At 62.1% G+C, this 46,523-nt stretch carries 75 protein-coding genes and 1 tRNA gene (1 of these 76 running past the window's edge); 51 read left to right on the top strand and 25 right to left on the bottom strand.

What is annotated here, in order from left to right; translation table 11 throughout:
* Nucleotides 1–806 precede the first annotated feature (806 nt).
* Nucleotides 807–1,832, bottom strand: coding sequence for an FkbM family methyltransferase (locus BN2476_RS20370; protein WP_160111734.1), 1,026 nt, complete (start codon nucleotides 1,830–1,832; stop codon nucleotides 807–809).
* Between the two features lie 110 nt (nucleotides 1,833–1,942).
* Here BN2476_RS20370 and BN2476_RS20365 point away from each other — a divergent pair, with 110 nt between their 5' ends.
* The 6 genes from BN2476_RS20365 to BN2476_RS20340 are packed head-to-tail and all read left to right on the top strand — an operon-like array spanning nucleotide 1,943 to nucleotide 4,311.
* The gene (locus BN2476_RS20365) at nucleotides 1,943–2,296 is read left to right on the top strand and encodes a hypothetical protein (RefSeq protein ID WP_143811009.1); all 354 of its coding nucleotides are present in this window, start codon (nucleotides 1,943–1,945) and stop codon (nucleotides 2,294–2,296) included.
* Nucleotides 2,293–2,940: a glycoside hydrolase family 19 protein gene (locus BN2476_RS20360; RefSeq protein WP_235850896.1), complete on the top strand. Its 648-nt coding sequence runs from the start codon at nucleotides 2,293–2,295 to the stop codon at nucleotides 2,938–2,940. The genes BN2476_RS20365 and BN2476_RS20360 overlap by 4 nt, the downstream gene beginning before the upstream one ends.
* Before the next feature lie 31 nt (nucleotides 2,941–2,971).
* Entirely contained in the window at nucleotides 2,972–3,406 is a 435-nt protein-coding gene (locus BN2476_RS20355; protein ID WP_087735945.1) for a hypothetical protein, read from the top strand.
* A 9-nt stretch (nucleotides 3,407–3,415) separates the two neighbouring features.
* On the top strand, nucleotides 3,416–3,625 hold the full coding sequence (locus tag BN2476_RS20350; protein WP_087735944.1) for a hypothetical protein: 210 nt from the start codon (nucleotides 3,416–3,418) through the stop codon (nucleotides 3,623–3,625).
* Nucleotides 3,626–3,634: 9 nt separating this feature from the next.
* On the top strand, nucleotides 3,635–4,039 hold the full coding sequence (locus BN2476_RS20345; protein WP_087735943.1) for a hypothetical protein: 405 nt from the start codon (nucleotides 3,635–3,637) through the stop codon (nucleotides 4,037–4,039).
* Nucleotides 4,036–4,311 (top strand): hypothetical protein, encoded by a 276-nt coding sequence (locus BN2476_RS20340; protein WP_087735942.1) that lies wholly within the window; start codon nucleotides 4,036–4,038, stop codon nucleotides 4,309–4,311. The genes BN2476_RS20345 and BN2476_RS20340 overlap by 4 nt, the downstream gene beginning before the upstream one ends.
* 43 nt (nucleotides 4,312–4,354) lie before the next feature.
* Here BN2476_RS20340 and BN2476_RS20335 read toward each other — a convergent pair whose 3' ends face one another.
* The gene (locus BN2476_RS20335) at nucleotides 4,355–5,398 is read right to left on the bottom strand and encodes a site-specific integrase (RefSeq protein WP_087735941.1); all 1,044 of its coding nucleotides are present in this window, start codon (nucleotides 5,396–5,398) and stop codon (nucleotides 4,355–4,357) included.
* A 119-nt stretch (nucleotides 5,399–5,517) separates the two neighbouring features.
* Here BN2476_RS20335 and dusA point away from each other — a divergent pair, with 119 nt between their 5' ends.
* The 4 genes from dusA to BN2476_RS20315 all read left to right on the top strand — a co-directional run bounded on the left by dusA (nucleotide 5,518) and on the right by BN2476_RS20315 (nucleotide 7,647).
* Nucleotides 5,518–6,519, top strand: coding sequence for a tRNA dihydrouridine(20/20a) synthase DusA (gene dusA / locus BN2476_RS20330; RefSeq protein WP_087735940.1), 1,002 nt, complete (start codon nucleotides 5,518–5,520; stop codon nucleotides 6,517–6,519).
* A 92-nt stretch (nucleotides 6,520–6,611) separates the two neighbouring features.
* Nucleotides 6,612–6,687, top strand: a tRNA-His gene (locus BN2476_RS20325).
* A gap of 283 nt (nucleotides 6,688–6,970) precedes the next feature.
* Nucleotides 6,971–7,243, top strand: coding sequence for a hypothetical protein (locus tag BN2476_RS20320; RefSeq protein WP_087735939.1), 273 nt, complete (start codon nucleotides 6,971–6,973; stop codon nucleotides 7,241–7,243).
* Between the two features lie 2 nt (nucleotides 7,244–7,245).
* Complete coding sequence (locus BN2476_RS20315) at nucleotides 7,246–7,647, top strand: hypothetical protein (RefSeq protein ID WP_087735938.1); 402 nt, start codon at nucleotides 7,246–7,248, stop codon at nucleotides 7,645–7,647.
* Nucleotides 7,648–7,683: 36 nt separating this feature from the next.
* Here the strand turns inward: BN2476_RS20315 and BN2476_RS20310 are convergent, their stop codons facing one another.
* The 5 genes from BN2476_RS20310 to BN2476_RS20295 are packed head-to-tail and all read right to left on the bottom strand — an operon-like array spanning nucleotide 7,684 to nucleotide 10,789.
* Nucleotides 7,684–8,901, bottom strand: coding sequence for a tyrosine-type recombinase/integrase (locus tag BN2476_RS20310; RefSeq protein WP_087735937.1), 1,218 nt, complete (start codon nucleotides 8,899–8,901; stop codon nucleotides 7,684–7,686).
* The gene (locus tag BN2476_RS20305) at nucleotides 8,870–9,097 is read right to left on the bottom strand and encodes a DUF4224 domain-containing protein (RefSeq protein WP_087735936.1); all 228 of its coding nucleotides are present in this window, start codon (nucleotides 9,095–9,097) and stop codon (nucleotides 8,870–8,872) included. The genes BN2476_RS20310 and BN2476_RS20305 overlap by 32 nt, the downstream gene beginning before the upstream one ends.
* The gene (locus BN2476_RS45585; RefSeq protein WP_143811008.1) at nucleotides 9,094–9,309 is read right to left on the bottom strand and encodes a hypothetical protein; all 216 of its coding nucleotides are present in this window, start codon (nucleotides 9,307–9,309) and stop codon (nucleotides 9,094–9,096) included. Before BN2476_RS45585 ends, BN2476_RS20305 begins: the two co-directional genes overlap by 4 nt.
* On the bottom strand, nucleotides 9,306–9,779 hold the full coding sequence (locus BN2476_RS20300) for an ASCH domain-containing protein (protein WP_087735935.1): 474 nt from the start codon (nucleotides 9,777–9,779) through the stop codon (nucleotides 9,306–9,308). Before BN2476_RS20300 ends, BN2476_RS45585 begins: the two co-directional genes overlap by 4 nt.
* A complete protein-coding gene (locus BN2476_RS20295; protein ID WP_087735934.1) occupies nucleotides 9,776–10,789 on the bottom strand; it encodes a phage Gp37/Gp68 family protein in 1,014 nt (337 codons plus the stop codon). Before BN2476_RS20295 ends, BN2476_RS20300 begins: the two co-directional genes overlap by 4 nt.
* Here BN2476_RS20295 and BN2476_RS20290 point away from each other — a divergent pair.
* Entirely contained in the window at nucleotides 10,754–11,080 is a 327-nt protein-coding gene (locus BN2476_RS20290) for a hypothetical protein (protein WP_235850895.1), read from the top strand. The two genes, BN2476_RS20295 and BN2476_RS20290, sit on opposite strands and share 36 nt — an antisense overlap.
* Nucleotides 11,081–11,192: 112 nt before the next feature.
* On the opposite strand, the gene BN2476_RS20285 is transcribed toward BN2476_RS20290, so the two are convergent.
* The 18 genes from BN2476_RS20285 to BN2476_RS20200 form a co-directional block, all read right to left on the bottom strand.
* Nucleotides 11,193–12,095 (bottom strand): hypothetical protein, encoded by a 903-nt coding sequence (locus BN2476_RS20285; RefSeq protein ID WP_087735932.1) that lies wholly within the window; start codon nucleotides 12,093–12,095, stop codon nucleotides 11,193–11,195.
* Nucleotides 12,092–12,505, bottom strand: coding sequence for a hypothetical protein (locus BN2476_RS20280; RefSeq protein WP_087735931.1), 414 nt, complete (start codon nucleotides 12,503–12,505; stop codon nucleotides 12,092–12,094). The genes BN2476_RS20285 and BN2476_RS20280 overlap by 4 nt, the downstream gene beginning before the upstream one ends.
* A complete protein-coding gene (locus tag BN2476_RS20275; protein ID WP_143811007.1) occupies nucleotides 12,505–12,864 on the bottom strand; it encodes a hypothetical protein in 360 nt (119 codons plus the stop codon). Before BN2476_RS20275 ends, BN2476_RS20280 begins: the two co-directional genes overlap by 1 nt.
* A 37-nt stretch (nucleotides 12,865–12,901) precedes the next feature.
* A complete protein-coding gene (locus BN2476_RS20270; RefSeq protein WP_087735929.1) occupies nucleotides 12,902–13,096 on the bottom strand; it encodes a hypothetical protein in 195 nt (64 codons plus the stop codon).
* Nucleotides 13,096–13,476: a VVA0879 family protein gene (locus tag BN2476_RS20265; RefSeq protein WP_218274526.1), complete on the bottom strand. Its 381-nt coding sequence runs from the start codon at nucleotides 13,474–13,476 to the stop codon at nucleotides 13,096–13,098. Before BN2476_RS20265 ends, BN2476_RS20270 begins: the two co-directional genes overlap by 1 nt.
* 64 nt (nucleotides 13,477–13,540) lie before the next feature.
* A complete protein-coding gene (locus tag BN2476_RS20260) occupies nucleotides 13,541–13,753 on the bottom strand; it encodes a hypothetical protein (protein WP_087735927.1) in 213 nt (70 codons plus the stop codon).
* Nucleotides 13,753–14,286, bottom strand: a complete 534-nt coding sequence (locus tag BN2476_RS45580) for a hypothetical protein (RefSeq protein WP_143811006.1) — start codon at nucleotides 14,284–14,286, stop codon at nucleotides 13,753–13,755. Before BN2476_RS45580 ends, BN2476_RS20260 begins: the two co-directional genes overlap by 1 nt.
* 66 nt (nucleotides 14,287–14,352) lie before the next feature.
* The gene (locus BN2476_RS20250) at nucleotides 14,353–14,817 is read right to left on the bottom strand and encodes a hypothetical protein (protein ID WP_087735925.1); all 465 of its coding nucleotides are present in this window, start codon (nucleotides 14,815–14,817) and stop codon (nucleotides 14,353–14,355) included.
* A gap of 8 nt (nucleotides 14,818–14,825) precedes the next feature.
* Nucleotides 14,826–15,023 carry a hypothetical protein gene (locus BN2476_RS20245; RefSeq protein ID WP_087735924.1) on the bottom strand — a complete coding sequence of 66 codons (198 nt, stop codon included), beginning with the start codon at nucleotides 15,021–15,023 and terminating at the stop codon, nucleotides 14,826–14,828.
* Complete coding sequence (locus BN2476_RS20240; protein WP_087735923.1) at nucleotides 15,020–16,780, bottom strand: ParB/RepB/Spo0J family partition protein; 1,761 nt, start codon at nucleotides 16,778–16,780, stop codon at nucleotides 15,020–15,022. The genes BN2476_RS20245 and BN2476_RS20240 overlap by 4 nt, the downstream gene beginning before the upstream one ends.
* A 13-nt stretch (nucleotides 16,781–16,793) precedes the next feature.
* Entirely contained in the window at nucleotides 16,794–17,225 is a 432-nt protein-coding gene (locus BN2476_RS20235; RefSeq protein ID WP_087735922.1) for a hypothetical protein, read from the bottom strand.
* A gap of 150 nt (nucleotides 17,226–17,375) precedes the next feature.
* Nucleotides 17,376–17,729 (bottom strand): hypothetical protein, encoded by a 354-nt coding sequence (locus BN2476_RS20230; RefSeq protein ID WP_087735921.1) that lies wholly within the window; start codon nucleotides 17,727–17,729, stop codon nucleotides 17,376–17,378.
* Between the two features lie 87 nt (nucleotides 17,730–17,816).
* The gene (locus BN2476_RS20225) at nucleotides 17,817–18,518 is read right to left on the bottom strand and encodes a hypothetical protein (protein ID WP_087735920.1); all 702 of its coding nucleotides are present in this window, start codon (nucleotides 18,516–18,518) and stop codon (nucleotides 17,817–17,819) included.
* Nucleotides 18,519–18,521: 3 nt separating this feature from the next.
* Entirely contained in the window at nucleotides 18,522–19,370 is an 849-nt protein-coding gene (locus BN2476_RS20220; RefSeq protein ID WP_235850894.1) for a hypothetical protein, read from the bottom strand.
* 4 nt (nucleotides 19,371–19,374) lie between these two features.
* Nucleotides 19,375–19,650 (bottom strand): hypothetical protein, encoded by a 276-nt coding sequence (locus tag BN2476_RS20215; RefSeq protein WP_087735919.1) that lies wholly within the window; start codon nucleotides 19,648–19,650, stop codon nucleotides 19,375–19,377.
* Between the two features lies 1 nt (nucleotide 19,651).
* The gene (locus BN2476_RS20210) at nucleotides 19,652–19,846 is read right to left on the bottom strand and encodes a hypothetical protein (protein WP_087735918.1); all 195 of its coding nucleotides are present in this window, start codon (nucleotides 19,844–19,846) and stop codon (nucleotides 19,652–19,654) included.
* Between the two features lie 7 nt (nucleotides 19,847–19,853).
* On the bottom strand, nucleotides 19,854–20,063 hold the full coding sequence (locus tag BN2476_RS20205; protein WP_087735917.1) for a hypothetical protein: 210 nt from the start codon (nucleotides 20,061–20,063) through the stop codon (nucleotides 19,854–19,856).
* Nucleotides 20,064–20,405: 342 nt separating this feature from the next.
* Nucleotides 20,406–21,086, bottom strand: a complete 681-nt coding sequence (locus BN2476_RS20200) for a helix-turn-helix domain-containing protein (RefSeq protein WP_087735916.1) — start codon at nucleotides 21,084–21,086, stop codon at nucleotides 20,406–20,408.
* Between the two features lie 19 nt (nucleotides 21,087–21,105).
* Here BN2476_RS20200 and BN2476_RS20195 point away from each other — a divergent pair, with 19 nt between their 5' ends.
* The 40 genes from BN2476_RS20195 to BN2476_RS19995 form a co-directional block, all read left to right on the top strand.
* Nucleotides 21,106–21,297 carry a helix-turn-helix domain-containing protein gene (locus BN2476_RS20195; RefSeq protein ID WP_160111733.1) on the top strand — a complete coding sequence of 64 codons (192 nt, stop codon included), beginning with the start codon at nucleotides 21,106–21,108 and terminating at the stop codon, nucleotides 21,295–21,297.
* A 1-nt stretch (nucleotide 21,298) separates the two neighbouring features.
* Nucleotides 21,299–21,859 carry a hypothetical protein gene (locus BN2476_RS20190; RefSeq protein WP_087735914.1) on the top strand — a complete coding sequence of 187 codons (561 nt, stop codon included), beginning with the start codon at nucleotides 21,299–21,301 and terminating at the stop codon, nucleotides 21,857–21,859.
* Between the two features lie 89 nt (nucleotides 21,860–21,948).
* A complete protein-coding gene (locus BN2476_RS20185; protein ID WP_087735913.1) occupies nucleotides 21,949–22,230 on the top strand; it encodes a hypothetical protein in 282 nt (93 codons plus the stop codon).
* A 75-nt stretch (nucleotides 22,231–22,305) separates the two neighbouring features.
* Nucleotides 22,306–22,710: a hypothetical protein gene (locus tag BN2476_RS20180; protein WP_143811004.1), complete on the top strand. Its 405-nt coding sequence runs from the start codon at nucleotides 22,306–22,308 to the stop codon at nucleotides 22,708–22,710.
* Nucleotides 22,707–22,895, top strand: a complete 189-nt coding sequence (locus BN2476_RS20175) for a hypothetical protein (protein ID WP_087735911.1) — start codon at nucleotides 22,707–22,709, stop codon at nucleotides 22,893–22,895. Before BN2476_RS20180 ends, BN2476_RS20175 begins: the two co-directional genes overlap by 4 nt.
* Before the next feature lie 7 nt (nucleotides 22,896–22,902).
* A complete protein-coding gene (locus tag BN2476_RS20170) occupies nucleotides 22,903–23,172 on the top strand; it encodes a helix-turn-helix domain-containing protein (protein WP_087735910.1) in 270 nt (89 codons plus the stop codon).
* The gene (locus BN2476_RS20165; protein WP_087735909.1) at nucleotides 23,159–23,710 is read left to right on the top strand and encodes a hypothetical protein; all 552 of its coding nucleotides are present in this window, start codon (nucleotides 23,159–23,161) and stop codon (nucleotides 23,708–23,710) included. The genes BN2476_RS20170 and BN2476_RS20165 overlap by 14 nt, the downstream gene beginning before the upstream one ends.
* A 233-nt stretch (nucleotides 23,711–23,943) precedes the next feature.
* Nucleotides 23,944–24,897: a hypothetical protein gene (locus BN2476_RS20160; RefSeq protein WP_143811003.1), complete on the top strand. Its 954-nt coding sequence runs from the start codon at nucleotides 23,944–23,946 to the stop codon at nucleotides 24,895–24,897.
* A gap of 132 nt (nucleotides 24,898–25,029) precedes the next feature.
* Complete coding sequence (locus BN2476_RS20150) at nucleotides 25,030–25,575, top strand: hypothetical protein (protein WP_160111732.1); 546 nt, start codon at nucleotides 25,030–25,032, stop codon at nucleotides 25,573–25,575.
* On the top strand, nucleotides 25,572–25,817 hold the full coding sequence (locus BN2476_RS20145; RefSeq protein WP_087735905.1) for a hypothetical protein: 246 nt from the start codon (nucleotides 25,572–25,574) through the stop codon (nucleotides 25,815–25,817). The genes BN2476_RS20150 and BN2476_RS20145 overlap by 4 nt, the downstream gene beginning before the upstream one ends.
* A complete protein-coding gene (locus BN2476_RS20140) occupies nucleotides 25,814–26,209 on the top strand; it encodes a phage protein NinX family protein (protein ID WP_087735904.1) in 396 nt (131 codons plus the stop codon). Before BN2476_RS20145 ends, BN2476_RS20140 begins: the two co-directional genes overlap by 4 nt.
* Nucleotides 26,206–26,412 (top strand): hypothetical protein, encoded by a 207-nt coding sequence (locus BN2476_RS20135; protein WP_087735903.1) that lies wholly within the window; start codon nucleotides 26,206–26,208, stop codon nucleotides 26,410–26,412. Before BN2476_RS20140 ends, BN2476_RS20135 begins: the two co-directional genes overlap by 4 nt.
* Complete coding sequence (locus BN2476_RS20130; RefSeq protein ID WP_087735902.1) at nucleotides 26,409–26,657, top strand: hypothetical protein; 249 nt, start codon at nucleotides 26,409–26,411, stop codon at nucleotides 26,655–26,657. The genes BN2476_RS20135 and BN2476_RS20130 overlap by 4 nt, the downstream gene beginning before the upstream one ends.
* The gene (locus tag BN2476_RS20125; RefSeq protein WP_235850893.1) at nucleotides 26,654–27,172 is read left to right on the top strand and encodes a hypothetical protein; all 519 of its coding nucleotides are present in this window, start codon (nucleotides 26,654–26,656) and stop codon (nucleotides 27,170–27,172) included. Before BN2476_RS20130 ends, BN2476_RS20125 begins: the two co-directional genes overlap by 4 nt.
* 23 nt (nucleotides 27,173–27,195) lie before the next feature.
* On the top strand, nucleotides 27,196–27,576 hold the full coding sequence (locus tag BN2476_RS20120) for a hypothetical protein (RefSeq protein ID WP_087735901.1): 381 nt from the start codon (nucleotides 27,196–27,198) through the stop codon (nucleotides 27,574–27,576).
* Between the two features lie 14 nt (nucleotides 27,577–27,590).
* Nucleotides 27,591–27,944: a hypothetical protein gene (locus BN2476_RS20115; RefSeq protein ID WP_087735900.1), complete on the top strand. Its 354-nt coding sequence runs from the start codon at nucleotides 27,591–27,593 to the stop codon at nucleotides 27,942–27,944.
* On the top strand, nucleotides 27,938–28,390 hold the full coding sequence (locus BN2476_RS20110) for a hypothetical protein (protein WP_235850892.1): 453 nt from the start codon (nucleotides 27,938–27,940) through the stop codon (nucleotides 28,388–28,390). Before BN2476_RS20115 ends, BN2476_RS20110 begins: the two co-directional genes overlap by 7 nt.
* Complete coding sequence (locus BN2476_RS20105; protein ID WP_143811001.1) at nucleotides 28,362–28,985, top strand: hypothetical protein; 624 nt, start codon at nucleotides 28,362–28,364, stop codon at nucleotides 28,983–28,985. Before BN2476_RS20110 ends, BN2476_RS20105 begins: the two co-directional genes overlap by 29 nt.
* Nucleotides 28,982–29,173 (top strand): hypothetical protein, encoded by a 192-nt coding sequence (locus BN2476_RS46525; RefSeq protein WP_087735898.1) that lies wholly within the window; start codon nucleotides 28,982–28,984, stop codon nucleotides 29,171–29,173. The genes BN2476_RS20105 and BN2476_RS46525 overlap by 4 nt, the downstream gene beginning before the upstream one ends.
* On the top strand, nucleotides 29,113–29,877 hold the full coding sequence (locus BN2476_RS20095; RefSeq protein WP_143811000.1) for a hypothetical protein: 765 nt from the start codon (nucleotides 29,113–29,115) through the stop codon (nucleotides 29,875–29,877). The genes BN2476_RS46525 and BN2476_RS20095 overlap by 61 nt, the downstream gene beginning before the upstream one ends.
* Nucleotides 29,878–29,948: 71 nt before the next feature.
* On the top strand, nucleotides 29,949–30,410 hold the full coding sequence (locus tag BN2476_RS20090) for a hypothetical protein (RefSeq protein WP_087735896.1): 462 nt from the start codon (nucleotides 29,949–29,951) through the stop codon (nucleotides 30,408–30,410).
* A gap of 132 nt (nucleotides 30,411–30,542) precedes the next feature.
* Nucleotides 30,543–30,794, top strand: a complete 252-nt coding sequence (locus BN2476_RS20085; protein WP_087735895.1) for a hypothetical protein — start codon at nucleotides 30,543–30,545, stop codon at nucleotides 30,792–30,794.
* A 174-nt stretch (nucleotides 30,795–30,968) separates the two neighbouring features.
* A complete protein-coding gene (locus BN2476_RS20080) occupies nucleotides 30,969–31,508 on the top strand; it encodes a hypothetical protein (protein WP_235850891.1) in 540 nt (179 codons plus the stop codon).
* A gap of 195 nt (nucleotides 31,509–31,703) precedes the next feature.
* Entirely contained in the window at nucleotides 31,704–32,411 is a 708-nt protein-coding gene (locus BN2476_RS20075; RefSeq protein ID WP_143810999.1) for a DUF1441 family protein, read from the top strand.
* Nucleotides 32,404–34,497 (top strand): terminase gpA endonuclease subunit, encoded by a 2,094-nt coding sequence (locus BN2476_RS20070; protein WP_087735892.1) that lies wholly within the window; start codon nucleotides 32,404–32,406, stop codon nucleotides 34,495–34,497. The genes BN2476_RS20075 and BN2476_RS20070 overlap by 8 nt, the downstream gene beginning before the upstream one ends.
* Before the next feature lie 4 nt (nucleotides 34,498–34,501).
* Nucleotides 34,502–34,771 (top strand): gpW family head-tail joining protein, encoded by a 270-nt coding sequence (gpW, locus tag BN2476_RS20065; protein ID WP_087735891.1) that lies wholly within the window; start codon nucleotides 34,502–34,504, stop codon nucleotides 34,769–34,771.
* A complete protein-coding gene (locus BN2476_RS20060) occupies nucleotides 34,771–36,423 on the top strand; it encodes a phage portal protein (protein WP_087735890.1) in 1,653 nt (550 codons plus the stop codon). Before gpW ends, BN2476_RS20060 begins: the two co-directional genes overlap by 1 nt.
* The gene (locus BN2476_RS20055) at nucleotides 36,420–37,304 is read left to right on the top strand and encodes a S49 family peptidase (protein ID WP_087735889.1); all 885 of its coding nucleotides are present in this window, start codon (nucleotides 36,420–36,422) and stop codon (nucleotides 37,302–37,304) included. The genes BN2476_RS20060 and BN2476_RS20055 overlap by 4 nt, the downstream gene beginning before the upstream one ends.
* A gap of 26 nt (nucleotides 37,305–37,330) precedes the next feature.
* Nucleotides 37,331–37,996, top strand: coding sequence for a hypothetical protein (locus BN2476_RS46520; protein ID WP_160111731.1), 666 nt, complete (start codon nucleotides 37,331–37,333; stop codon nucleotides 37,994–37,996).
* A gap of 42 nt (nucleotides 37,997–38,038) precedes the next feature.
* Nucleotides 38,039–38,695, top strand: coding sequence for a head decoration protein (locus BN2476_RS20040; RefSeq protein WP_087735886.1), 657 nt, complete (start codon nucleotides 38,039–38,041; stop codon nucleotides 38,693–38,695).
* Nucleotides 38,667–39,809: a major capsid protein gene (locus BN2476_RS20035; protein WP_235850890.1), complete on the top strand. Its 1,143-nt coding sequence runs from the start codon at nucleotides 38,667–38,669 to the stop codon at nucleotides 39,807–39,809. Before BN2476_RS20040 ends, BN2476_RS20035 begins: the two co-directional genes overlap by 29 nt.
* Nucleotides 39,810–39,812: 3 nt before the next feature.
* Nucleotides 39,813–40,163, top strand: coding sequence for a head-tail joining protein (locus tag BN2476_RS20030; protein ID WP_143810998.1), 351 nt, complete (start codon nucleotides 39,813–39,815; stop codon nucleotides 40,161–40,163).
* Nucleotides 40,156–40,764, top strand: a complete 609-nt coding sequence (locus BN2476_RS20025) for a hypothetical protein (RefSeq protein ID WP_143810997.1) — start codon at nucleotides 40,156–40,158, stop codon at nucleotides 40,762–40,764. The genes BN2476_RS20030 and BN2476_RS20025 overlap by 8 nt, the downstream gene beginning before the upstream one ends.
* Before the next feature lie 9 nt (nucleotides 40,765–40,773).
* Entirely contained in the window at nucleotides 40,774–41,013 is a 240-nt protein-coding gene (locus tag BN2476_RS20020; RefSeq protein WP_087735882.1) for a DUF2635 domain-containing protein, read from the top strand.
* Nucleotides 41,014–41,015: 2 nt separating this feature from the next.
* Complete coding sequence (locus tag BN2476_RS20015; protein WP_087735881.1) at nucleotides 41,016–42,512, top strand: phage tail sheath subtilisin-like domain-containing protein; 1,497 nt, start codon at nucleotides 41,016–41,018, stop codon at nucleotides 42,510–42,512.
* 58 nt (nucleotides 42,513–42,570) lie between these two features.
* Nucleotides 42,571–42,939 (top strand): phage tail tube protein, encoded by a 369-nt coding sequence (locus BN2476_RS20010; protein WP_087735880.1) that lies wholly within the window; start codon nucleotides 42,571–42,573, stop codon nucleotides 42,937–42,939.
* 15 nt (nucleotides 42,940–42,954) lie between these two features.
* Nucleotides 42,955–43,497 (top strand): phage tail assembly protein, encoded by a 543-nt coding sequence (locus BN2476_RS20005; RefSeq protein WP_235850889.1) that lies wholly within the window; start codon nucleotides 42,955–42,957, stop codon nucleotides 43,495–43,497.
* Nucleotides 43,498–43,499: 2 nt separating this feature from the next.
* Nucleotides 43,500–43,670, top strand: coding sequence for a hypothetical protein (locus tag BN2476_RS46515; protein WP_160111730.1), 171 nt, complete (start codon nucleotides 43,500–43,502; stop codon nucleotides 43,668–43,670).
* On the top strand, nucleotides 43,663–45,357 hold the full coding sequence (locus BN2476_RS20000; RefSeq protein WP_087735878.1) for a phage tail tip lysozyme: 1,695 nt from the start codon (nucleotides 43,663–43,665) through the stop codon (nucleotides 45,355–45,357). The genes BN2476_RS46515 and BN2476_RS20000 overlap by 8 nt, the downstream gene beginning before the upstream one ends.
* Nucleotides 45,354–46,523, top strand: the 5' portion of a protein-coding gene (locus tag BN2476_RS19995; protein WP_087735877.1) for a DNA circularization protein. It continues 255 nt past the right edge of the window; 1,170 of the gene's 1,425 nt are visible here — the first part of the coding sequence; its start codon is at nucleotides 45,354–45,356; the stop codon falls past the right edge of the window. The genes BN2476_RS20000 and BN2476_RS19995 overlap by 4 nt, the downstream gene beginning before the upstream one ends.

Raw genomic sequence — 46,523 nt, 5'->3', positions numbered from 1 at the left:
GCGGCGGCGGTGGTGGTGGCGGTGGCGGTGGTGGCGGTACGAACTTTGTCGGCGGCGGTGGCGGTGGCGGTGGTGCTGGTGGTTGGTTAAATCGACAGCCTTATGCCGTTGTGGCTGGAAGCACAATTTCATGGACTATCGGGGCAGCCGGTACGGGTGGCGTCGCCTCAGGTTCTTCCGGTAACTCGGGGGTAAGTGGCGGCAATGTCGTAATCAGCGGAGCGGGATTCAATGGCGGAACGTCAGTGACGCTCATTGGTGGTCCCGGTGGCGGCGGTGGTGGCAACGCTGCGACTATTGCGCCGGGTGGAGCGGCGGGCGCTGGTTCTGGCGGTAATGGCTCGATGGGGAACGACGGTGTTTACAACGCGGGTGGAGCGGCGGGCGGTTCCGGTGCGTCCTGTCCGTTCGGGTCAGGTGGTGGCGCCGGTCGAGGCGGTCAATCTAACGGTATCGCTGGATCGGCTGCTGTTGGCTACGGTTCGGGCGGCGGAGGGGCGGGCGGCCCTTATGGCGGCGCTGGTGGTGTGGGCTCCTCGGGTGGCAATGCGGGCGCCGGATTCTTGATGTTCGAATGGTGATCGAAAAGGAAGGTTCGATATGTCTATTGATGTGTATGCAATGGTTGAAAACGGTTCTGTCGTAATGTTGATTACGTGGGACGGCAATAGCGATGTGTCTACAGGCGGGTGGGCGCCGCCTGTAGATGCGACGATGGTTAAGTTGCCGCGCTATCCGCAAGCCGGGGATGTCGCAACGAAGGACTCGTCGGGCAATTGGTCATTCGCCGCGCCAAGTTAAAGTCGTTATTTTTTGAATGCGCCGACGAGTGACCGGATGGGAGCGGTGATCTTCCATGAAGTCGACGTCTGGATTGCTTCAACAGTGGCGGTCGATGCATTGAGCCTCATCTGTAAATCGGCGACGTCACGCCTCAGGCTATCAATCTCCAAATGCATCGCGTCAAGCGTCGTGGCTTGCGGCGCTTCTTGCTCGATAACTGGGCTGCGCAACGTCTCCAGCCTAGCGATAATCTCGTCGCGATCAAACCCGGCGACCAGATTGCTAAATCGATGCTCGATGATGTGGCCGTGATTAATATTGTGGACGTTTGCATCGTCGCCATAGTCGAGATAATTCTCGCCGTCCATTGCGAAAACAAACGGGAAGACGGCGAGGAGGCGCTCGCGGAATTCCGGTATTGATATGCGCCGGAAAACGTTCAAACACCAATGGTTCATTTCGAGGAAAGCGAGCGGCTTCAAATCGCCTATCACCTGCCGACCGCCTTCGAATACTTCAAGTTCGAAGCCCTCGACGTCGACTTTCATCAGGTCGAGCCTTCCTAGCCCTGTCGAGGCAAAGCAGTCGTCCAGGCGCTTGATTGGAACGGCTTCGAGGAAGTGATTATCGTTGTTGACCTGATATGTGTCAGCAATGAACGATCCGGCTAAAAAGTCGTTATAGCCTTGCATCCTGACGATGCCTTCCGAATTTCCGAGTGCATGCTTGAAAATCGAAATGTTCGGCGTTGCCTCAGTATTCCGGCGAAGGTAATCGAATGTCCGCGGGACTGGCTCGACTGCCGCGACCTTGTCGCAATATTGTGAAAGTCCAAGTGCGGTCAATCCGATGTTTGCGCCGACATCTATTGCGTGTGCGCCGTCGTCGCACAAGGCGCGCAATGTCCTGATGGTAGTCGGTTCGAAGTGTTCGCCCATCGCTGTAAGGTAGCCGTTATCGCCAGCGATTTGATACGACTTCTCGCCGACGGTGATCGGCCTCCTAATAATTGGGTCTTTCGCGACTCCAATCCCGCTCATCGGATTCATCGGCCCGTTCCGCTCCTGTTTCATGGGCGTTCCCTCGAAATTTATTGTAAGCGTCAAAGCTCACATCATACACAGTTGGTAAGGGTTTCCCTACCGCATGTACGCCGCTTTTGAGCGGCTTCGTTTGCAGCCGCCTTCGGGCGGCTTTTTTTATGGGATTCCGGATGGATACAACGGCTATAGCCGAAGTCGGGTGCGCGCTGTTCAGTGCGCTCGGCGCCGTCTTCGCGTATTTGTGGCGTCGCTCTGAAGGCCAGCGCGACAAGGCGATTCAGCAGCACGGCGACGCAATTTCGCAGATTAAGGACTCGCAAAGCGCGTTCGAACTCTTCGCGGCGCGCACCTATGTAACGAGTCACACACTCGAAACAGCGATTGGCAACTTCAATCGCGCAGTTGAAGCGATCTTCCAAAAACTCGACAAGATCGACGACAAGCTCGATAAAAAGGCGGACAAGACATGATCGTAAGCGCCTCTCTGCTGACCGCATGCGGGGCGAGCAAAGCGGACGCGGCGAAGTATGCCGTCCCGCTCCGCGACGCATGCGATCGCTATAGCATCAATACGCCGCAACGACTCGCGGCCTTCCTTGCTCAGATTGGGCATGAGTCGACATCGTTGTCGGCGACGGCGGAATCGTTCAACTACGCGATTCCGGCCCTGATGGCGACTTTCCCGCGCGCGATGCCGTTCGCGCTCGCTAGTAAGTATGGGCGTCAGCCAGGCGAGAAGGCGATCCCGCTCGATCGACAGAAGCAGATCGCCTCGATCGTCTACGCGAACAAGTATGGCAACGGGCCAACGGAAAGCGGGGATGGTTGGTCGTTTCGTGGTTCGGGTCTGATTCAGACGACGTTCAAGGCAAATTTCAAGGAGGCGGGCGACGACATCGGCGTCGACCTCGTCAAGAATCCGGACCTTCTTCGAGACGATCCTCAGACGGCGGCGCTCGCCGCGGGCTTCTACTGGATCAATCACGGGCTGAATACGCTTGCGGACGCTGGCAACTTTGACGCCGTGACGCGTCGCATCAATCCCGCAATGGCGGGCAAGCCTGACCGCGACAAGCGTTACGACGTCGCTCGGAAGGCGCTCGGGCTCTCCTAAATTCTTCGCCGCCGATCGGTGGCTTCTTCCTATGCAGATCGCACACGAACACGAACAACGGGAGACGATCGTTATCGATCGCTTCTATCCGGATCATCCGCCGCGAACGGAGTCCGCGCTCTTCCGGCGCACGAAACATCGCCTGATCCATGACCTCGATACGCCGTGTTTCGCGTGCGAGACGAAGGAGAGCCGCGAGGTTCATCACTTTCACGCCGAATGGGCCGACGCGAACGGGATCGACTGGGACAAGATGCGCCGCCTTCATCCGGCCTTCGACTGGGCGGGCTACCGGGAGCCGACGGACTTCATCGACAGCGAATACAACATGATGGTGTTGTGCGCGAAACACCATCGAGGCAAGGATCACGGCATCCATATGCTTCCGTTCCCGCTGTGGCAAATGCAGGTCAACAAACGCGCGGACTTCGTCTTTTCGCCCGACGAAGCGCCGACCATTCATTAAGGAGCGGACATGCTCGGAAAACTCATGCAATTGGTAACGGGCGACGACAACACGACGATTGAACCCGCCTACGCGTGGTCGGCGGTCGTGATCGTCGTTGGTCTAGGGCTCGAAGTGTTTAGCGTCGTATCGGGGAAGCCGTTCGATTTTCAGGCATACGGAATCGGCGCCGCTGGTTTGCTTGGTGGCCTCGGGCTGTCGGCGAAGATCGGCAAATAAGGAAGGGATATGACCCAGGTCTCACTCATCGCAAAGATCGCAGCGATTCTAGCGATCGTTGCGGCTCTCGTCGGGCTCGGCGCGTATGGCGCGTCGCGTCACTATGCGCCGATCATTGCAGGCCTCAATCAGCAGATCGGTAAGGCGAATCAGGCGATCGCCGACGATCAGGCCGCGTTCGGCACGCTGAAGGGCGCCGCCGAGCTTCAGAATGCCTCGATCCTCGCGCTCCAGAAGGAAGCGGCCTCGCGGGCCGCAGAAGCCGCCGCCGCGGTCGCCGCCGCAGAGAAGCAAAACATCGCTCATCAGAGCCGCGCCGCAGTTTTACTCGCCAGTAAGCCCGAGGCGGGCTCCGATGTGTGCGCCGCGGCGTCGGCGCTCATCGATGCGCAAATCAGGGAGGATCGGAAATGAAGAAGACGCTCGCGGCGATTGCCGTCGCGCTCATGCTGTCGGCGTGTCAGACGGCGCCGCATACCTACGCGCCCGCTCCGGTCGTGACTCAGGTCGACAAGGCCGTCCCGGTGCCGTGCAAAGTCGAGAAGGTCGAGAAACCGGCTTTCGCGTTTGACGCGCTCGCGGTCGGCGCCGACATTTACACTCAGGTAAAGACGTTGCTCGCTGACCGCGAGCAGCGCTGGGGGTACGAGACAAAGCTCGAAGCCGCCGTCCAGTCGTGCCAGTAGCCTAGCGCCCGCTCGGTCCTTCGGGATCGGCGGGCGCTTTTTCTCATTCTTGGTCCGTTTGGGCGCCGACTGGGTCTCGATGGAGGTCTCTCGCGCGAACCTGTGTATAGCGGCGAAGCATCTTCCAGTCTCGATGCCCGCTCACAAGGGCGACTTGTTCGATCCGGTAGCCTTGTTCGAAAAGCCGGGAGACGCCTTCGTGTCTCAGGTCGTGGAAGCGCAAGTCGTCGATTTTCAGTTCATTGCATGCGCGCGGAAAGAGCGAGGAAAAGGTGTGATGCTTGAAAGGGAAAATGAAGTCACCGCGCTGTCGTTGTCGCATGACGATGTCATACGCTTCGCCGAGGAGCGGAACAATCTGATTGTTCCCGATTTTCTCTTCCGGATGCTTCCGGTCTCGGATCATGATCGTCCGGTCCGCATGGTTGATGTCATCCCATCGCAGAGACGTAATCTCGGACGCGCGCATGGTCGTTGCAATCGCAAACTGAATGATGTCAGGCATCGGGATTTTCTGTCGGGCCTTCGACGCGAAGAAGTTACAGATCGAGGCGATTTCGTCCTGTGTCGGTCGACGGTCCCGCTCTTTCGATTTGGTGTGAAGCCGTAGCAGCTTCAGCGACGGACGCGCGTCATCGATCGGGCGCGCGTGATACGGGAGCTTCCAGACGGACCTTGCGATCCGCAGGACGCCGCCTAGGTAGGTTAGTTCAAGCCCGATCGTCACGCCTCCCGCGCCCATCGCGGCGCGTCTTTTCGCATAGGCGACGATCGCGTCGTCGTTGAGCGAGGCGAGCGTCACGCTCCCCATATGGCGCTTGAGCATCGAGAGCGCGCCCATCTTCGAGCGTCCGAACGGTTTGATTTCGCCGATGTCCTTGATGTAACGGTCGACAATCGACGTAATGGTAAAATTCGCGAGTTCGCGCGCGTCAGAAAATCCGCCGTTTCTCATCTTGGCTTCGGTCTGATCCGCCCAAGTTTGAGCCTGTCCCTTTTTGTCGAAGGTCTGAGCGACAGACGGAAATCCCTTAATTCTGATTTGAGCGCGCCAGCGCCCGGTTTCTGTTTTTACGATCGTTGCCATAGGTCTCTCTCTGTGACGAGTATCACTGGAGTAACAGTGCCGAAGTAACCGCTACCGAATAGGTAGTCTAAATGGTAAGTAAAGCTACCGCAAGCGCGAAACATAACCGATTGATTTATATGAAAACTGCTGCAAAATCAGGGTGTAGAACGGTAGCCGTTGCCCCCATGATGGACTGGACCGATCGCCACTGCCGCTCGTTTCACCGCACGCTGTCGCGGAACACCTGGCTGTATACGGAGATGGTGACGACGGGGGCGCTGATTCACGGCGACGTCGAGCGCCATCTGGCGTTCACGGCAGACGAGGCGCCCGTCGCGTTGCAGCTCGGCGGCAGCGAGCCTGACGATCTGGCGCGCGCGGCGAAGCTCGGCGAGCAATGGGGTTACGACGAGATCAATCTGAATTGCGGCTGTCCGTCTGAGCGCGTGCAGCGCGGCGCATTCGGCGCGTGTCTGATGAACGAGCCGCAACTCGTCGCCGATTGCGTGAAAGCGATGCGCGATGTGGTGTCGGTGCCCGTGACGGTGAAGCACCGGATCGGCGTCGATGCTGTGGAGGATTATGCGTTCGTGCGCGACTTCGTCGGCATGATCGCCGAGGCCGGCTGTGACGTGTTCATCGTGCATGCGCGCAACGCGATCCTCAAAGGGCTGAGCCCGAAAGAGAATCGTGAGATTCCGCCGCTCAAATATGACTACGCATATCGGTTGAAGCGGGACTTTCCGCAACTCGAGATCATCATCAACGGCGGCATCAAGACGCTCGACGAAGTCGACGCGCATCTACAGCACGTCGATGGCGTGATGCTCGGGCGCGAGGCATATCACAACCCGTATGTGCTCGCGGACGTCGATGCGCGTTTCTACGGCTCGACGCAACCTGCGCCGACACGCGAGGAAGCGGAAGCGAATCTGATCGAGTACTGCCGCGCCGAGCTTGCGCGCGGCACGTATCTCGGCGCGATCGTGCGTCACGCGCTGGGGCTGTATCGCGGTGTCGCGGGTTCGCGTGGATGGCGGCGCGTGTTATCGGACAGCAAGAAGCTGGCGGCGCGCGATCTTGCGATTTTCGACGAGGCGCGACAGCATTTGCGCGAGCCAAGCGAAATGTTTGAATAAAGGGCTTTGCAAATACGATTCGTGTTTGTATAATCTCGCTTCTTCGTTGTTGAGCAGCGTTCAGCGGCAAGCGGCGAAGGTGTAGGGCAGTGGTGGCTGTAGCTCAGTTGGTAGAGTCCAGGATTGTGATTCCTGTCGTCGTGGGTTCGAGTCCCATCAGCCACCCCAGAGAATTCAGCAGTATCAAGTAGTTGCGCGTTCGCGAAGATTGCACATAGCGAAATTCGGAACGAAAACTAGAATTTCGGAATGAAGCCCGCACATAGCTAGCGGGTTTTTTTTCGCCTAATGGTTTCGATTTTCGTGCCGTTAATCAGCGGTATGGCGCTTGCACGGTCAAATTGAGCTGTGTCGTTAGTGATGCACCCACGGCCTGCTCACCTTTAACTTTCGCAACGAAAGCGAATGCTATAGTTCGTGCACGCTCCGTCGAACCACATTGCAGAGACATATGGCCAAGCAGCTTTTTTTTGTGACAGCTCTTACGAATGCGGCGGCGGTTAAAGAAAAGGTCGAGACCGTTGTGGCCGAGAAGGAGCGCAGATACGAGCTGGCACCGGACAAGTGGGTGGTCTACACGGATGGTCCGGCCGGCGAGCTCGCAAGCAAGCTGGGGATTCGGGACGATCCTCACGTCGGCACCGGGCTCGTGTTGACGCTCGGTTCATACGGAGGGCGAGCGCCGAGTTCGCTGTGGGAATGGATCAAAGCCCAAACCGAATAACTATGGCGACGAGAAGAACTAGTGCTGCCGCTGCTCGCGCCGCGGACGACGCAGCTGCGCCGGCCGCGGGCTCGGTCGCAACTCCGGACGCGGGCATTGGTACAGGCAAAGCCGACTTCACCGAGTTCGTCTGGGGAAAGCTCAACGACATCGATGGCCACCTCAAGGATCTCGCCGAGAAGTATGGCCGCCTCGACGAGAAGCTTACTGGCGTCTCCGCATCGGTCGATGCAAAGACAGCGCCGATCCAAAAGTCGATGGAGAAGCTGGAGGCCAAGGTCTCAAAGCTTGAAACGACCATCCGATGGGCCACCGCAATCGTGGTGGTAACGGCAGCGCTGGCAAGCGGGGGCCTGACGATCTACAAGATGATCGAGAGCCACGTTTCGGTGAGCTGGCATTGACATCGCGCCTGAGCGCGTCTCGCGCTCATAGTTGACCTATTCGGTCGCCTTGGCCACTTTTACCTTCCGTCTGTCGTAGTGACGATGCGTCGTACTCGGGTTCGCGTGCGCGGCGAAATCGTATGCATCATCGTCGCGATTCGAGAGCTTCGCGGTGATCGCCGTGGGGCGGATATCGGACAGGGCGAAGTACTCCGCGTGGTCCGTGAGCATGAGCTCCATGCCACCGCGAATCGGCCGGTTGATTCGATTGGCGATGCGCTGCGCGGCCTCGCGCATCTTCTTCGCCTCGAACTCCGTCGCGATGTCCTTATCGAACGCGCCGATGTACGTGTACATCGCGTCCTGCCAGACCGACGACCAGCCGCTCTTCGAATACGGCTGGCCAGTCCGGTTGGGAAACAGGAAGAGGCTCTGCACCTTGCGATCGCGCTTTGCGCGTTCGACGACGACGCGCAGACGCGTCGACCACTCGCGCAGCTTGCTGATCTCTTTCTCGCCTTTCTTGCGCTTCGCGTTGATGACGCGCACGCCCACATCGAGGAGACCGGACATGTGGAACGGCCGGATCTCGGCGGCGCGGAAACCCGTGAGGTAACAGAACATGGCTGCCAGCCCCATCGTGCGATAGGACTGTTCCTGTTTGAGTGACCACAGGTAGAAGCGCACGACCTGGCCACGCTCGACAACACGCACGTCCGCTTCGCCCTTGTTCTGCATCATCCCGACGAATGGGTTCGCCTTGATAAGCCCCCAACGGATCGCGTAATTGCAGATGGTGGTCATCAGCGCCATGTCCTTGTTGGCGCCGATCGGTGCGCCGGTCTTCGCGCGGTGATCGAGATACTGATAGCCGTGGATCGTCTCGAGGCTCAATGGCGCCATGCGGCCGAAGAAGCGGATGAGGCGTTCGTATTGGCCTTTGCGGACCTGCTTGCCTTCCTTCGACTGGTCGCGGTAGTGCATGACGTCGACCTCGTCGCGGAAGCGCTCGATCATCTCGGCCACCGATCCGGAGATGATCTGGCCGGCCTGAATGTCGAGCGCCTGACGCTTCGCGGTGCGCTCGGCGACTGCGATCTGATGGCGGTCGCCGAGCGGCGCCGTGGCCAATGTCTGGCTGCGACCGTCGGGGAACTTGTACCAGTAGGAGATACGGCGGGCGCCGATGCGCTTATAGAGTCGGTCGACGCCCGTCGTTTCGTTGGTTGCTGCGCGTTTCTCAGCTGAACGCTTGGAGGTTTGGCGATGCATCGTATCGTGATGTCTTGTTGTCGGTTGTGATGCCGAGCTTCCTGTCATGGTAGGCGCGCGCGACCTTCGGCAGGCCATTGCGATCGACCACATAACGCCAGTGGTTCTGATCGAGCCACTTCGTCATGGCGGCGCGCTGGTTCGGCTTGCAATCGACGAGCTCGGCCAGTTCTTTGGAGGTGAGATAGTCGCTCATTCGCGGTATTCCTTCAGATCTTCGAGCGCCTGAATCATCAGAATGACATCGCCGCTCGCGAGCGCTTCAGTCGCACGCTTCAGCGACGCGCGGATAAACATCGCTCCGAATGCCCCGGCCGGACCGATCTCAATGTAGTGGCCGAGGACAGTGGTCACTCGATCGATTTCGGCAGGGAGCGCCTCCGCAACACTTCTGGTCTGGGTCGTCATGCGATGGCTCCCAGCTCGTGCATCTGCCGCAGCTGCGTCGCGACGTCGACAGGCACGTCGAAGAACTGAAGTGCCCCTTTGCACTCGACGAACGGGGTCGGCCGCGCGTCGACGAGATGAAACCCATAGCAGCCCTCGACGTGCCACATCGAGATCCTGTCGATCGGGTCGACACATGCGTCGATCGTGACGGCGCCGATGATGCCGCCACGTTGCAGCTGATCCATCTGCGGCAGCTCGATCGTCGGGCCGCCACGCGACCAGAGCGGATCCTTTGCGTCTTCGTATTCGGCGCGCGTCATGCTTTTCGACGCATGCACGAGCACGCGGCCGCGAAACTTCGTCGGCCAACTGCGGTTCTCGATGTCCTTGATCTCGCCCGAGGCGATCGCGGCGGCGCGTGCGGCACCGACGAGATCCGGGCGCACGATCAGCCAGGCCCACGGTTGGCGGATAGACAGGGCTTTCATGCGGCACCTCGCGGGAATTCGTCGTGTGTGCGGCCGTCGAGCAACCGACCAGCGGCTTTCTTGCCGACCGGGAAGACGGGGCGCCCATAGCCGCCGTTCTCCCGGAAGTCGCCGTGCCCGAGGGTTCCGTCCGGCCATGCTGATACGTGCTTCATAATCACCGACCCGGGCAACTGCTTCTGCTGCTCCGGCGTCTGCTCCGTCCATTCGCCCCATTGCTTGAACAGGAACTTCGTGCCAGCGGCTTCGCACTGGTCCCGCAGAGAGCGAGCCCACCACGGATTCATCGGACGCGCGCCGTGCCCGCTTTCGCCGCCGACGATCACCCAGTCGACGAAGCGCGCATGCGCTGATACCAATGCCTGCCGCTTCAATCCGCACTCGGCACCTGCCGCTTTCGCTTCGCGATAGCTGTTGTGCGGACCTTTCCACCATCCGCATACGGGCCACATGTAAGGACGGATGTCGACGGGCCCGAGAAGCGGCTCCATGGACAGGAAGCGAACTCGCGCGGGCACGTCGAGCAACTTCGGGATGTCGCGATCGGCTTCGGCCTGATTCACGATCGTCGCGCCGAGCCACACATTCCACGGCAGACCCTCAATGCCAATCTCGGCCAGCATGGCGGGGACGTTGCCGATGCGCTTGGTCAGTAGTAGCCAATCGAGGTTCGGTGTCTGCTTGATCAACGCGAAGAGATCTGCGCGCCATGCCGGATCGACGGCGTTATCGAACACATCCGCGAGCGATGCGCAGAACACACGCTGGCGCCGACCGTGCTGATAGAGGAAATTCCCGTGCATCGCGTTCCAGTGCAGCGGCTTACGCCAATTCGCGGCGGATGTGCGGCGCCGCGGCGCGCTCGGTCCCCAGTTGACTGCCGTGCCGCCGCCGAAACGGGCATTGCGCGCCTCGGCATAGCAGTGGTCGCAGCCCGGTCCGACCTTCTGGCAGCCTTCCCACGGATTGAACGTGTGGTCGGTCCATTCGATTTTGCTGTTTTCGCTCATAAAGGCCTCAAGAACTTTGCAGCGACTGCCGACAACCGATGCATGGAAAACATCAGCCTTGATCCGAACGATCCGATGTGGAGCCTTGCGCGCTCCATGGAAAACACCGTACGAACCATCCGAAAGGCCCGAGGGCTGCGCAATCCCGAAGACTGCGTGCAGGGATCGGACGAGCATGAAGAAGTGAGCGTCGAGTTCCTGAAGGACGTGATGCGTCTGATGGGCGAAGATCCGAACGAGATCGACGAAGACGATGAGCATGGTGATCTTGGCGTCGGCGCGACCGGTTGAAGCGAATCAGTCGATTCACGTCGTGCCTTCAGCAGCTTGCCGACCGACATGCCGATAGCGAGCGCGAAGAGCATGTATACGGCGCCGATCAGTGCCCCGACGGTGATGGTGTTCACTGTGCCTCCGATTCGCGCAGAAGGGCGCGATCAAGGCGTTCGATTTCCGCGAGGATCAGCGCACCAGCTTTCACGAGATCACGACGCGGCGTCGTGGGCTTCCACCAACCGTTTGTCCAGGGCCATGTGCTCGGTACGCCGGCGGCAGGATGGTGGAACCCGCCGGCACTTTCCGCGTAGCACGCCGCAGCGATAGCCATTTCTTCGCTGTCGTGCTCATCGTCATGCTCAGGCGTCCAGCCTTCAGCGCTGACCTGCCGCTGCCGTTCGGCCAGTACGTCGCGCGCGGCATCCGTCAGCGCTCTCGGCTCGCTGCGGGTGTAGAGATCGTGCTTGCCACGGCCGAGCGTCGCGCGTCCGTGGTCGGTCAGGTGCATGAATGACGCCGCAAACAGCGCGTCTCCCGGCTTCGAGATCGCGACCGTGGCGACGGGCTTCTGCTCGCCTGCCGCCGCGTCGGATGCGCGGGCGGATTGGTAGTCGTCCAACCGCTTTTCGAGATACTTGATTCGCTCGCGAAGCGCGTCCTGCGCATCGACGCACGGCGCAGCTGCGGCGCCGTCTGCCAGTTCGCGTTTGAACCGCTCACCGATGACTTCCACCTGTTCGCACAGCCGCAGCGCCTGCATGCTGTCGCGCTTCACACCGCCTTCGATTTCGTGACGGAGCGTTGCCAGCTCGTCATCGAGGCGCGGAAGGGGCACGGCGGCGCGTGGAGTTTCCCCAGGGTTATCCACCGTTTCTGTGGGTAACTTCAGCACCGCTTGAAACACCTCCCATGCGAGTTGGGTGCCGGATTCCGCATAGCAATCGGCTTCCATCTCAAGCGCTTCGTCGTGGTGATCCGCGGAGAGGACTTGACGCACGAGTCGCTCGAAGAGATCACGGTTTCGGATCACGATTCGCCTCGAGCATGTTTGACCGCTTCGTTGATCGCAACCATGTCTGCCCAGTATTCGCTCTGCGACGGGCAGAAGTCCGGCTCCTTGGTGATGAGCTGCGCGAAGAGGCCGTCGATCGCGGCGTGCGCCTTCGAGAGCAACTCGACGAGTTCGTCGATGACAGCCGGCGGCCGCGGACCATAAGGGCCATGCAGCGTCAGGCTCGGCATAAAGCGCGACGGCTCGAGCTCGGTGTCGACCTTCAGACAGAACACGCGGCCGCCCTGTGAGACGAGCGCAACCATCAGCCGCTCTTGCTTCGTATCGCCGCCGATATAGAAGCCTTCGTTGTTCAGCATCGCGCGGACTTGCGGCTGCAGCAGATCGATCTCGACGGCCTGACCGATGAGGATGGGATTGCGAGGCATTATTTCGACTCCTGGAGTTTTGCACGGATCGCGGCGATTTCGAGCTGGGCCTGTTCCGACCAGCCTTCGCCGTGAGTCAAAACGAGTTTGATCAGCCAGTGCAGGCAATACGCCTGTTCATCCTCCGCTCGAGTTTTGATTTCGGCGCCGGCGGCGCGGAAGATGTGAGCGAACGATGCGAGCTGAAAGCACATCAGGGAAAGCACACGATGCAAATCGGGCGTGATGTCCGCCGGATAAATTAGCTGCGGCGATTCAGCTGCATCGAGCGCAGCTTTGATGCGCGGATGTAGCTCGAGGTGGTCGAGGTCAGGATCGACGACGTCGTTAGACATGAGTGTGGTGAAGCCGAATGCCACGCGGAATACGCCGCCGGGGGCTGCGTCGAGGCAATCCTTAACGGTCGTAAAAGGCGCGTAGATGGTCCTTGTCGTCCTCATCGAAGAACGTCGGATCGTCTTCATCGCCCCCCGAAGGGTAGTAACCCTTCGATATCGCCTCGAGCACGCCGCACAGATTCAACGTCTGCGTGATGTCGGTCTCCGAGGCCTTCGCCATCTTCATATGGACCTTGTGCGTTTCGGCGCTCATCAGTTCGTCTCCGGTGCAGCATGTGTGAGGGCGTGTGCGGCCGCTTGTTCGGCGGTCGCGAGCTCGAATCGCGGATGGTGTTCGCCATCGGGAGTCACGACTTCCAATTTGTGCGTCCGGAACAAGCCGCCGAGACTCCAGTTGCAGGGCTTACCGTCAGACTCATTGCGGGGCGACCCTGCATCGATCCAACGGCCAAAGCATGCGAAACCCAGATATTTTTCGACCTTGTCGAAGTCGGCGCCGGCGCCGACCTTCATCAGATCGCGGGCCGACTGGACTGTTTTGCACATCGGGCACACAAACGCGATGTCTTCGTGCGATGTCACGTTCTGTGCTTTGATGGCTGCGTGGAACTCAGCGAGCGTCATCGTGATCATTTCGATTCCTTAAAAAGGGACCGGGCTTAGTCGGCCCGGTCCAAACCACGCCGCGCTCCGAGGGTTAGCGCGCCGTACTACGCTGCTGCAGGGCGTTGCGTGCGATGACCACTTTTCCGATGGTCAGCGTTACGGCTTCGCCGCGATCGCACGCGAGCATCTCGACGAACGCGCTGCACAGGTCGTGCGCTGCGATGTCGGTAGGTCGGTGCGACGTTGCATATGTGCGCGCGCGTTCGAGGAACTGCGTTCGGCGGCGCGCGGCTTCGTTTCGCATTACTCGCCTGCGATGCGATAGTTCGCGGGCTGCGTGTCGGTGCGCGACTGCAGCTCGGCAGGTTTCAGTGAGCAGTCGAACCCGGCGGCGCGATACGCGTCGTAAATCTCTTTGCTCACCTGGCATCGGATGAGCACAGCGGCCTTCTGCAGGTTCGCCTTCACGCTGGCGTCTTCGGTGACGGTCGACTGGCGCACGGTCTCCGCGGCCGCGACTTCGAGCTTGCAGTCCTGCAGGCTGTGCGAAGCGCCGCCGACGAGCGAGACACCAGCAATCGCGCCACCGAACTGGACGGTCTGGCCGCAGTTCATCTGGGAGAAAGAAGAGGCATAGGCACCCAGCACCGGCGCACTAACGTTCCGGACGGTCTCCGTCGTATGTTCCGGCGTCTGAGAGAACTGGATAGTGCCTTGAGCGGTGGACGTGGCTGCAGACTGCTGCGTGGCCGTCGCCGTGGTGGACGTTTGAGCAAATGCGTGGCTAGTAAAACCGAGTGCTAGAATCAACAGCGCGACGGTGGATTTCGTGTTCATCGTGGTCACCCCCAGAGGTGTGGTTGCTCAGGCCTTCGATATTTCCGGTATCGAAGGCCTTCTTCGTTAATGGCCGTACGAGTAGCTGCCTGCGAGATTCGTATAGCCGTACGCGCTCACGTCGGTGCCCACGCCCGATTTGCTCGAACCGTAGCCGTCGCCCGACGTGTAGCCGCCAGCGTTCGCGTTCGACGTGCTGCCGGTATAGCTGCCCGATGCCGACAGACCGCCACTGACGCCACCGAATCCATAGCCACCGACACCGGCGCCGATCGCGGTACCGCCGATCGCGTAGCCGCCGCCTGCCGAATTGCTCCACTGCGAGGAATAGCCGTTGCCGTTCTGACCGGCCGAGGCCTGCGAGCCGCCGGAGGTGCTCGACGACGAACCGAAACCGCCGCTGAACGCGAAGGTGCTCGAATTGGCGTTGTTGCCATTACCGTTTCCGTTACCGTTGCCGCCGGCGAAAGCAGCGGGTGCGGCGGCGAGGGCGAGAGCTGCTGCAACTGCAAGGGTGATGCGCTTCTTCATGGTCTTCCTCAAAGGTTGATTGCGCGGTGGTCCGGCCGCGCCCGGTCCTTCAGATCTTCTTCGTGTGCCGCGCGATAGGCGTCGCCGAAGCGACGCAGCGCGTCGAGCGTTCCCGTGACGCTCGCGTAATGCTGGTTGCCGATCACGCCGTCGAGCGTTACCGTCAGGCCGGCGGCGCGCGCCAATGCGATCAGCTGTTCATTCATGGACGCGAACCCGACGGGAAGGGCCACGCGGCTTTGGCCGCATCACTGTTGATATCGAACCGCGCGGGTGGCTTGTCGGCCGCGACAGCTTTCTTCGCGGCAGGCTTCGCGGCAACCTTCTTCGCCGCGGGCACCTTCTTCGCGGCCGGAGTCTTTTTCGCGGCGGCCTTTGCGGGCGGCTTCGGCGCGCTGGCGGGCGTTTTCTTCGCGGGCGTAGGCGTCGGCCGCTTCGGCTTCATGTCGCCTTCGATCTGCTTGCGCACGACGCCCGGGTCGATGCGGCGCACGCGCGCCGTCGCCTCGAGCAGCTCGGGCTTCGCATTGACCGCATAGGATTCGGCGACCGATTCGCCGATCAGCGCGAGGTCCATCACCAGTCGCGCCAGTGATACGGAATCGTCGTCCTCATAGAAAGCGTCGACCTTCTTCGCGAAATCGGAATCGGAGATCGCCTTGTTGCCCCAGTCGTACAGCTTGCAGATGCGCTTCTGGTTTTCGTTCCACAGGCGACGGTAGAACGTGACGGCAACGATCTTCAGATCGAAGTCATCGAGGCCCGTCTCGACGTGCTTCGCGCGGATCTGGCGGAACAGTTCACCGCGATATGCGTCGGCAATCTTCTTCTTCGCGTTATCGGCGGACTGCGACGGATTTGATGAACCGGTGCTACGCGCCTCGATGCCCTTATCCGCGAGCGCTTTCTTGAGGTCCGCTTTCTGCATGACTTCGAGCATTTCGCCGCCGTGCGGGCTCTGGAGCAGGGCGGCCGACTTCACGCCTTTGGCGCCGATGATCTGGCGGTAGGTGCGTTGCTTCGGATCGTCATAGCAGCGCTCGTCGAGCTTGACCCAGCCGCCGACCAGCGAGCCATATTCGTGGGGCTGCGTGGCCTTCGCGTCCTTGCCCGAAATCACCTTCCGTCCGGAGGCCTCTGCCTCGGCGCGCTTCTGCGCGGCCGCCGCGTCGCGCTTCTTCGCGTAGCACGCCGGATCCGTGCAGACCTCTTTACTCTTCACGTCGCCGAACAGATCGGACTGGTTGCCCGTTCGTTTCGGGCACGGACCGCACGCGCCGGCCGCCGGCACGAGCTGCGCATCCGACGTCTTGAACGGCGCTTCGTCGAGCCGCAGCATATAGTTGTTCTGCACATGGTCCGACGCTTCCCGGAGCGACATGGGCTCGCCGGTCCAACGCGGTGTCGTGACGTCCTTCGCGACCTTGTCCTGCAGATCCGTCGGCATGCGCGCGATGATCAGTGCGGTCTTCGCGTTGAGCTTCTCGTCGAAGAACAGCTTTCGCGTCGACGTGTTGAGCGCGCACAGCTTCAGGCGCTGCGCTACATACGTCTTCGTCTGGCTGACCTCGTCGGCGATCTGCTCGAGCGTGTGGCCACGATCCGACAGCACCTTGTAGCCATCGGCCTCTTCGAGCGGATGCAGATCCTTGCGCTGCAGGTTCTCCACGATCTGGATGTGCAGCACCTCGTCATCCGTCAGATCGCGCACGAGCACTGGCGCATCGACCAGACCGGCAGCGGTGGCGGCGCGGTAACGGCGTTCGCCGGCGATGAGTTCGAAGATCCCCGGCTCATCCGGCCACGGGCGCACGAGCATCGGCTGCAGCACGCCATGCTTGCGTACGCTCGCGATCAGCTCATCCTGCTGGGCTTGCGGAAAACGCTTGCGCGGGTTGGTGGGCGACGGCCGGATCGAACCGAGCGGCAGGATGTCGACGGAAGCCTGTTCAGTGGTCTGCACGGATCTTTCCTCCTTAGTGTTTCGTGACGCCGCGCGGAGCGCTTGCCGGGCCCATTACATCGCGCAGGATTCCCTGCAGGGCACGGTCGCTGAACGCGGTGGGCGTGCTCGGCGTGGTGGCGAGCTGACGCGCGATCGACATGGCATTGCGCCACTCGGCGACGGAGCGGGGATCGGCGAGCCACAGCGGTATCCAGTTGCCGGCGCCGTAGATCTCGTCATAGCGACGCAGCATCGTCTTGCGTGTGAAGTCCACTGCCTCGGCAATGAAAGCCTCTTCGCGCGCGGCGAACGTGTGCTCGACGCCCATCGCGTAGAGGAAATGCGGCGCGGTGTGCTCGTCGAACACGACCGGCTTGACGATCAGGCCGTCTTCGCCGAGGGCGACGAAGATGCGCCGAAGCTCGGTTGCGCGCGAGTCGTCGAAGATGAAGATCGATTTCATGATCGTGATCCCTTTTCGGTTCGCGTCATTCGCCGACGCTGGGCGGCGCGCAGATGCGCGCGGATGAGTCGATGCGCTTCGCGCAAATCGAGGCTTCGGTCGTGGAGTGAGGCGAGGATCTGCCACGGCGTCGGCACCGGCTCGCAGCGCCTACGACGCCTGGTCTTCAAGGAACGACGATTGACGGTCGCGGCCTGTGTCGACGGGCAGATCCTGCAGCGCCTGCCGGAGGGAGTACGTGTCGATCGGCTGAATGCGCAGCTGGCGGCCGACCATGTTCGCGGCGCCTTCGTCGACAAAGCTCATCGAGTAGATCGCGCCCTGTCCGAACAGCTTCGTGAAGGCCTGCGTGGCGGGGGAGTGGCCGGTGGCCTCGAACGCCGGCACGTCGACGCGCACGAAGGCACAGCCTCCCACCGTCTGTTCAGTGACGCGACCGGCGATGCGCGAGTGGCCAAACAGTTCGATGATTGCCCACTGATCGAATTTTTCTGAGGTTGTCATTTCAAGTCCTGAAAAAGCGGGGCGCTGTGATAGCCGCCCACCAAAACTCGCCACACGGGGATGGGTAGCGAGAGACCACCGAGAAAGCTATTTGCAGAGCGCGACGAACATCGTCAGCATCCGCGTCTGTTCGCGTGCGAGTTCGAGGACGGCAGCGCCGCGTTGCAGCGTCACCGATCCGTCGAGCCAATGAGTGAGGACCGCGTCTCCGATCCCGAGCGTGAAGTCCGCGACGCGCGGGTCCGACTTGACGTCTTCGTCGACGGGCTTGACGGCCGCCGGCTGTTCGCTTGACATGGCGCGCGGCGCATCGGCTTTCTTTGCCGGTTTGGGTTGCGGGGGTTCTTTCGGCGCAGGGAGACTGGCCTCCTGACCGGGTAGGAAGTAATGGCCGCGATCGCGCACGATCTCGCCGCGTTTCAGCGCCGCGGCTATGTATGGCGATATGCCAACTTCGGTATCGAGGCCCATCGATTCGCACAGCGCTTTCGACGGCAGCGGTCCTTTCAAGCGCAGACAGGCGATCGCTTGCTCGGCGCGGGTCTTCGTCTCACTTTTCGGCGCAACCGTCCCGGTTTTCGGCGCTTCCGGCTCACCGCCTTTGACTTTCGTCTCATCGGCTGCGGGTTTCGCAGCGTGCTTGAGCGAGCTAACGGGGTTCGCCCAGGCTGTCGACGGGCGCGCCGGCGGCTCACCATTTACCGGCTGCTGTTCGGCGGCGATCGCTTCCGGATTCATCGCCATATCGGCGACGCGCGGAAACATGTTCGGATGGACGGTATCGCTCACGGCTTATCCCAGATGAGGCGCAGCGGCGTGCTGCGGGAAGTGGCGCGTGGCACGCGCGACCGCCGTATCGAGCTCCATCACCGCGGCTTCGCCTTGGAGATGCGCGAGGTCATAGAGACTGGGCAGACCCGTCTGCACCGAATGCATCACTTCTTCTCGCGTCGCGGCGCGGCCTTCCGCATACCAGATCGTTTGTTCCGGATCGCCAATCCTGAAGAGCACGCCTCCCGGGGCACGGAACGCCTTGTATTCGCGCGTCACCCACACGAGCGCGACGCCCGGGTTGCGAGGTATGCCGAGGCCTGCAGGATCCACACGCTCCTCGGGCAGGCCGCTATCACGCCGGACAGCCTTCGGCCGCGCGAGGAAGGGGCATGCCGAGGCCGCGAATTTCGCGCAGTCGACGTGCGACGGCGGCTCGCTCGACGTGCGATTGACAGCGCACATCGGTCCGATCACGAACGCCATGTACTTGCCGAGCTTCTCGCCGCACAGCCAGCAGCGATGCTGGTTGTGGCAGATCCCCATCTTCTTCTGATCCGCGACGCGGAAATCGGGCTTGCCGTCGAACCACGCGACGAAGAACGGGACGGGGTAGCCGCGATCGTCCAGCGGCAGGGCGCGCATACGCGCGGGGAGTTCAGGGAGACCTTCGCGCAGCTGCGTGCTCATCGGAATTCCATCGCGGAGAACGCGCCGCGACCACGCCTCCGTAAGAGCCCGGTCTTCGTTCGCGGGGGCGGGCAGGTTGAAATCGAATGCGGCGTCATAGCGCTTCGAGAGAGCGCACGCGGTCCACGCGACCGCGCCGGACGATGCGAGTGCAAGACCGATATAGCCGAGCGAGTGCATGGTGCTATTCCTCATCGGTGTCGTTGGCGGCGCGACGCTTGATGTCGACGACGTTGTCGTCGAAACCGAGCGAACTCTGGATGGGGGCGACGGCGCGAGGCGTCAGCGTGCGGCCGGTGTGGCGCAGCGGACGACCGACGATCTGCGCACGCACGGCAGCCTGCACGGCGGCGCGCACTGCAGGGTTCAGAAGCGCTTCGTCGGGCGATCCCTCGACGCCGAGCGTGCGGCATGCCGGCGCTAGCAGATCGTCAGGAAGGCGGGTCGGGGTCGGGCGCATCTCAGTCGCCCTCCCTCAAATCCATGCACGTGACTTCGAGGAACGTGTTCCGGTCGATGACCACGACTTCATATTGGTCGTTGGGCACGGTCGCGTACGCAGCCGTTCGGATCACGAGTTCGTTACCGAAGTCGTCGGTGAGAACCGACATCAGCACACGCGTTTTTTCGTCGTCGCTGAAGCGATAGATCCGCATGGCCGTCTCACATGCAGCGCGCGGACTTCACGCACGCGACGTCCTGCTGGTTGGCGGACATTTCGGCCTCGTACGCCGAGTAGCCGTGCCAGAGCAGGTAGAGGAAGAACACGCCGAAGAGGGCGAGCACGTTGCGCGCGAAACGGAACGCCGATTTCACAGCGCGAGCGCCGCGCCGCGTGCTGGCGGTGGGATTGGCTTGCTGTTGCTGGGACATCGTTCGCTCCTGTGTTGCGATCTGATGGAGCGAAATATAGATGTTCCGATATTGAGTGTCAATCGGAAAATCTATATTTGTGTGCGACCATAAGCGGACTGCAGCAGGGAGGGGTGTTTTTAACCGCCGGCGCGGCCGGCGTGGACGTCTAGGAGATGGTCCGAGACCGCGAGCACGATCCGCAGGAGGGCGAGCGCGTGCACGCGTTGAATAGTGGGGGTGGGAAATTCGACGTTGTCGCCGCGGATCTCGATGTGTAACGAGCTCTGGGGCTGGCGAGGCTTGCGTGGAGGTGGGGACGGTTCGCGCGTCTGAGCGCCCCGGCGGCGGAAAGCCGCGAGGTCAACTACTTTTCCGCTTGTGCCCTCGTCGTGCCTGTTCATCTATCGATGGCCCCACGCCGCGACTCGGTAGAGCGCCTCTCAACGCCTCGGTCACGTTCTGGTCGAGCGACGATTCTGCGTTCTCAGCGGCCGCTTCAATTGAGGGAACAGAGGCCAAAGAGGTGCGCTTTACGCGGGTTAGGGCTTCGAGGGTTAGGCGTATGGGCAGCATCTCCTCGTCCGTGAGGCCCGCCTCATAAGCGTCGACGACCGCCTGTAGCAGTTTCGTCATCCCGTCCGTAATGTCCGGGATCTTCGATTCCGCTTCGAATGCGACCCGCGCTCCCGTTGATGTCGCGCGTCTTAGCAATTCGAGTAGTTCGCGCACGGACGCGTGGTCTTCTTCCGGCGTCGTGACAATCACTCGCGGACCTGTGGTGTTCAGCAGCCATTCCGGCGCAACACCTAGAGCCTTGGCAAGCGGAAGTAGTTGAGCAGTGCCGGCGGTGTTGCCGCTCTCGAGGTCAGAGATAGCGGCCTGAGTAAGACCGACTCGGCGCCCGAGCTCAACCTGCGTGAGCTTTGCGGCTTTTCTAGCCTGACGAAGACGTTCCCCAAATTTCATATCGGGATTCTTATACAAGTGCGCATAGATTTTCCGATTGACTTGAAATATCGGAACATCTATATTTCTGCGCATGGAACCAGACCTTCAGACCATGGTGCAAAGGCTGCTCGCCGGCGGCCACACGCAGCGATCCATCGCCGATCGGCTTGGATGCAGCCAGCCCACGATCTCCGACATCGCGAATGGAAAGATCGGAAAGAAGCGGCCGGCCTACCAGCTCGTCAGAGGGCTGGAGCAGCTCGTCAATGAGCTGCCGCCCGTGCAAACCGAGGAGGGCGTCTGAGATGCGCACGTTCAAATCGAAATTCGCGCGTCGCGGCGGCCGGCTGACTCGAAGCACGAAGACCTTTGCCGACAGTGACTGGAAGGAAATGCTTAACCAGCGGGCGCGAGAGATCAATGCGTTCCATCGCGCCTCGGTCCCGCTTCCAAATTTCGAAATCGGTGCGCGCGTGCCCCGGTTATACCCGGGCGAGCCCGCGCCGACCGTGGTGCGTCCGGAGTTTCTGAACTCGATCCACGAAGAGATCCGCACCGTACTGGCGGCGCAGGGGTTCACGACGCTCAAGGAAGAGGTCGATCTCGATCTGTGGGGCCAAACGGCGAATACCGCTCGAGCTGATCGGCCAGATTCTGGATCAACACGGCGACGTCCCGGACTGTCTGCTCGTCTCCAGTTCTTCCGCGAAGCGCTGCGTTCACGGCGCGTCGATCGAGAACATCCGCTACCGCCTGCGCAGGAAGGATCTTGTGCTGGTGAAGAGCATGAATCAACGCGATCACAACGAGCATCGTCGGGTCTTTCGGAGCTGCTGTCGTTTGTTCGTCGTTGGGTGAAGTCATGAGGGTTCCTTTCCGTGAGGAAACGGTGCGTGTGGGAGCCACCGATTCTAAACGGGCTGTGAACCCTCACCAATTTCGCGGGCACCGATGAATGGCGGCGCGCGAGCTGGAGGAAGTACTCGCCGATGTGATCGACGCGATGCACCGCTATCCAGCGATCCGCAAGCAGGTTTTGCACTGCCTCTTCGATGAAGACGGACTGAGGAGCGGTGTGTACGACATGGTGACCGACACGATCGCCATCACAAAGCACGACGGCACAGAACTGTCGCTGCACACGAGAAACATCTTGCCGTCGACGTGGCTGCTGCTGTTCGCATCGGCCGTATCGAACGGAGTTGTACCGGAGATGGCGCTGCCTGGCGGCGCGTGAATTTACGGGGCTTTGCATGGTTTCCATGCAAAAAATTTTCGCCAATCGCCAACAGGTGTATCAACAGGTGTTTCGATGACATTTGACTATCACAGCCCATCATCCCGACCGCGAGCAGCGGTCCCTCCCGACATGCCGCCGGCGCCACAGCAGCCGCGGCTTCGCTTTTTGCCCCGCGACGAGATAGAGGCCTGCAAGACGTATCACGAGGTCTGCGCGCTCGCCTGGAAGCATCGTCGTTTCCCCGGCATGTCGCAGCCGTATCTCGCCGCGACGTGTGACCTCATCCAGCAACACGTCTCTGACTACTTCCACGCGGATGAGCGCGATGAGAAGGGCCGCAAGCGGCGCAAGCTGCCCGCCGACAAAGTCGGGATCGTGCAAGAGCAACTCGGCAACTGCGCGATCGCGCAATGGCTGGCGCGCGACATGGCGCTGCGGCTGGTCGAGGAGTACTTCGCGATGGAGGCGGTGCGGTGACAGAGAGTGACGCCCAACGGCGGGCCGACGAGGCGTTGCGTACGGCGCGCGCCAGGGCTGGAGACAACGAAGGTGCAGTGCAGGTCGAGCTGGAAGCAATGATGCATCGCGACGAACAGCTTCACAAAGCACTCGCTGTATTAGGCCTCGCGCATTTGCGTGAGCTGCAGAAACCACGTCACTGACGGACCTATGTCATATCACCTGTCGAACCTCGCATGGGATATCGAGCTGCGCGCGATGCCGAAGATCGTGCTGCTATGCCTGTGCCATTTGAGCCTGCAGAGCACGTGCGAATGCGAAGTGACGGTGCGCAAGCTGTCGTTCGTGTGCGGCATGTCCGTGAGCGCGGTTCGCACGCATATTGATGCGCTCGTGAGCCGGGGCCTTGTCGATGAGATCAGCGCCGACGGCAGGAATTTCTATCGCGTGAATGTGGCGGCGCGCAATGAGCAGCAATAGCCCCGACACAACTCGGCCGATAAACGCGGGGCTCGTCGAGGCCGCAATCCGCCGGCACGTCGATCATCGCCGCAACATCCTGATCCCTGAAGCCACGGTTCGCTGGCCCACCGGTGGCAAGCGCGGTGAATATCGCGCGGACTTCATCATGATCTCCTCATCCGACTACGCGACCGAGCTTGAGGTGAAGATCTCGCTCGGCGACTGGCGAAAGGACCTCTCTAAGCCCAAGTGGGTCGGCATGCCCGGCTGGATCACGCGCTTTGTGTACGTGGTTCCCGAGCAGCTCGGCATTCCCGAATGGGTTCCCGCCCATGCCGGGATCTGGCATGTAAAGCCCGCGCGTGTCGACCATTTCAGCACGCAGCCCGACGGATACGAGATCGTGATCGCGCGTGCACCGCACGTTCTGGGCCGCGAGAAGATCCCCTCGGCCGTCGTGAGCACGTGGTACCGCAATCTCTATTACCGCTTCTGGGAGCAGCGCATCGACGCGCAGCGCTGCATCCCACGTCACATCCGGGAAGGTGTCGTATGAGAGCCGCAGACGTATTGCGCGAGCTCGGTCGCCCGATCGCCTATTACCCGTTCCTCGCAAAGTATCTCGGCGGCGTCAACGCGGCCGTGCTGTTCTGCCAGATCTTCTACTGGCAGGACAAGGCCACGAGCGAATTCGGCGTGCACAAGTCATCTGCCGAACTGGAGAGCGAGACAGGCCTGTCATACGAGGAACAGCGCTCGGCGCGCGCCGCCCTGCGCGAATCGGGCGTGTTGATCGAGACCGAAAAGCGCATCGAACACAAGATCTATTTCCGCGTCGACGACGATGCGCTCGAGCGTCTGCTCGCTTCCGGACCGGTAGCGAAAAAGCCTCGCAAGGCGCGTGCATCGAAGTCGAAAAAGCCGCTTCCCCCAACTGGTAAAAGCCCACTTCCCGAAATGGTAAAAGTCCATTCCGGGGAATCGGAAAAGTCCACTTCGGGAAGTGGTGAAAGTCCATCTCGCGAAATGGACAAAGACGAGTCCGCGAACCGGGAAAATCCTTCGCCGCCAACCGGGCAAAACCTCGTTCGCGGAGCGGGCGAAGTCCATTTGGTTAACGTAGGGGTGACTACTACAGAGACTACAGCAGCAACGCGCGCGAGCGCCGATGCTGTGGATAACTCTGCTGCCGCTGCTGCTGATTCGAAAAACATAAAACCCGACACTGAGGGCGAGCTCACGGATCTGCTGATCGGCCTGGAGCGCGAAAGGGGCAAGGATCTGTCGATCGATCGAAGCCGCGATCGTGTCCACGTGCTCAAGTGGGTCGCTGACGGCGTGACGGTCGCGCAACTGCGCAAAGCGCATGAGTCGGCCGTGGCGGCGCGCAAGCGCGAAAGCGATGGGCGCCCGACGTACGTGGGTTTCGTCGCGACGTTTGTCGACCAGCTGCTCGCTGCGGACAACGCGCCGCAGGGCGGCGCGGTTGCCACCGATCCAGCCGAATGGCACCTCACGGAAGAGGGCGTGATCGCGCGCGCCGCCGAGCTCAACGTGCGTCCGTGCAAGCCGGACGAGGACTGGCACTACTACCGCGTGATCGTGGTGAAGGCCGCGAAAGACCGGCGCGCCGCCGAGTTCGTGCTGGCGGATGCCACGCGTTTCAACTCCCTCGATCTCTACCAGTTCGCGCGCCGGACGTTCGGCGACGCACTCATGCCCGTTGACGACTATGCGTCCTGAGTTCGAACAGCCCGCGCGACCGCGCACGTGCGTGACATGCCGTCACGCAGGCCTGAATCCGCCGGTAAATCTGCCGATGGCGTGCCGTCATCCGATATCGCCGATTGATCCCATCAACGGCTGGGTGAGCACGTGCGCCATGATGCGCGGCCTCGCCGGTCCGTGCGGTCCGCATGGCGATCTGTGGGAAGCGCGTCTGCCGCGCGAGCGCACGTCGTTCTGGCGTTCGATCTGGACGGTGCTCACCGGGAGGCTGTTTTGAGCAAGGTCATCGATATCGAAGATCTGCGGATCCAGCGTCAGCGCCAATTTGCATCGCGGCCGTCGACCGACTGCAAGCACAAGCGCCTGATCCTCGACGACGAGGGCTGCATCGTGCGCTGCGCCGACTGCGACGTGCAGCTGAACGCCTACTGGACGCTGACGTTCTTCCTCGAGCACTACGAGCAGGCGCTCGCGAAACTGAGTGCACGCGAGCGGCGCCACGCCGAGGGCATGCAGCGAGATCTCCACCTGATCGCCGCGCAGCGCGTCGAGCGCGCATGGCGTAGCCGCACGATGGTGCCGGCGTGCCCGCATTGCGGCGAAGGGATAGACGCCAAGGACAACTTCGGCGGAACGATGATCAACAAGACGCTGTACGAACGGCGGCGCGCCGCCAAGCGGGGTGAAAGATGAACGTGAAACCCGGCGATCTCGCCATCGTGCGCAGTTCCGATGTCTGTCCGGAAATTCACGGCGCCATCGTCGAAGTGCTTTCGGCTTCGGCACCGTTCAAAGGCTACGGGCCTGGATGGAATTGCACATGTGCATCGATGCGCGACGCGGGCTTTGCGCATCTGCCGATTCCCGACTCGATGCCGAAGCCGATCAGTGGCGTTCCCGTGCATGACGAGCAGCTCGACGAGGTGATCGCGTGAAAGTCAGCGAACTGAGTGGCTCGCTTCTCGATTACTGGGTTGCGAAAGCCGAATGCACGTTGCCAGAAGACAAGCGCCATCCGGTGGCTGATGTCGCGATTTTTCGCATGCAGCGTGACGGCAAGACCTGGTCGCAGATGCGACTGCATCCGAATTTCCACTTCGCGCCTTCGGAACACTGGGACCAAGGTGGCCTGATCATTGAGCGGGAGTCGATCGGTTTGCACGTCGACGGTGGCGAGTGGGTCGCTCTGAAGGATTACGACGTGTGGCCAACCGGCGCCGTGACGGCTCGGTATGTTGAGACCGCCAGCGAGCCGCTCGTCGCCGCCATGCGCGTCTATGTCGCGTCAAAGTTTGGTGATGACGTCCCCGACGAGGTGCTGGCATGAAGGCGACCATCCTCGCCGACGGCACGCTGCATGTCGCGCCCGAATCAGACGTCGAAGCGTACGCGCTGGATCAATGGTGTCGCGTGAACATCGATTACCGCCGCGCCGACGTTCATGCGCCGAAGATCTGCGTTGATTTCAACGACTATCCCGGCGCAATGCAGTCGCTGACGTTGCGCCCGCCCGGGGAAGCGCAGCAATGAAAACCGAGATCAACACCGACGGCACGTCGTTCATCGGAAACGGCTCGCGTACGCACAAACTGGCCCGGTGTCGCTTTTGCGGCAGCGCGGCCGGCGAGGTCCGCGACGATCAGATCGAGTTCGATTCGTGGACGGCGAGCATCGATTGCAGCGATTGCGACGCGACGCTGACGATTCAATTCACCGCACCGTCGCCCGAAGAGGCGATCGCGCTTGTTGTGTCGATCTGGAATGGTGGCCTATGAGCAAGGGCACCGTTCGTCTCCCGGCTAGCGCTATCACGGGCGGCAAGATCGGCACCGCCCGCGTGGTCGGCCAGATCTCCGCCGCGGCGGCGCGCTTAGCGTCCGCAGATCACGTCCCGCTCGACGCATCTCTCGCTCGCATGGTGAGCGGCACGCTGACGCCAGTCGAGCGCATGCAGCAGCTCGGTCGCGACATGCGCGGCAAACAGAACAAAACCGAGACCGCATACGAGGACGAGGTGCTCAAGCCGCAGCTGCACGCCGGCGAGATCCTCTGGTACCGCTTCGAGGCGATCAAGCTGCGTCTCGCGGACAACACGTTCATCACCATCGATTTCCCTGTCATCACGGCCGCCGGTCAACTCGAGTTCCGCGAGGTGAAAGGGCGCTGGACAGACGACGCGCGCGCGAAGACGAAGGTCGCGGCCGCGCAATTCCCGTTTCGATTTCTCGCTATTCAACGTGCTGGTCGACACGGCTGGCGAGTCGAAGCTCTCACCAGCCGCAGCTGGTGACAACTCAACCTTGGAGCAGAGCAATGACGATGCGCGCAAAGATGATGGTGATGAATGTGTCCGCGAATGTGACTACCGACGCCGGCGGTAACAGCGTGACGAACAGCGAGCAGCTGCGCTTCGCCGCGGTCGGCCCGAACACGGCATATAACCCGGACGGCACGGGCGACGAAGACAACACGTTTTCGCGTTGGACGCCGTGCGCGTCGCTCGACATCACGATTCAAAACCCGGCGCTGTTCGGACAGTTCAATGTCGGCGACAAGTATTACGTCGACTTCACACCGGCGGGCGTGGCCGTTGTGCCCACGATCGCGACCGATGCTGACGTCGGTGAGGCCGCAGAAGAACGCGCCGCCGAGGACCGCGACAACGGCGACGCTGCTCGCGCGACGGAAGGCTGATTTCGGAGCCACGCATGCGCATGACGTTCATCATCCCGGCCGCATTCACTGTGTACGACGTTCCGCAGCGAGACCGGCCGCCGTGCGTGCTCGAGCTGGAGGTGATCGAGCTCGTGCGCATGCATGCCAATCCCGGTTGGAGATTCCGCAAGACGGTGCGTCGTGGCGGACGCGTCACGTACACCGCGTACGTGCGTTTGCCTGGCTGGATCACGGCGCCGGAGAAATGGCCGCGCCTCGAAACGGGCGAAGTCGAGATCACGGTGCCGATGCACTTCAACCAGCGCGCCGCCTTCCCGGAATTCCCGCCGGGCAAGAATCGCGTTCGACTTGATGACGTCCTGCAGCTGCGAGGCGAGCCGTGCTGACACGCAAGAAACAGCTGCAGCGCACCCAATTCAAGCGGAAACCGCATCACTCGCCCTTCAGCAGCCTGACGCCGCGCAAGCAGCGGATCCGCAATGGTGAGGTCAAACGTCGCACACGGAAGAAGCGCGAGTGGCACGACGCGAAGATGCGCAACGCCTGCCGCGACCAGATCTGCTATCTCCGCGTGCCGGCGCTGTGTCCGCAGCGCGATCCGGAAGAGACGATCGTGCCCGCGCACAGCAATGAGAGCGAGCACGGGAAGGGCGGCGCGCGTAAAGCCGACGACAGGTACACGGTGCCTGCGTGCTTCTGGTGCCATGCATGGCTCGATCAGGGCGATGCGCCGCGGCTTTTGAAATTCCGGACATGGCGGCGCGGATACCGCGAGTGGTCGCTCGTACGCGACGGCGCCGTCGATGAAACAGTGGGTGAGCTCGATGAATGAACGACGACGGCTGGCGGCAATGGCGCCCGACTGGACCCCGGATGAGGACGCGATCCTCGCACGCGGCTGGAAGGACGGGAAAACCGCAAAACAGATCCTCAAAGAGCTTCCGTTGCGCACAGAATCCGCGCTGCGTAAGCGCCGCGACATCCTGCAGCTACCGGTGCGCAGGGTATTCGGCTCAGACACCGTGATGCGCGCCACTGCGCTGCCGATCTGGAACGCTCTCAAGCGTCGGCCGTCCACTCGCGTCGAACTGGCGGCGCGCGCCGCCGTCGGCTCACAGTCGATCAGCAATTTCATCAAGGAAAACCGTGCGCAGATCCACGTGAGCAGCTGGAAGCGGTCTACGGGCGGTAAGTACGTCGAGGTGTTCAAGGCTGGCGCTGGCATCGACGCGCCGAAGCCAGCTCCGAAACCACGCAAACAGACATATGCGGAATGGTGGCAACGGCTCAAGCGCGAGCGGCCCGACGTCGCTGGCCATCGCATTGCGCGCGACAACCATCGGCGCGATGTCAGGCAGGGCCGATTGGTGCGCCGCGATCCTGCAGTGCAGGCGCTATTCGGCACTGGCGGCGCGCGTGCTGAATGACAGCAGATATCGAGCAGTGGGAGTTCGGCGATCCGGCCGACGTGCTCGAGCAGAAGCGAGGTGAGCGGTGTGTCGGATGCGATCACGCGGTGCTGCGCGAGGATCCGCTGGGCGCGCTGAAACGGGTATGCAGGAAGGGCCGCAAATACGGGAAGCGCTGTGCGCAATACAAGGAAACCATCAAATGACAGAAACGGTAGAAACACTATTCCGCACGCCGCAGGACGCACTGATCTTCGCCTTCAACTATTCGATGCAGCGCGCGGACCGCTCGCTCGTCGACCGCATGGCGTCGCCATCGCCGCGCACGGGCAAAGGCCTCAGCGGCAACGACGGAGCAGCGCAGGCTGGGATGATCCGGCGCGAGCTCGACGAACTGTCCAACATCGACAGGGCGGTACTGGTGGCGCGCTTCGCGCCGCGATCGTGGCCGTGCGCTTGCGGCCGCGCATGCTGCTCCGGCTATGAGCCGAACCCGGAGTATCAGGCGGCGATAAGCCTTCTTACGCAAACGGCGATGAGCGTGCTCGCCGGCCGCATCGTGCATTACCAACTGCGCCGCGGACTGGTCGAAAAGGCTGCCGGCATGAAGGTGGAGATCAAGGCACTCGCGCTCAAATGCGAAGTGTCAGAGAAGACGGCCGAGGCGCACTGGCAGATAATCAAGCTGTGGTTTCAGGGGCGCTCGAAACCCAAGGTAAAGCCGTCGAAGCGCAAGCGCGCCGCCGCTGGCGACGGTACTGCTGATGTCGCTGACGAGGCCCATCTGCACGATGAGACGGTCGAACTGCCTGACGTAGCGAGCGCTGTCGACGGGCTTGAATCTAAGGCGCGCAAGCGTGCGGACGAGTTGCTTTCGACGCTGCCATTCATTGGCAATGTTGGAATATGACGCTCTAAGGTCTCTAATCGCTGCGTCCATATAGAATATGCACGCAGCTAACAACACATTGAGAGACCAGCATGCAAGATACGTACGTCGAGCTCGAGGAACGAGTTCGAAAAGCCGTCGATGATAAGAATCGTCACCAGCAGCGCTTTGAAACCGCTGCCACCGTTCTTCGGGAACGTTTTATCAAGCGCAGGAAAATCGAGAATCCTCACTTGGTGAAGCTCGGATACTTCGATGGAGACGGCAAATTTATCGAGGGCTTCCAGAAGCTGGATTCCGGCCATGCTGGGAACGCCACGTTCCGCGTAATCTTCGCGGGGAGTTGTGACGATGATACGCGTTGTTTCGACCTTAACATTGGCTTCGGCATTCAGAAGAACGGCACTTGGGCTATCCTTCCCAGCTTTTCGCCGTTTCAGCTTCGAGGCGGCGACCATTTGTACGACGCCCTTGAGAATGTGGTCTTCGCGCGACTAGTCGTCTGGATTAACGCAATGGAGGCCGACAATGACCTCCCCGACACGTTCGAATAACCGCGGCGGTGCGTGGATTAGCTTGACACTTCCGTTTTCGACCGTAAAATACGCTCCAATCTGACACTGTGAATAAGTGTCCCCAAAGCCCCGAGTCCTCACCGACCGGGGCTTTTTGCTTTCAGGTGCACGATGAACAAACCGAAGTCCAAGGGCGCCGCGCCCAAGATCGCGCGCCCGCGCCTCGGCGAAAGCGTCATCGTGCGCGCGCCCTTCTTTGCGCAGCCCACCGTGGCGCTCGTGATTGGCCTGTACGACGAGGACACCAACGACATTGCTGTGCAAGCGTTCCCCGTTGGCCGCGAGTCGCTCCAGATTCCGGCGATCCCATATTTCGACAGCGAGCCCGAAGTAGGGCTTCGGTCTGCCGCGTGGGCAGCCTGATTCTGTCTCCTGAATGTTCTCACCATGTCAGCGCCGTTCGCGATCTCCGTTGTATCGAACGCTGCCGCCGTGGCACGTGGACTCTCCGACGTTGAACGTAAGCAGCTGCCTTTCGCGATAGCGCAGACGATCACAGCGGTCGCTCGGCTCGCTGCGAAGGCGGAGAAGGATGCGATGCCGAAGGTCTTCGACAGACCGACACCCTTCACGGTCAACTCTGTGGCCGTGAAGGGCGCAACGAAGTCGAATCCGCAGGCCGTCGTCTACATCAAGGACATCGCAGCGGCCTATCTCGCGCCATACGAGTTCGGCGGCCAGCATAAGCTGATCGGCTCCGGTAAGACGTGGCTGAACCCGAAGGACCGCGCGCTGCTGAACAAGTACGGCAACCTGTCGACGACGACGCTCAACAGGTTGAAGGGTCGGCCCGACATCTTCGTCGGCACGATCAAGACGCGCAGTGGCGAGAGCATCGGTGGGGTGTGGCAGCGGCCGGCCCCGACGAAGGTCATCCGGACGCCGGGTGTGAAGTCGAAGGCACTGCGCGGTCAGAACCAGAGTGGCCATCTGAAGCTGCTGATCCGTTTCGGTGATGCGCGACCTGTCAGGCAGCACCTCGACTTTGGCGGGCGGGCACAGACCGTCGTGCAGCGTGCGTTCGCTGTCGAGTTCGGCAAGGCATTGGCGAAAGCGGTGGCGACGCGCCGCCGTTGACGCAGGCCGCGCCGACGACCGCCCGGAGAGGCCCGCCCAGCAAGGCTCTGCGCGATCTGCCTATTTTTTGAGCAGCGGGAGGGTGTGCACCATGGTGGGGCGGGTCCTTCCGACCGCCCTGCCGGTACGCGGGCACTGCGCGCGCCCGGTTTTCCCGTTCCTCTGAGTAAAAAAAATCCGTTACACGTTACATCTATGGCGGCATCAAACGCAGCGCAAAGCCACGCGGCGTCTGGGAAGCGCGGTGTAACAAAGGGAGGCGGCAAGACCCGGGCGAAGGCGAAAGCCGTTACAGGTTGCACCGTTACACAGGGCGGCAGCGACGGGATGATCGGCAAGGTCGCGCTTTGCGAAGCGATCGGCTGGACGCGCCCGAAGCTCGACCGTCGCCTCGATAGCGATGTGAACTTCCCGATCGCGCAGCGCGGCACGCGCGCCGGCGGCTGGCAGTTCGATCTCGCTGCGGTGCGCGCGTATCTGGAAGGCGGATCGGTCGCGCAGCCTGCGAAGGCCGACGTGCGCTTCGATCAGCGCAGCGATCCGAAGGCATCGGGCAATCCGTACCCGGGCGCGAAGTACTCGGTCGTGCCGCCGGCGGGCGTCGAGCCTGTCGTGCACACGGGCGAACAGACAGCGCGGCAACGGCGCGACGCCGTACAGGCTGAGATCCTCGAAGACAAGCTGCGCCGCGATCGCGGCGAGCTGGTGCAGGCCGAGGTGATGCGTCAGGTGATCACGAAGATGCTCGTGCACCTCGGTAAGGGACTCGACCGCCTCGCCGACCAGGTGGTCGACAAACTGGGACTGCCGGAGTCGAACGCCGAAGACATCCGGGATCTGACCGACGATCTGCGCGCCACGATGGTCGACGAGCTGAACGTGCTGCTAGGTCCAGATGCTTGAGAACGCTTACGCGGACGCGTACCAGATCGGGCGCGAGTCCCTTGCGGCATTCATACCGCCAAAGCGTGAAACCGTCGCCCAGTACGCGGCGATGAACCGCCGGCTGTCGAATCAGGGCGGTGGCTTCGTTGGACGCTGGCACCACGAGAAAGCGCCGTATCTCGTTGCGCCGATGGAGATGCTCACGCGGCTCGACTATCTGACGACGGTGGTCGTCGGGCCCGGACAATCGGGCAAGACGGAGATCGCGCAGAACTGGCTGCTGAAGTCGGTGGCGAACGACCCGGGCGACATGCTCTGGTACATGCAGACGGATCCGGGCCTCGAGGCCTTCGTCAAGAGCCGGATCAACATGCAGATCAGAAGTCACGCCGAGATGGCGATGAAGCTCGGATCGAAGCCGGTGGACGATTCGCTTCACTTCAAGATGTTCGACGCGATGCGCGTCGAATTTCTCTCGGCGAACGATAACAACCTCATCAACAAGTCGGCGCCTCGAATCGTCGCCGACGAGGTTGATGCATATCCCGAGTCGTTGGGCGACATCAAGGCGGTGCTCGACGTGCGCCGTCAGACGTTCGGACGGCAGTCGATGCTGCTCGCGATGAGCCACCCGGACCGCGCTCGAGGCATGGTGCCGGAGCGCGACTGGACCGCCGGCATCATGGCGCTGTATGGCGATAGCGATCGGCGCGTGTGGTACTGGCCGTGCCCGCACTGCGGCGCGTGGTCGAGCCCGGTGCCGATCGCAGCACGCTACATGGTGCTGCACTATCAGGACGACTGGAGCCTCGACGAGATCCAGGAGAAGGCGCGGCTCATCTGCCCGGTGAACGGTTGCCTGATCGAGGACCGTGAGCGACGCGCGATGAACCTCGCGGCATATCGCTCTCCGTTCGGTGGGTGGGTCGGCGATGGGCAGGAGATCTCGCAGGACGGTGTCGTGACCGGCGAGCTCGTCGCGCGTGACAGTGCCGGGTTCTGGATCGTCGGCGCAATGTCGCCATTCATCCTTGGCGGCATTGGCGGTCTCGCACGTGCGAAGGCGAAAGCCGAGCGCGAGTTCGAGGTTGACGGTGACGACAAGACGCTTCGTCAGGTCGTCGCGAAGCAATGGGGCTTTCTGTATTCGCCGAAGCGCGGCACCGGTTCGATCGACGCGAACGTGCTCGCGGAGCGCGCCGAGGCGGCGCTCAAGCTGGGCGAGATACCAGAGGGCGTCCGCTTCCTCACTGCGGGCGTCGACGCAAACGGCGGCCGGTTCGAATGGCTGGTGCGCGGCTGGGGCGTGGGCGGCGAGAGCTGGGTGATCGAGAAGGGTCGCCTTCTCGGCGATCCCGCGACGAATGCCGATGACTGGGACCAGCTGCTCGAAATCATCACGCGCACATATCCGCTGGCCGACGGCACCCGTCGACGGATGCCGATTCGCGCATTCGGATTCGACAGCGGCGGCGAGGCCGGCGTGACGCAGCAGGCGTATTCCGCATGGCGCCGCTGGCGAAAGATGGACGGCATTGTCCGTCTGATCGGCAAGATCGCCGGGCGCGACGCGTGGACCGTGTTACCCACGAAGGGCGCCAGCGCGCTGCTCGCGCAGCGGCTCGTCGTGACGTATCCGGACACGGCGCGTAAGTCGAACCGCGCGGCCGCCGGCGGCACCGTTCCGGTTGCGCAGTTCAATCCGAACAGTTTTAAGGACGATCTCTCCGGCCAGCTCCAGAAAGCCGACGTCGGCGAGTGGTACGTGCATTTTCCGTATGCACTGCGGTCTCCCGAAGAACCTCACGTCTGGTTCGAGCAGCTGACGGCCGAGACGCGGATGAAGAACGGACGTTGGGAGAAGGCCATCAAGAGCCGCCGCAATGAGGCGCTCGACCTGATGGTGCTCACACACATGATGGCGCACCTGCACGGACTCGCTCAGATCGACTGGACGAAGCCGCCGTCGTGGGCTGCGCCCTGGGACACAAACACTTCGCTGGTCGCCGGATCCGCGGCGCCCGCGCCGAGCGCGCCTAAATCGTCGCCGTCAGGCGCCACGCCGGCATCCGCACCGAAATCTGGCGTTCACCGTTTCCGCTAATCCTATGGCCACAACCGATATCAGCTCACCGTACTACGGCATGAGCGACGCGCAGTTGCAGGCCGCGCTCGCCTCGGCCCAGCAAGCCTACCTCGACCTGCGCACCGGTCAACAGGCTGTCACGGTGGCATACACGCAGGGTGACGGTTCGCGCAGCGTCACGTTCCAGCAGACGAACATTGCGAACCTGCGCATGCTGATCGCCGAGCTGCAGCAGGCACTCAATCCAGGCGTGTGTATCAACAAGCGCCGTTACATCACGCCGGTGTTCTGATGGGCAAAGAGATCACGCTTGTCGACGCGGGTGGCAATCCGCTTCGTCGCGCGCGTGCCGACTATCCGAACGGCATGCCGCTGCGCAGCCAGGTCGGTGCCTCGTTCTTTCCGTATCAGGCTGCGGAGTGGCAGACGCAGGAGATGGGTGCGTGGCTGCCGTGGATCCGTTCGCCCGACGCCGAGATCACGCAGTTTCGCGACCGGATGGTCGCGCGCTCGCGCGATCAGGTTCGCAATGACGGGCGTTCGAGCGGTGGTATCACCAGGATACTCGACAGCGCGATCGGCGCGTCTCTGCGGCTGTCAGCCGCGCCCGACTATCGGGCGCTTCGCCTGATCAGCGGCGCGAATTTCGATATCCAGTGGGCGAAGGAATTCGCGAGCGCGGCCGAGGCGCGCTGGCGCCTGTTCTCGAACGATCTCGGCCGTTACAACGATGTGTCGAGGCAACTCACCGTTTCGCAACAGCTGAGGCTCGCGCTGCGTCACAAGCTGATCGACGGTGAGGATCTGATCGTCAACTACTGGAAGCCCGAGCGTGTGGGGCGCGGTGCCGCGCACTATGCGACGTGCTATCTGGTCGTGGATCCGGACCGTCTGTCGAACCCCATGCAGATGGTTGACACGAGGCATCTGCGTGGCGGCGTAGAGGTCGACGACGACGGCGTGCCGATCGCGTATCACATCCGGCGCGCGCATCAGAACGACTGGTACAACGCGGTCGAGAGCATGGAGTGGGAGCGCGTCGAGCGCGAAGATGACGACGGCTGGCGGCGCGTGATCCACGACTATGACCGCGATCGCGCCGGACAGAATCGCGGCATCGGTGTGTTTATTCCTGTGCTCGCGCACGCGAAGATGCTCGCGCGCTATTACGGTATCGAGCTGCAGGCGGCGGCGCTCGCCGCATCGATCGGCACCTACGTCACGAGCCCGTACGATCCCGCCGAGGTGCAAGACGCGATCGGCGGTGACCAGGAGCTCAAGTTCTATCAGAGCCTGCGAAAGGAGTGGAACGACGAGCGGCCGGCGATGTTCAACGGCGTGCGCGTACCCGCGCTCGCGCCGGGCGAAGAGATCAAGGCGGTCGCGTCAGATCACCCGCACAACGGTTTCACCGAGTTCGTGCATGAGATGCAAGGATGCGTCGCTTCAGCGCTTGGCGTCCCGATCGAGCAGGTGACGCAGGACTGGTCGCGGAGCAACTACTCGAACATGCGTGGCTCGATGCTCGAGGGATGGAAGACGCTGATTCGCCGGCGCCTGGATTTCTCCGCCGGTACCGCGACGCCGATGTATGCGGTGTGGCTTCGTGAAGCGATGGAGAACGATGAGCTTCCGCTGCCGAACGGCGCGCCCGATTTCATCGAAGCGGCCACCGCGTACGCGGCATGTTCGTGGCTCGGACCGGCCCGCGGCTGGGTCGATCCCGTCAAGGAACCACAAGGCTCCATTCTCAAGATGGACGCGGCGCTCACGACGCTTAAGCAGGAAGCGGCCGAGCAGGGTCTGGATTGGGAGGAAGTGCTCGACCAGCGCCAGATCGAGATCGAGGCATTCAACAAACGCGGCATGCCGCTCCCAGATTGGGGCGGCAGCGAAATGGCTACGCGTACCGACGAACCTCCCGAAGAGCCGAAGGCAGCATGATCAACTATCCCCATCTCGCGACGCGGCTTTTCAACGTGCCGATCGCGATCCTGCCGCACAAGGCGGAAGTCGTGATGGCTGCGCTCGCAGACCGCTTCGGCATCTCGCATCTCTTTCGTGCGGACGGCTCGACGCTCGAGCTGGCGAACGGCGGCGCGCGCGCGTTCCTCGACGCGGAGGATGAAAGCGAGGAAGCGCAGTACAAGCCGTATGACGTCGCGGAAGGTGTCGCTCGCATTCCCATCGAGGGCACGCTGGTGCACAAGCTGGGCACGCTCTATCCGTATTCCGGCATGACGGGCTATGACGGGATCCGTGCGCTGCTGAGCATGGCGTTGGGTGACCCGGACGTGCGCGCGATCATGCTCGATATCGATTCGCCCGGCGGCGAAGTGTCCGGTTGCTTCGATCTCGTCGACGCGATCTACGAGGCTCGCGGACGCAAACCGATCTGGGCCGTGCTGACCGAGAGCGCCTATTCGGCTGCCTATGCGATCGCGAGCGCGGCCGACAAGATCATCGTCCCGCGAACAGGCGGCACCGGCAGCGTGGGCGTGATCTGCATGCACGTCGATATGTCGCAGGCACTATCGAAGGCGGGCATCGACGTCACGCTCATCCACTATGGCGCAAAAAAGGCCGACGGCAACGAGTTCAATCCGCTGTCGAAGGAGGCCCTCGCGCGCTTCCAGTCGGATGTCGACAAGATGGGTGAGATCTTCGTCAAGACCGTCGCCCGCAATCGCGATCTCAAAACGGCCGTCGTGCGCGACACGGAGGCCGGCACCTTTCTCGGCGCCGCTGGCGTCGAAATCGGCTTCGCCGATGCCGTCATGGCACCGGACGAAGCCTTCGCTTCCCTGCTCGACGAGCTGGGCTGATTCATCCCACCATCAGGGTAAATCCAATGAGCAATACGTTACGCAACCTCATGTCGCGAGGTGGGTTGAGCTTCGCCCATCTTGGCCGCGGTTCTCGTGCATCGGACGAGAACAACACTTCCGATGACAAGGGCAAGAAAGGCAAGCGCGCTTCTGACGAAGATGACGATGGTCAGAACCGCGAAAATGGCGACGCCCGTGGTAGCAGCGCCGAAGGGGGCGGTGATGGCGACGGCGACGGCGGCGGCGACGGTGAAGGTGACGGCGATGAGGAAGACGACAGCGGCAAGGGCAAGAAGGGCAAGAAAGCCAAGGCCGCAGATGACGACGGGGACGGGGACGATGACGGTGACCCGAACGCCGACGACGATGACGATGAAGAGGAGATGCGCGGCAAAAGCGCAGCTGCTCGCGCGCGTCGTCGTGAACGCGCGCGTTGCGCCGCGATCTTCGCCAGCAAGGGTGCCGGGCGCAATCCAGTTCTCGCGTGCAAGTTGGCTTTCACGACTTCCATGACGCGCAGTGAGGCTATCGAGGTGCTGGACGGTTCGCCGGCACCGGAGGGCAGCCGCGGGCGCCGCCAGAACCCGAACCTCGGCATCGACAGCGACCGCAACGCGAACAGCGAGCAGTCGGTTGCGGCCAGCTGGGACGTTGCGTTCCAGAAAGCCGGCGCAAAGCGTCGCCGCTAAGCGTAGGCACCGTAGTCCAATCCCTCACTCTGGAATCCGATCATGGCTCAGACTCCTCTCACTGAAAACCGGCACGACGGTGGATTTCTCGTGTCCGAGGCGCGCGGTCACCGTTCGCGCGACCCGATGACCTTCAGCGGCACGGTGAAGCATCTTCCCGGCGAAGTCGTGGCGAAGAAGGCAGGCGGCACGGCGAACGCCGCTGCGAAAGCCGGCAACACGGGCAATGGTGTGTTCACGCTCGACGCGACGACGCCTGTGCTGCCGAATGCACAGGCTGGCGTCTATGTCGTGCGCTGCACGACAGCTGCTGCGAATGGCGGCACGTTTCGCGTGTTCGATCCCACGGGCGATGTGATCGGCGATGTCGTCGTCGGCCAGACGTTCTCCGATGGCATCAAGTTCGCGATCGCAGACGGTGCGACGGACTTCGTGGTTGGCGACGAGTTCGACGTCACGGTATCGGCCCTTTCGGCAAAGCTGGTGCCGCTTAACCCGACGGCGACCGACGGCACGCAGATTGCAGCAGGTATTTCGTTTGGCACGTACGACGCGACGGCAGCAGACGTGCCCGGGCTCGCGGTGGTTCGCGACGCCGAAGTGAACGGCGGCGAGTTGATCTGGCCGGCGGGCATCACCGCAACACAGATTGCAACGGCAACGGGGCAGCTTGCCGCAATCGGGATCATCACTCGCTAAGTCGAATCCCTCGCAGTCTCTTCCGTCGTTTGTCACTTGGTCGCGTTCGCGGCCATTATTATTTCTGGAGCCGATAATGGCCAGTTTGGACGTATTCCATCAGGATGCCTTCTCGACCATCCAGCTCACCGCTGCGGTCGACAAATATCCGTTTCAGCCGCAGGGGCTCGGCGACCTCGACATTTTCGAGGATGAACCGATCCGCAATACGGTGCTCGCCGTCGAACAACGTCAGGGTCAGCTGATCCTGATTCCGACATCGCCGCGCGGCGCAGAAGGCACGCAGCGTGTCACCGAGCAGCGCGGCGCGCGGTACTTCAAGGTGCCGCGCCTGATGCATAGCGACACGATCTATGCAAACGAGATCCAGGACATCCGCGCGTTTGGCACGGAGTCGGAGCTCATGCAGGTGCAGGCTGAAGTCGCTCGCCGCGTGAGCGGCCCGACGGGCCTGCTGCGCAACATCGAGTACACGTGGGAGTACCATCGCCTGGCGGCATTGCAGGGGATCCTGCTCGACGCGAACGGATCGGTGATCTACAACTTCTTCGACGAATTCGGCATCACGCCGGCGACGGAAGTGCCGTTTGATCTTTCCGCCCAGACCGCGAACTCCATCCGCCCGATCTGCAACGGGATCCGCCGCGCCATGATGCGCAAGGCGCAGGGCGCATGGCTTCCGTCGACGAGGGTGTACGCGATGTGCGGCGACGAGTTCTACGACGAATTCGTGAATCACAAGGACGTGATCCAGACGTTCATCAACTGGTCGGCCGCGGCAGATCTGCGCGACGACAGCCAGGGCGCGGCGTTCGATACGTTCAAGTTCGCCGGCATTTACTGGATGAACTATCGCGGGTCGGACGACAACACGACCATCAAGATCCCGGACGACAAGGTCAAGTTCTTCCCGGTTGGCGCGCCCGGTGTCTTCCGCCGCGCGCTGGCGCCGGGCGAATCGTTCGAATGGGTGAACACGCCGGGCAAGCCGACGTACATGATCCCGATCTTCGATCGCGACCGCAATTCGTGGTGGAAGGTCGAGGGCTACAGCTACCCGCTGCATATTTGCACGCGGCCGGAAATGCTGCAGACGGGTCGCGCCGGCACGTAAGCCATGCCATTCGACTGGCGCGCTGTTACCGACCGGATGAACGGCGTGGTGATGAAGACGTTCGGCGAGGCGGAGCGGGTGCTGTATATGCCCGTCTCCGGCGCCGCGTCTTACGTGATCGACGGCGTGTTCGACGAGGCCTTCCTCGAGCTGTCGATTGTCGACGGCGCGCAGGTGGCGACGGTCCAGCCTCGACTCGGGATCCAGCAGTCGCAGTTCGCGTCGGCACCGGTGCAGGACGATCAGCTGCAGATCATCCGCACCGGTCTCATCTATGTCGTGCGCGAGGCGCGGCTCGACGGGTGGGGCGGCGGCGGTCTCATGCTCAATCTGGTGAGTAACGTCGATGGCTGATCCCACTGGGCGCGCCGCGATGCGGCAGCTCGTTGTGGCTGCATTGCAAACGGCAGCTGCCGCACCAACGATTCAATCTCCCGGTGACTGGAGCGTGCCGCCGTCGAAGCTGCCGGCGATCCTGGTGCGGAATGGCGTCGAGCGTAAAGCGTCGTTGGGGACAAGCGGTCAGACGCAGTTCAATACGGACTTTGTCATCGAGATCCGCGCGATCGTCTCTGGATTGACGGCCGAGGCTGCGCAAGATGCTCTCGATGCTCTCGGCGCGACCATCGAAGACATCCTCCTGCGCGACGTCGGAATTCGCGGCGAAACGCAGGACTTCCCGGCGATCGACACAACGACGGAATACAGCTCAGACGGCCGAGTGCATTTCGCGGCCATCAGCATTTCGCTGCACTTCCAGATCTACGAGGCATTCGAGCCTGATGTGACCAACACGCTCGAGCGCATGCAACTCACCGTCGATCTCAGAGGCCCGTTTGACCCGAACGGGACATATCCGGACCCGCCATTCCCCGACGCAATTCCACCGGCACCTCGCACCACGGGGCCCGACGGACGTGCAGAGGGCGTTATCGACCTCGATTTTTCTGATTAGGAGTGACGCATGTTCGTCAAACCCGCAGCGGGTATGAAGATCCGCGACCCGGATATGAAGGACTTCCTGCCCGATGAGGGTCGCGAAGTGCCGGACGATCACCTGTATTGGGTGAAGCGTCTGAGCGACAAGGATGTCGAGCTCGGCGAGCGGCCGGCGCCGGAGGTTGTGGCAGAAGCGCGTGATCCGGAGCACGCCGAAACCAAAGCCGTCGACGAAGCGTCGACGCATCCCGATGGGAGCGCGTGATCATGACGGTACCGTTCAAGAACATTCCGGCTGGCGACCAGATCCGGGTTCCGCTTTTCTACGCGGAAGTCGACAACAGCCAGGCCAACAGCGCTACCCAGACGCAGCGCGCGCTTATCATCGGCCAGATCACGTCTGGCGGCAGCGCGACCGCCAACGTTCCGGTGATTTCGCAGGGCGTCGCGGACGCGAAGTCCGCAGGTGGCCAGGGGTCGATGCTCGCGCTGATGACGGCGGCCTACCGCAACAGCGACAGCTTCGGGGAAGTCTGGTATCTGCCGCTCGCGGACGATCCGAGCGGAACAGCTGCGGGTGGCTCGATCAACTTCACTGCAGCCGCAACGGCAGCGGGTGTGCTGTTCCTTTACCTCGGTGGCCAGCTCGTAACCCAGAGCGTGACGTCTTCGCTCTCGGCCGCGCAACTCGCGACCGCGCTCGCCGCGACGGTCAACGCGAACACTGATCTTCCTGTGACGGCGGCAGTCGACGGAACCACCACGTCGAAAGTGAACTTCACGGCGAAGAACAAGGGTCTGGCCGGGAACGATATCGACATCCGCGTGAATTATCGCGGCGCGGCCAACGGTGAAGTCACACCGACGGGGCTCACGTTCACGATCACGGCGATGACGGGCGGCCTGGTGAATCCTTCGCTGACCACCGCGCTCGCCAACCTCGCAGATGCACCGTTCGACTTCATCGTGATGCCTTACACGGACTCGACGTCGCTCGACGCATTGAAGTCGTTCCTCAACGACACGAACGGACGCTGGAGCTGGTCCAAGCAGATCTACGGGCATTTCTTCGCGGCATATCGCGGCACTGTGGGCGCGCTCACAACGTTCGGCGTCACCCGGAACGATCAGCACGGGTCAGTCATGGGCTTCAACGACTCGCCGACGCCCGCGTGGCTGCTGGCCGCGGACTACGCGGGTGCCGCTGCCGCAGCGCTTCGCGCGGATCCGGGTCTGCCGCTGCAGACCGTCGCGTTGTCGAGCTTCCTGCCTCCGCCCGTGGCGTCGCGCTTCGCGTTGACGGACCGCAACACTTTGCTGTTCGACGGGATTTCGACGTTCACCGTCGCCGACGACGGCACTGTCGCGGTTGAAAATCTGATCACGACTTACCAGAAAAACCCGTTTGGCCAGCCGGACAACAGCTATCTGCAGGTCGAGACACTGTTCCTCTTGATGTATGTGTTGCGTCGCCTGAAGGGTGTCGTGACGTCCAAATACGGCCGGAAGAAGCTGGCGGCGAACGGTACACGCTTCGCACCGGGCGCAAACATCGTGACCCCGAACACCATCCGTGCCGATCAGATCGCCGAGTACAAGGCGATGGAGTTCGAAGGTTATGTTCAGAACAGCGATGCGTTCTCTGCCGGCCTCATCGTCGAGATCGATTCGCAGAACCCGAGTCGCGTCAACGAGCTGTGGGACGGCACGTTGATCGGCGGCCTCCGGATCTTCGCGCTGCTCGCCCAGTTCAGGCTGCAGTAACCCACGCTGATGCCAAACAAGCCGCCTTCGGGCGGCTTCTCTTTTTTGTGAGCCTGAAATGTCGAACACGAAAAATCGCATTGCCGGCACTGCGTACCTGACGGTCGATGGCGTCTCGTATCCGGTTGCCGGGGATTTTGAATATGACCCGAGCGAACGGTCGCGCGAGTCGCTCACGGGGCAGGACACGGTCCACGGCTTCAGCGAAAAGCCGAAGGTCGGCTCGATCAAGGCGACGCTGCGCGATATGGGCGGCCTCTCGCTGAAGCAGATCAACGAGATGGACGATGTGACCGTCACTGTCGAGCTGGCGAACGGCAAGACCGTCATCGGCCGGAACATGTGGACCGTGAATCCCCAAGGTGCGAAGGCCGAGGACGCCACCGTGCCCGTGGAATGGGAAGGTCCGGACGTGTCGGAGAACTGATCCGTGCGAGAAACCATGACACTCACGTTTCGCCGTCCGATTACCGTCGGAAAGGGCGAAAACGAAAAGACGTATGCCGAACTGCAGCTGCGTGAACCGCGCGCAGGCGATTACGAGCAGGCCGAGAAATCGGGCGGCAAATACGGATTCGTCGTCGCGCTGGTCGCGATCGTCAGCGGAGTACCCATTGACGTCGTCGACGAGCTTTTCTCCAGCGAGATCGATGAGGCGGAAGACTTCTTCAGCGGCTTCGCCGACGAGGCGGTCCTTATGCCGGACGTGCGCAGCCCGGATGAATTCACGCTCGAGCTGCAGGCACCGGTGAAATTGACGGATGACGCAACCGCGCTCAACGCGACGAAGCTCGATCTGTGCGAGCCGACTAACCTGCAGCGCCGCAAGGCGCGGCAAGCGGGCGGACCGTTCGCCTCGTCGATCGAACTGATTTCGATCGTGGCTCGCGTGCCGCGCAAGACGGTTCGCTCGTTGAGCGCGCGCGATTTCCACTCGGCCACCGGTTACTTCAACGGTTTTCAGATTCGCCGGCGGCCCGACTGAGCATGCTGGTCGCCGGCGCGAATGCGCTCCCCGATGGGTGGGAGCAGATGCTCGCCGACGCAGCGCATTTCTGGGAGATCGCACCCGCATCGCTCTGGAACGCCACCTGGAGTGACGTCGAGTGGCATCTGATCGAGGCGAAGCGCATCCTTTCGGCGAAGTCCAATGGCTAACAACAAGATCCAGTTCGTCATCACCGCGGTTGACCGCGCGACGTCGACCGTCCGAAAGGTCAAGGGCTCGATCGCCAGCACGTTTGCGCCTGTCACGGCGCTCGGCAAATCGCTGGCCTCCCTCAGCAGGGAAACGGGACTTAGCCGACTCGTAAGAGGCCTCACGTCGGCGACGCGTGCAGCAGGATCGCTGCTCGGCAAGATAACGATGATTGCGACGCCGCTGGGGCTGCTCGGCGGCCTCGGGTCGATCGCTGGTCTCGCGTCCATCGTGACGAGCTGGGGGCGCGCAGGGCAGGAGATCGACCGCACGTCGACGCTGCTCGGCATCAACACGCAACAGCTGCAGGAATATCGCGGCGTGGCGCGTTTGGCAGGCCTGTCGACGGACAGCATGGATGCATCGCTGCAGTCGCTAGGCGACACGATGCAGGGCGCGGTGAACGGCCGCGCGCCGGAGACGCTCGCGCTGATGAGCGCATGGCAGATCGGATTGCACCGGACGGCCGACGGCGCCGTCGACGTCTCCCGCGCCATGCTGGACGTGTCGCGTGCGATCCGCTCGAACTTAAGCGCTGGCGGCAACATCCAGTCTGCGCGCCAGATCGCGCAGGCCTTCGGCGTGGAGTCGCTCTTGCCGTTGCTGATCAAGGGGCCGAGTGCGATTCAGGATCTCGTGCGGCAGTTCGACAATCTGCACGCGACGATGGACCCGAGCGCGATCAGACAGGCAGAGGAATACGCGCAGAACATTGCGAAACTCGAGCTATCCGTGGTTTCGCTGAAGGATGCATTGGGCAACGCGCTGATTCCGGTGCTGCAGCCAGCCATCGAGCTGATGAGCGAATGGCTCGCCGTTCCGGAAAACAAGCAGAAGCTGATTGATGGCGTTGCCGGCGCGGTGCGCTTCCTCTCTGACGAGATTAAGAGTTTCGACTGGGAAAAGGCGAAACGCGGCGCCAGCGACTTCTTCGATCTGGTCTCACGCTCGTACGAGATCCTCATGCACGTCGCGCATCTGGGCTCGCGGGTGGGCACCGGGTTCGAACGGTTCGGTAACGCACTCCGCGGCAATGGCCTGAGCACGAATGACGAAGTGGCTGCCGGCGTCAACGGCAACACTACGTCCGCCATCGAGTACTTCCAGTCTCGGGGCTGGTCGCGATCACAGGCGATTGGCATCGTTGCGAACCTGCAGCGCGAGAGCCAGCTTAACCCGGGCGCGGAAGGTGATAACGGCCAGGCCCGCGGCATTGCTCAATGGCATAAGGATCGGCAGGACGCTTTCCAGAAATGGGCGGGTAACTGGATCGGCAACTCGACGCTCGAGCAGCAGCTCGGCTTCGTCGACTACGAGCTTCGCAATGGCAATGAGCGCGCAGCAGGTTCGGCGCTCGCAGGCGCGACGACGCCAGAGCAGGCCGCAGCGATCGTATCCCGAATGTACGAGCGGCCGTCGGATGCCGATGGCGAGGCGTCGTCGCGCGCGCAGTATGCGGGGCAGCTGTCAGGTCTGTATGGGGGCGATTCGACGCAGTCCTCGCTCGGGCCCGGCGAACAGGTGGTGAAGGTCGACATTAACCTGCAGGGCGCGCCGCGCGGCACGCGCACATCGGTCAGCTCGTCGAAGAAAGTCGATACCAACGTGCGCACCGGTCAAACGATGGATCTTGGAGCGGCACTATGAACGTAGGTGGCGGCGCGGGTGCCGTTCTCGGCACCACATCCGGCATTACGAATCTCGCCAGCTCGCTCGCCGCGCGGCTCGGCGGCACGATGGGGTCATATTTCGATCGGCTGCGGCCCGCGTCTTTCCGTGGGCTGCCTTTTGTCTCGCTCTCGGCAGAGGGATCCTTCGGCCGACGCAACGTGCTTCACCAGTATCCGAAGCGCGACACGCCGTGGGCCGAAGACATGGGTCGCGCCGCGCGGCGATTTCAGGTGCTCGGCTTCCTTGTTGGCGATGACGTCGTTGATCAACGCGAGGTGTTGATCAAACTGGTGGAAACGGAGGATTCGGGCGAACTGATCCACCCGACCTATGGCCGACGTTCCGTCAATCTGATGGATTTCCGCGTCATCGAGCGATGGGACAAGGGACGGTATTTCGAGCTGCAGTTCGATTTCGTTGAAAGTGGAAGTCGCGTATTTCCGACCGCGGCGAACGGAACGACGAGCCTGATCGCATCAGCGGCCGCAGCTCTCGGGTTGTCGGCTGCAGCCGACTTTGCAGCTCGCGCACTGAGCACGTTGGCATATGGCGCTTCGGTGGTGAACATGGCTGTCGGAACAGCACTCAGCTGGTACACGACCGCGAAGAACCTCGTCGGAGATGCTCGAAACCTCGTGCACCTCGTGTTCAACCTGCCGGGAGCCTTCGGGCGGTTCGCCGGCAGCGCCACGGTGCCGACGTTCAGCAAATATCCGGGAGCGCCCGTATCGACGGCGACGACGGTCGATCAGGCGATCGTTCAGTCGGTGCAATCACGCACAGCTGTGTCGGCGGCGTCCGATACCCTCGCGACGGCTGCGGCGGGACTCGATGCCAGCTCGACAGATGCGTACGCTACCGCAGCGCAGGGCGTCGCCAGCGCGCTGTTGTCGGCAGCACCGAGCCCAGGCGATGGAATGCGGCTTCTTACGACGCTCGCGAACTTCTATCCAGACGCGCCGACGACGTCGTCGACGATCGGCGGCGCGATGTCGACCATGCAATCCGCCTCCGGAGATCTGTTTCGTCGTGCCGCGATCGCGTCAGTGGCGATCGCAGCCTCGAGATATCAACCGACTTCCTCCGATGATGCCGCGGCCGTCCGCGAGGCCGTGACGGCATTGATCGATTTGGAGATCGAA

Origin of the sequence: Paraburkholderia piptadeniae, assembly GCF_900007165.1 — a bacterium.
Lineage (GTDB): Bacteria > Pseudomonadota > Gammaproteobacteria > Burkholderiales > Burkholderiaceae > Paraburkholderia > Paraburkholderia piptadeniae.
The sequence above is the reverse complement of the archived record's forward strand: the minus strand, read 5'-3'. Positions and strand labels throughout refer to the sequence as shown.

Coding starts and splice junctions, on each gene's coding strand:
- BN2476_RS20370 (WP_160111734.1), bottom strand. CDS start 1,832: ATGAATCCGATGAGCGGGATTGGAGTCGCGAAAGACCCAATTATTAGG.
- BN2476_RS20360 (WP_235850896.1), top strand. CDS start 2,293: ATGATCGTAAGCGCCTCTCTGCTGACCGCATGCGGGGCGAGCAAAGCG.
- BN2476_RS20355 (WP_087735945.1), top strand. CDS start 2,972: ATGCAGATCGCACACGAACACGAACAACGGGAGACGATCGTTATCGAT.
- BN2476_RS20350 (WP_087735944.1), top strand. CDS start 3,416: ATGCTCGGAAAACTCATGCAATTGGTAACGGGCGACGACAACACGACG.
- BN2476_RS20345 (WP_087735943.1), top strand. CDS start 3,635: ATGACCCAGGTCTCACTCATCGCAAAGATCGCAGCGATTCTAGCGATC.
- BN2476_RS20340 (WP_087735942.1), top strand. CDS start 4,036: ATGAAGAAGACGCTCGCGGCGATTGCCGTCGCGCTCATGCTGTCGGCG.
- BN2476_RS20335 (WP_087735941.1), bottom strand. CDS start 5,398: ATGGCAACGATCGTAAAAACAGAAACCGGGCGCTGGCGCGCTCAAATC.
- dusA (WP_087735940.1), top strand. CDS start 5,518: ATGAAAACTGCTGCAAAATCAGGGTGTAGAACGGTAGCCGTTGCCCCC.
- BN2476_RS20320 (WP_087735939.1), top strand. CDS start 6,971: ATGGCCAAGCAGCTTTTTTTTGTGACAGCTCTTACGAATGCGGCGGCG.
- BN2476_RS20315 (WP_087735938.1), top strand. CDS start 7,246: ATGGCGACGAGAAGAACTAGTGCTGCCGCTGCTCGCGCCGCGGACGAC.
- BN2476_RS20310 (WP_087735937.1), bottom strand. CDS start 8,901: ATGCATCGCCAAACCTCCAAGCGTTCAGCTGAGAAACGCGCAGCAACC.
- BN2476_RS20305 (WP_087735936.1), bottom strand. CDS start 9,097: ATGAGCGACTATCTCACCTCCAAAGAACTGGCCGAGCTCGTCGATTGC.
- BN2476_RS45585 (WP_143811008.1), bottom strand. CDS start 9,309: ATGACGACCCAGACCAGAAGTGTTGCGGAGGCGCTCCCTGCCGAAATC.
- BN2476_RS20300 (WP_087735935.1), bottom strand. CDS start 9,779: ATGAAAGCCCTGTCTATCCGCCAACCGTGGGCCTGGCTGATCGTGCGC.
- BN2476_RS20295 (WP_087735934.1), bottom strand. CDS start 10,789: ATGAGCGAAAACAGCAAAATCGAATGGACCGACCACACGTTCAATCCG.
- BN2476_RS20280 (WP_087735931.1), bottom strand. CDS start 12,505: ATGCCTCGCAATCCCATCCTCATCGGTCAGGCCGTCGAGATCGATCTG.
- BN2476_RS20270 (WP_087735929.1), bottom strand. CDS start 13,096: ATGAGCGCCGAAACGCACAAGGTCCATATGAAGATGGCGAAGGCCTCG.
- BN2476_RS20265 (WP_218274526.1), bottom strand. CDS start 13,476: ATGATCACGATGACGCTCGCTGAGTTCCACGCAGCCATCAAAGCACAG.
- BN2476_RS20260 (WP_087735927.1), bottom strand. CDS start 13,753: ATGCGAAACGAAGCCGCGCGCCGCCGAACGCAGTTCCTCGAACGCGCG.
- BN2476_RS45580 (WP_143811006.1), bottom strand. CDS start 14,286: ATGAACACGAAATCCACCGTCGCGCTGTTGATTCTAGCACTCGGTTTT.
- BN2476_RS20250 (WP_087735925.1), bottom strand. CDS start 14,817: ATGAAGAAGCGCATCACCCTTGCAGTTGCAGCAGCTCTCGCCCTCGCC.
- BN2476_RS20245 (WP_087735924.1), bottom strand. CDS start 15,023: ATGAATGAACAGCTGATCGCATTGGCGCGCGCCGCCGGCCTGACGGTA.
- BN2476_RS20235 (WP_087735922.1), bottom strand. CDS start 17,225: ATGAAATCGATCTTCATCTTCGACGACTCGCGCGCAACCGAGCTTCGG.
- BN2476_RS20230 (WP_087735921.1), bottom strand. CDS start 17,729: ATGACAACCTCAGAAAAATTCGATCAGTGGGCAATCATCGAACTGTTT.
- BN2476_RS20220 (WP_235850894.1), bottom strand. CDS start 19,370: ATGCACTCGCTCGGCTATATCGGTCTTGCACTCGCATCGTCCGGCGCG.
- BN2476_RS20215 (WP_087735919.1), bottom strand. CDS start 19,650: ATGCGCCCGACCCCGACCCGCCTTCCTGACGATCTGCTAGCGCCGGCA.
- BN2476_RS20210 (WP_087735918.1), bottom strand. CDS start 19,846: ATGCGGATCTATCGCTTCAGCGACGACGAAAAAACGCGTGTGCTGATG.
- BN2476_RS20205 (WP_087735917.1), bottom strand. CDS start 20,063: ATGTCCCAGCAACAGCAAGCCAATCCCACCGCCAGCACGCGGCGCGGC.
- BN2476_RS20200 (WP_087735916.1), bottom strand. CDS start 21,086: ATGCGCAGAAATATAGATGTTCCGATATTTCAAGTCAATCGGAAAATC.
- BN2476_RS20195 (WP_160111733.1), top strand. CDS start 21,106: ATGGTGCAAAGGCTGCTCGCCGGCGGCCACACGCAGCGATCCATCGCC.
- BN2476_RS20190 (WP_087735914.1), top strand. CDS start 21,299: ATGCGCACGTTCAAATCGAAATTCGCGCGTCGCGGCGGCCGGCTGACT.
- BN2476_RS20185 (WP_087735913.1), top strand. CDS start 21,949: ATGGCGGCGCGCGAGCTGGAGGAAGTACTCGCCGATGTGATCGACGCG.
- BN2476_RS20180 (WP_143811004.1), top strand. CDS start 22,306: ATGACATTTGACTATCACAGCCCATCATCCCGACCGCGAGCAGCGGTC.
- BN2476_RS20170 (WP_087735910.1), top strand. CDS start 22,903: ATGTCATATCACCTGTCGAACCTCGCATGGGATATCGAGCTGCGCGCG.
- BN2476_RS20165 (WP_087735909.1), top strand. CDS start 23,159: ATGAGCAGCAATAGCCCCGACACAACTCGGCCGATAAACGCGGGGCTC.
- BN2476_RS20145 (WP_087735905.1), top strand. CDS start 25,572: ATGAACGTGAAACCCGGCGATCTCGCCATCGTGCGCAGTTCCGATGTC.
- BN2476_RS20135 (WP_087735903.1), top strand. CDS start 26,206: ATGAAGGCGACCATCCTCGCCGACGGCACGCTGCATGTCGCGCCCGAA.
- BN2476_RS20130 (WP_087735902.1), top strand. CDS start 26,409: ATGAAAACCGAGATCAACACCGACGGCACGTCGTTCATCGGAAACGGC.
- BN2476_RS20125 (WP_235850893.1), top strand. CDS start 26,654: ATGAGCAAGGGCACCGTTCGTCTCCCGGCTAGCGCTATCACGGGCGGC.
- BN2476_RS20120 (WP_087735901.1), top strand. CDS start 27,196: ATGACGATGCGCGCAAAGATGATGGTGATGAATGTGTCCGCGAATGTG.
- BN2476_RS20115 (WP_087735900.1), top strand. CDS start 27,591: ATGCGCATGACGTTCATCATCCCGGCCGCATTCACTGTGTACGACGTT.
- BN2476_RS20105 (WP_143811001.1), top strand. CDS start 28,362: ATGAAACAGTGGGTGAGCTCGATGAATGAACGACGACGGCTGGCGGCA.
- BN2476_RS46525 (WP_087735898.1), top strand. CDS start 28,982: ATGACAGCAGATATCGAGCAGTGGGAGTTCGGCGATCCGGCCGACGTG.
- BN2476_RS20095 (WP_143811000.1), top strand. CDS start 29,113: ATGCAGGAAGGGCCGCAAATACGGGAAGCGCTGTGCGCAATACAAGGA.
- BN2476_RS20090 (WP_087735896.1), top strand. CDS start 29,949: ATGCAAGATACGTACGTCGAGCTCGAGGAACGAGTTCGAAAAGCCGTC.
- BN2476_RS20085 (WP_087735895.1), top strand. CDS start 30,543: ATGAACAAACCGAAGTCCAAGGGCGCCGCGCCCAAGATCGCGCGCCCG.
- BN2476_RS20080 (WP_235850891.1), top strand. CDS start 30,969: ATGCCGAAGGTCTTCGACAGACCGACACCCTTCACGGTCAACTCTGTG.
- BN2476_RS20075 (WP_143810999.1), top strand. CDS start 31,704: ATGGCGGCATCAAACGCAGCGCAAAGCCACGCGGCGTCTGGGAAGCGC.
- BN2476_RS20070 (WP_087735892.1), top strand. CDS start 32,404: ATGCTTGAGAACGCTTACGCGGACGCGTACCAGATCGGGCGCGAGTCC.
- gpW (WP_087735891.1), top strand. CDS start 34,502: ATGGCCACAACCGATATCAGCTCACCGTACTACGGCATGAGCGACGCG.
- BN2476_RS20060 (WP_087735890.1), top strand. CDS start 34,771: ATGGGCAAAGAGATCACGCTTGTCGACGCGGGTGGCAATCCGCTTCGT.
- BN2476_RS20055 (WP_087735889.1), top strand. CDS start 36,420: ATGATCAACTATCCCCATCTCGCGACGCGGCTTTTCAACGTGCCGATC.
- BN2476_RS46520 (WP_160111731.1), top strand. CDS start 37,331: ATGAGCAATACGTTACGCAACCTCATGTCGCGAGGTGGGTTGAGCTTC.
- BN2476_RS20040 (WP_087735886.1), top strand. CDS start 38,039: ATGGCTCAGACTCCTCTCACTGAAAACCGGCACGACGGTGGATTTCTC.
- BN2476_RS20030 (WP_143810998.1), top strand. CDS start 39,813: ATGCCATTCGACTGGCGCGCTGTTACCGACCGGATGAACGGCGTGGTG.
- BN2476_RS20025 (WP_143810997.1), top strand. CDS start 40,156: ATGGCTGATCCCACTGGGCGCGCCGCGATGCGGCAGCTCGTTGTGGCT.
- BN2476_RS20020 (WP_087735882.1), top strand. CDS start 40,774: ATGTTCGTCAAACCCGCAGCGGGTATGAAGATCCGCGACCCGGATATG.
- BN2476_RS20015 (WP_087735881.1), top strand. CDS start 41,016: ATGACGGTACCGTTCAAGAACATTCCGGCTGGCGACCAGATCCGGGTT.
- BN2476_RS20010 (WP_087735880.1), top strand. CDS start 42,571: ATGTCGAACACGAAAAATCGCATTGCCGGCACTGCGTACCTGACGGTC.
- BN2476_RS20005 (WP_235850889.1), top strand. CDS start 42,955: ATGACACTCACGTTTCGCCGTCCGATTACCGTCGGAAAGGGCGAAAAC.
- BN2476_RS46515 (WP_160111730.1), top strand. CDS start 43,500: ATGCTGGTCGCCGGCGCGAATGCGCTCCCCGATGGGTGGGAGCAGATG.
- BN2476_RS20000 (WP_087735878.1), top strand. CDS start 43,663: ATGGCTAACAACAAGATCCAGTTCGTCATCACCGCGGTTGACCGCGCG.